The sequence below is a fragment of the Candidatus Acidiferrales bacterium genome (assembly GCA_035515795.1).
In the GTDB taxonomy this organism is placed as follows: domain Bacteria; phylum Bacteroidota; class Ignavibacteria; order Kryptoniales; family JAKASW01; genus JAKASW01.
In genome coordinates, this window is record DATJAY010000026.1 from 1 (window position 1) to 57,671 (window position 57,671).

Annotated in this window: 58 protein-coding genes and 1 tRNA gene (1 of these 59 running past the window's edge); 33 read left to right on the forward strand and 26 right to left on the reverse strand. The window is 47.4% G+C overall.

The features are described from left to right. Positions 1 to 63: 63 nt before the first annotated feature. From VLX91_10925 to VLX91_10935, 3 genes are all read right to left on the reverse strand, one after another. On the reverse strand, positions 64 to 912 hold the full coding sequence (locus VLX91_10925) for a hypothetical protein (GenBank protein HUI30721.1): 849 nt from the start codon (positions 910 to 912) through the stop codon (positions 64 to 66). Between the two features lie 159 nt (positions 913 to 1,071). Continuing rightward, complete coding sequence (bamE, locus tag VLX91_10930) at positions 1,072 to 1,425, reverse strand: outer membrane protein assembly factor BamE (protein ID HUI30722.1); 354 nt, start codon at positions 1,423 to 1,425, stop codon at positions 1,072 to 1,074. 39 nt (positions 1,426 to 1,464) lie between these two features. Beyond that, the gene (locus VLX91_10935) at positions 1,465 to 2,022 is read right to left on the reverse strand and encodes a hypothetical protein (GenBank protein ID HUI30723.1); all 558 of its coding nucleotides are present in this window, start codon (positions 2,020 to 2,022) and stop codon (positions 1,465 to 1,467) included. 410 nt (positions 2,023 to 2,432) lie between these two features. Here VLX91_10935 and VLX91_10940 point away from each other — a divergent pair, with 410 nt between their 5' ends. Further along, positions 2,433 to 2,900: a hypothetical protein gene (locus VLX91_10940; protein HUI30724.1), complete on the forward strand. Its 468-nt coding sequence runs from the start codon at positions 2,433 to 2,435 to the stop codon at positions 2,898 to 2,900. A gap of 471 nt (positions 2,901 to 3,371) precedes the next feature. Here the strand turns inward: VLX91_10940 and VLX91_10945 are convergent, their stop codons facing one another. Genes VLX91_10945 through VLX91_10960 form a run of 4 tightly spaced genes read right to left on the reverse strand, consistent with a single transcriptional unit; the run spans position 3,372 to position 5,381 of the window. Beyond that, on the reverse strand, positions 3,372 to 3,716 hold the full coding sequence (locus VLX91_10945) for a hypothetical protein (GenBank protein ID HUI30725.1): 345 nt from the start codon (positions 3,714 to 3,716) through the stop codon (positions 3,372 to 3,374). Then, a complete protein-coding gene (locus VLX91_10950) occupies positions 3,713 to 4,216 on the reverse strand; it encodes a crossover junction endodeoxyribonuclease RuvC (GenBank protein HUI30726.1) in 504 nt (167 codons plus the stop codon). The genes VLX91_10945 and VLX91_10950 overlap by 4 nt, the downstream gene beginning before the upstream one ends. Before the next feature lie 3 nt (positions 4,217 to 4,219). Then, on the reverse strand, positions 4,220 to 4,741 hold the full coding sequence (locus tag VLX91_10955) for a hypothetical protein (protein ID HUI30727.1): 522 nt from the start codon (positions 4,739 to 4,741) through the stop codon (positions 4,220 to 4,222). After that, the gene (locus tag VLX91_10960; protein HUI30728.1) at positions 4,707 to 5,381 is read right to left on the reverse strand and encodes a helix-turn-helix domain-containing protein; all 675 of its coding nucleotides are present in this window, start codon (positions 5,379 to 5,381) and stop codon (positions 4,707 to 4,709) included. Before VLX91_10960 ends, VLX91_10955 begins: the two co-directional genes overlap by 35 nt. Positions 5,382 to 5,950: 569 nt before the next feature. Between VLX91_10960 and VLX91_10965 the strand changes: the two genes are divergently transcribed. The 4 genes from VLX91_10965 (at position 5,951) to VLX91_10980 (ending at position 9,643) form a co-directional block, all read left to right on the forward strand. Beyond that, the gene (locus tag VLX91_10965) at positions 5,951 to 6,628 is read left to right on the forward strand and encodes a hypothetical protein (protein ID HUI30729.1); all 678 of its coding nucleotides are present in this window, start codon (positions 5,951 to 5,953) and stop codon (positions 6,626 to 6,628) included. 43 nt (positions 6,629 to 6,671) lie between these two features. Next, the gene (locus tag VLX91_10970; protein HUI30730.1) at positions 6,672 to 8,819 is read left to right on the forward strand and encodes a type IV secretion system DNA-binding domain-containing protein; all 2,148 of its coding nucleotides are present in this window, start codon (positions 6,672 to 6,674) and stop codon (positions 8,817 to 8,819) included. A gap of 87 nt (positions 8,820 to 8,906) precedes the next feature. Then, positions 8,907 to 9,131, forward strand: a complete 225-nt coding sequence (locus VLX91_10975; protein ID HUI30731.1) for a hypothetical protein — start codon at positions 8,907 to 8,909, stop codon at positions 9,129 to 9,131. A 32-nt stretch (positions 9,132 to 9,163) separates the two neighbouring features. After that, entirely contained in the window at positions 9,164 to 9,643 is a 480-nt protein-coding gene (locus tag VLX91_10980; GenBank protein HUI30732.1) for an isoprenylcysteine carboxylmethyltransferase family protein, read from the forward strand. A 79-nt stretch (positions 9,644 to 9,722) separates the two neighbouring features. On the opposite strand, the gene VLX91_10985 is transcribed toward VLX91_10980, so the two are convergent. Further along, complete coding sequence (locus VLX91_10985; protein ID HUI30733.1) at positions 9,723 to 10,124, reverse strand: helix-turn-helix transcriptional regulator; 402 nt, start codon at positions 10,122 to 10,124, stop codon at positions 9,723 to 9,725. A 25-nt stretch (positions 10,125 to 10,149) separates the two neighbouring features. Here VLX91_10985 and VLX91_10990 point away from each other — a divergent pair, with 25 nt between their 5' ends. Next, complete coding sequence (locus tag VLX91_10990; GenBank protein HUI30734.1) at positions 10,150 to 10,410, forward strand: T9SS type A sorting domain-containing protein; 261 nt, start codon at positions 10,150 to 10,152, stop codon at positions 10,408 to 10,410. Between the two features lie 94 nt (positions 10,411 to 10,504). Here the strand turns inward: VLX91_10990 and VLX91_10995 are convergent. Continuing rightward, positions 10,505 to 10,577: transfer RNA gene (locus VLX91_10995), tRNA-Lys, on the reverse strand. A gap of 58 nt (positions 10,578 to 10,635) precedes the next feature. On the opposite strand from VLX91_10995, the gene VLX91_11000 reads away from it, so the two are divergent. The 8 genes from VLX91_11000 (at position 10,636) to VLX91_11035 (ending at position 20,652) form a co-directional block, all read left to right on the forward strand. Continuing rightward, entirely contained in the window at positions 10,636 to 12,003 is a 1,368-nt protein-coding gene (locus tag VLX91_11000) for an aminotransferase class I/II-fold pyridoxal phosphate-dependent enzyme (protein ID HUI30735.1), read from the forward strand. Beyond that, positions 12,000 to 12,719, forward strand: a complete 720-nt coding sequence (gene pgeF, locus VLX91_11005) for a peptidoglycan editing factor PgeF (protein HUI30736.1) — start codon at positions 12,000 to 12,002, stop codon at positions 12,717 to 12,719. The genes VLX91_11000 and pgeF overlap by 4 nt, the downstream gene beginning before the upstream one ends. Before the next feature lie 9 nt (positions 12,720 to 12,728). Then, a complete protein-coding gene (gene glmS / locus VLX91_11010; protein ID HUI30737.1) occupies positions 12,729 to 14,561 on the forward strand; it encodes a glutamine--fructose-6-phosphate transaminase (isomerizing) in 1,833 nt (610 codons plus the stop codon). Positions 14,562 to 14,871: 310 nt separating this feature from the next. Continuing rightward, positions 14,872 to 18,042: a hypothetical protein gene (locus tag VLX91_11015; protein HUI30738.1), complete on the forward strand. Its 3,171-nt coding sequence runs from the start codon at positions 14,872 to 14,874 to the stop codon at positions 18,040 to 18,042. Between the two features lie 95 nt (positions 18,043 to 18,137). Continuing rightward, the gene (locus VLX91_11020; GenBank protein ID HUI30739.1) at positions 18,138 to 18,701 is read left to right on the forward strand and encodes a hypothetical protein; all 564 of its coding nucleotides are present in this window, start codon (positions 18,138 to 18,140) and stop codon (positions 18,699 to 18,701) included. Positions 18,702 to 18,887: 186 nt separating this feature from the next. Then, positions 18,888 to 19,271 carry a hypothetical protein gene (locus VLX91_11025; protein HUI30740.1) on the forward strand — a complete coding sequence of 128 codons (384 nt, stop codon included), beginning with the start codon at positions 18,888 to 18,890 and terminating at the stop codon, positions 19,269 to 19,271. 170 nt (positions 19,272 to 19,441) lie between these two features. Next, positions 19,442 to 20,101, forward strand: coding sequence for a DUF6483 family protein (locus VLX91_11030; GenBank protein HUI30741.1), 660 nt, complete (start codon positions 19,442 to 19,444; stop codon positions 20,099 to 20,101). A gap of 146 nt (positions 20,102 to 20,247) precedes the next feature. Beyond that, positions 20,248 to 20,652 carry a DUF1761 domain-containing protein gene (locus tag VLX91_11035; GenBank protein HUI30742.1) on the forward strand — a complete coding sequence of 135 codons (405 nt, stop codon included), beginning with the start codon at positions 20,248 to 20,250 and terminating at the stop codon, positions 20,650 to 20,652. Between the two features lie 61 nt (positions 20,653 to 20,713). On the opposite strand, the gene amrB is transcribed toward VLX91_11035, so the two are convergent. Continuing rightward, positions 20,714 to 21,775: an AmmeMemoRadiSam system protein B gene (amrB, locus tag VLX91_11040; protein ID HUI30743.1), complete on the reverse strand. Its 1,062-nt coding sequence runs from the start codon at positions 21,773 to 21,775 to the stop codon at positions 20,714 to 20,716. 121 nt (positions 21,776 to 21,896) lie between these two features. Here amrB and VLX91_11045 point away from each other — a divergent pair, with 121 nt between their 5' ends. The 4 genes from VLX91_11045 (at position 21,897) to VLX91_11060 (ending at position 23,777) form a co-directional block, all read left to right on the forward strand. After that, the gene (locus VLX91_11045) at positions 21,897 to 22,463 is read left to right on the forward strand and encodes a sigma-70 family RNA polymerase sigma factor (protein HUI30744.1); all 567 of its coding nucleotides are present in this window, start codon (positions 21,897 to 21,899) and stop codon (positions 22,461 to 22,463) included. Next, positions 22,456 to 22,785: a hypothetical protein gene (locus tag VLX91_11050; GenBank protein ID HUI30745.1), complete on the forward strand. Its 330-nt coding sequence runs from the start codon at positions 22,456 to 22,458 to the stop codon at positions 22,783 to 22,785. The genes VLX91_11045 and VLX91_11050 overlap by 8 nt, the downstream gene beginning before the upstream one ends. A gap of 88 nt (positions 22,786 to 22,873) precedes the next feature. Then, complete coding sequence (locus tag VLX91_11055; protein ID HUI30746.1) at positions 22,874 to 23,341, forward strand: hypothetical protein; 468 nt, start codon at positions 22,874 to 22,876, stop codon at positions 23,339 to 23,341. A gap of 58 nt (positions 23,342 to 23,399) precedes the next feature. Beyond that, positions 23,400 to 23,777 carry a NifB/NifX family molybdenum-iron cluster-binding protein gene (locus VLX91_11060; GenBank protein HUI30747.1) on the forward strand — a complete coding sequence of 126 codons (378 nt, stop codon included), beginning with the start codon at positions 23,400 to 23,402 and terminating at the stop codon, positions 23,775 to 23,777. 172 nt (positions 23,778 to 23,949) lie between these two features. On the opposite strand, the gene VLX91_11065 is transcribed toward VLX91_11060, so the two are convergent. The 13 genes from VLX91_11065 to VLX91_11125 all read right to left on the reverse strand — a co-directional run bounded on the left by VLX91_11065 (position 23,950) and on the right by VLX91_11125 (position 35,441). After that, a complete protein-coding gene (locus VLX91_11065) occupies positions 23,950 to 25,662 on the reverse strand; it encodes a M1 family metallopeptidase (protein HUI30748.1) in 1,713 nt (570 codons plus the stop codon). Between the two features lie 124 nt (positions 25,663 to 25,786). After that, positions 25,787 to 26,536: an ABC transporter permease gene (locus tag VLX91_11070; protein HUI30749.1), complete on the reverse strand. Its 750-nt coding sequence runs from the start codon at positions 26,534 to 26,536 to the stop codon at positions 25,787 to 25,789. Next, positions 26,533 to 27,396 (reverse strand): ATP-binding cassette domain-containing protein, encoded by an 864-nt coding sequence (locus VLX91_11075; protein HUI30750.1) that lies wholly within the window; start codon positions 27,394 to 27,396, stop codon positions 26,533 to 26,535. The genes VLX91_11070 and VLX91_11075 overlap by 4 nt, the downstream gene beginning before the upstream one ends. A 3-nt stretch (positions 27,397 to 27,399) precedes the next feature. Beyond that, on the reverse strand, positions 27,400 to 28,569 hold the full coding sequence (locus VLX91_11080; protein ID HUI30751.1) for an ABC transporter permease: 1,170 nt from the start codon (positions 28,567 to 28,569) through the stop codon (positions 27,400 to 27,402). Positions 28,570 to 28,635: 66 nt separating this feature from the next. Next, on the reverse strand, positions 28,636 to 29,796 hold the full coding sequence (locus VLX91_11085) for an FtsX-like permease family protein (GenBank protein HUI30752.1): 1,161 nt from the start codon (positions 29,794 to 29,796) through the stop codon (positions 28,636 to 28,638). Then, positions 29,793 to 30,476, reverse strand: a complete 684-nt coding sequence (locus VLX91_11090; protein ID HUI30753.1) for an ABC transporter ATP-binding protein — start codon at positions 30,474 to 30,476, stop codon at positions 29,793 to 29,795. The genes VLX91_11085 and VLX91_11090 overlap by 4 nt, the downstream gene beginning before the upstream one ends. A gap of 58 nt (positions 30,477 to 30,534) precedes the next feature. Then, on the reverse strand, positions 30,535 to 31,734 hold the full coding sequence (locus VLX91_11095) for an efflux RND transporter periplasmic adaptor subunit (protein ID HUI30754.1): 1,200 nt from the start codon (positions 31,732 to 31,734) through the stop codon (positions 30,535 to 30,537). 78 nt (positions 31,735 to 31,812) lie between these two features. Then, a complete protein-coding gene (locus tag VLX91_11100; protein ID HUI30755.1) occupies positions 31,813 to 32,076 on the reverse strand; it encodes a hypothetical protein in 264 nt (87 codons plus the stop codon). 226 nt (positions 32,077 to 32,302) lie between these two features. Beyond that, entirely contained in the window at positions 32,303 to 33,061 is a 759-nt protein-coding gene (locus VLX91_11105; protein ID HUI30756.1) for a polymer-forming cytoskeletal protein, read from the reverse strand. Positions 33,062 to 33,066: 5 nt separating this feature from the next. After that, positions 33,067 to 33,753, reverse strand: a complete 687-nt coding sequence (locus VLX91_11110) for a polymer-forming cytoskeletal protein (protein HUI30757.1) — start codon at positions 33,751 to 33,753, stop codon at positions 33,067 to 33,069. Beyond that, positions 33,746 to 34,390 carry a YhbD family protein gene (locus VLX91_11115; GenBank protein ID HUI30758.1) on the reverse strand — a complete coding sequence of 215 codons (645 nt, stop codon included), beginning with the start codon at positions 34,388 to 34,390 and terminating at the stop codon, positions 33,746 to 33,748. The genes VLX91_11110 and VLX91_11115 overlap by 8 nt, the downstream gene beginning before the upstream one ends. 158 nt (positions 34,391 to 34,548) lie before the next feature. Beyond that, positions 34,549 to 34,845: a transcriptional regulator gene (locus tag VLX91_11120; GenBank protein HUI30759.1), complete on the reverse strand. Its 297-nt coding sequence runs from the start codon at positions 34,843 to 34,845 to the stop codon at positions 34,549 to 34,551. Next, positions 34,842 to 35,441 carry a hypothetical protein gene (locus VLX91_11125; protein ID HUI30760.1) on the reverse strand — a complete coding sequence of 200 codons (600 nt, stop codon included), beginning with the start codon at positions 35,439 to 35,441 and terminating at the stop codon, positions 34,842 to 34,844. Before VLX91_11125 ends, VLX91_11120 begins: the two co-directional genes overlap by 4 nt. 150 nt (positions 35,442 to 35,591) lie before the next feature. Between VLX91_11125 and VLX91_11130 the strand changes: the two genes are divergently transcribed. Beyond that, positions 35,592 to 37,085 carry a B12-binding domain-containing radical SAM protein gene (locus tag VLX91_11130; GenBank protein ID HUI30761.1) on the forward strand — a complete coding sequence of 498 codons (1,494 nt, stop codon included), beginning with the start codon at positions 35,592 to 35,594 and terminating at the stop codon, positions 37,083 to 37,085. A 120-nt stretch (positions 37,086 to 37,205) separates the two neighbouring features. On the opposite strand, the gene VLX91_11135 is transcribed toward VLX91_11130, so the two are convergent. Together VLX91_11135 and VLX91_11140 are read right to left on the reverse strand one after the other, a co-directional pair. Beyond that, positions 37,206 to 37,619, reverse strand: coding sequence for a DUF1634 domain-containing protein (locus tag VLX91_11135; protein ID HUI30762.1), 414 nt, complete (start codon positions 37,617 to 37,619; stop codon positions 37,206 to 37,208). Then, positions 37,616 to 38,446, reverse strand: coding sequence for a sulfite exporter TauE/SafE family protein (locus tag VLX91_11140; GenBank protein HUI30763.1), 831 nt, complete (start codon positions 38,444 to 38,446; stop codon positions 37,616 to 37,618). Before VLX91_11140 ends, VLX91_11135 begins: the two co-directional genes overlap by 4 nt. Before the next feature lie 171 nt (positions 38,447 to 38,617). Here VLX91_11140 and VLX91_11145 point away from each other — a divergent pair, with 171 nt between their 5' ends. The 7 genes from VLX91_11145 to kdpA (VLX91_11175) all read left to right on the forward strand — a co-directional run bounded on the left by VLX91_11145 (position 38,618) and on the right by kdpA (VLX91_11175) (position 46,529). Then, a complete protein-coding gene (locus tag VLX91_11145; protein HUI30764.1) occupies positions 38,618 to 38,971 on the forward strand; it encodes a P-II family nitrogen regulator in 354 nt (117 codons plus the stop codon). Between the two features lie 11 nt (positions 38,972 to 38,982). Then, a complete protein-coding gene (locus tag VLX91_11150; protein ID HUI30765.1) occupies positions 38,983 to 40,107 on the forward strand; it encodes a porin in 1,125 nt (374 codons plus the stop codon). A 383-nt stretch (positions 40,108 to 40,490) separates the two neighbouring features. Beyond that, entirely contained in the window at positions 40,491 to 40,997 is a 507-nt protein-coding gene (locus VLX91_11155; GenBank protein ID HUI30766.1) for a potassium-transporting ATPase subunit KdpA, read from the forward strand. A gap of 5 nt (positions 40,998 to 41,002) precedes the next feature. Beyond that, positions 41,003 to 41,254, forward strand: a complete 252-nt coding sequence (locus VLX91_11160) for a potassium-transporting ATPase subunit KdpA (GenBank protein HUI30767.1) — start codon at positions 41,003 to 41,005, stop codon at positions 41,252 to 41,254. 64 nt (positions 41,255 to 41,318) lie between these two features. Then, positions 41,319 to 43,487 (forward strand): potassium-transporting ATPase subunit KdpB, encoded by a 2,169-nt coding sequence (gene kdpB, locus VLX91_11165; GenBank protein HUI30768.1) that lies wholly within the window; start codon positions 41,319 to 41,321, stop codon positions 43,485 to 43,487. A 26-nt stretch (positions 43,488 to 43,513) separates the two neighbouring features. Then, positions 43,514 to 44,533, forward strand: coding sequence for a potassium-transporting ATPase subunit C (locus tag VLX91_11170; GenBank protein ID HUI30769.1), 1,020 nt, complete (start codon positions 43,514 to 43,516; stop codon positions 44,531 to 44,533). 199 nt (positions 44,534 to 44,732) lie between these two features. Next, positions 44,733 to 46,529: a potassium-transporting ATPase subunit KdpA gene (kdpA, locus tag VLX91_11175; protein ID HUI30770.1), complete on the forward strand. Its 1,797-nt coding sequence runs from the start codon at positions 44,733 to 44,735 to the stop codon at positions 46,527 to 46,529. Positions 46,530 to 46,972: 443 nt separating this feature from the next. Here the strand turns inward: kdpA (VLX91_11175) and ppsA are convergent, their stop codons facing one another. Further along, positions 46,973 to 49,669: a phosphoenolpyruvate synthase gene (gene ppsA / locus VLX91_11180; GenBank protein ID HUI30771.1), complete on the reverse strand. Its 2,697-nt coding sequence runs from the start codon at positions 49,667 to 49,669 to the stop codon at positions 46,973 to 46,975. A 679-nt stretch (positions 49,670 to 50,348) separates the two neighbouring features. On the opposite strand from ppsA, the gene kdpC reads away from it, so the two are divergent. The 7 genes from kdpC to VLX91_11215 form a co-directional block, all read left to right on the forward strand. Continuing rightward, a complete protein-coding gene (gene kdpC / locus VLX91_11185; protein HUI30772.1) occupies positions 50,349 to 50,948 on the forward strand; it encodes a potassium-transporting ATPase subunit KdpC in 600 nt (199 codons plus the stop codon). A 118-nt stretch (positions 50,949 to 51,066) separates the two neighbouring features. Then, positions 51,067 to 51,201, forward strand: coding sequence for a hypothetical protein (locus VLX91_11190; GenBank protein HUI30773.1), 135 nt, complete (start codon positions 51,067 to 51,069; stop codon positions 51,199 to 51,201). Continuing rightward, on the forward strand, positions 51,198 to 51,290 hold the full coding sequence (gene kdpF, locus VLX91_11195; protein ID HUI30774.1) for a K(+)-transporting ATPase subunit F: 93 nt from the start codon (positions 51,198 to 51,200) through the stop codon (positions 51,288 to 51,290). Before VLX91_11190 ends, kdpF begins: the two co-directional genes overlap by 4 nt. After that, a complete protein-coding gene (kdpA, locus tag VLX91_11200; GenBank protein ID HUI30775.1) occupies positions 51,287 to 53,029 on the forward strand; it encodes a potassium-transporting ATPase subunit KdpA in 1,743 nt (580 codons plus the stop codon). The genes kdpF and kdpA (VLX91_11200) overlap by 4 nt, the downstream gene beginning before the upstream one ends. A 217-nt stretch (positions 53,030 to 53,246) precedes the next feature. Next, positions 53,247 to 55,367 carry a potassium-transporting ATPase subunit KdpB gene (kdpB, locus tag VLX91_11205; GenBank protein HUI30776.1) on the forward strand — a complete coding sequence of 707 codons (2,121 nt, stop codon included), beginning with the start codon at positions 53,247 to 53,249 and terminating at the stop codon, positions 55,365 to 55,367. A gap of 55 nt (positions 55,368 to 55,422) precedes the next feature. Next, the gene (locus VLX91_11210; GenBank protein ID HUI30777.1) at positions 55,423 to 55,746 is read left to right on the forward strand and encodes a hypothetical protein; all 324 of its coding nucleotides are present in this window, start codon (positions 55,423 to 55,425) and stop codon (positions 55,744 to 55,746) included. A gap of 47 nt (positions 55,747 to 55,793) precedes the next feature. Then, a protein-coding gene (locus VLX91_11215) for a sensor histidine kinase KdpD (GenBank protein HUI30778.1) crosses the window boundary here: on the forward strand, positions 55,794 to 57,671 show its 5' portion. The gene runs 828 nt beyond the window's last position; 1,878 of the gene's 2,706 nt are visible here — the first part of the coding sequence; its start codon is at positions 55,794 to 55,796; the stop codon falls past the right edge of the window.

The window sequence follows — 57,671 nt, forward strand, 5'->3', positions numbered from 1 at the left end:
CGTACAAAGCAACGCAAGGGCAGAAATAGACATTTGCAATTTAAACATTGCCATCCTCCTTTCTTAGTACCTCGATTGCGCGGTTGCCTGCACGTTGACCGAGCCGTCAGGGTTAAGATAGATGCGTAGATTTGTTACGACAGGGAAAACTGGTGCGTCCGGTCCGCCATAATAACCCATGTCGGAACGTGTTCCATCAGGGTCGTAGATATCCGGCTTACCAGCATCAATGCAAGGAGATCCGCCCGAGAGAGTGAAATCGGTGGAGGATGCAAATTGCGGATTAGACGAAATGTTTCCTGTTCCCACATACGTGCCGCCTGTCCCGACCACGCAATAAAGGTCATTGCTGGTGCCAGAGATATCTATGACAGAGTAAGCATTCGTATTACTGGCAGTATTTGCCCAAATTATGCAATTAATAAATGTGGCGGTTGTGCTTGAAGAGACATGGGCTTGAGAACCGTTTGAATTGCTATTTACCAAAACACAATTCTGAATGATTGCCGTGGTTCCACCGGTGGCGTCCAATCCATATTTGGCGCAATTCCATACCACACAATTCGTGAGTGTTCCACCGGACATCGCAACTCCGCGTCCTGTGTTGCTCGAAATTGCAAACCACATCACCTTGCCCGATGACATACTGACGGCAGGATCGCTGTTCGAAACAATTTGCGTGTACTCGTATCCTGATCCTTGTACCACAATGTTAGTTGAAATGTTTACCTGCTCATTGTAAACACCGGGATACACCTTGACTGTATCTCCGGCAAGAGCGGCGTTGACGCCGGCTTGAATGCTCGTATAAGAACCTAAGCCGGACTTGTCAACGATAAGAGTTCTTGCAAGTGTAATTTGTGTCGAAAGCATAATCACACATGCTGCAAGCAAATGAATTCTAATAGACATTTTTAACTCCTTTTAAAAGTTTTAAACTTTGTCATTTTCAATTGCCAAAAATGCGGGTGACCAGGACTGTGCCATGGTCACCTAACATTACCCCATCCGTATCTTAACTGACCTTCTATTAATGGCTTTATCCAGATCTGTGCTTCTTGAAGCAAGCAATCAAAATGCCTTTTGATACCTGTGAGTCTTAACGGTTCCAGAGGCTTTGTCGAAGGTCACAGTAAGTTCGTTGCACTTTTCTACACTCTTCGTCTGTCCGAAGTAGCCTGTATATAAACCTGAGCCGCTAGTTTTGCAGTACTTATAGATATACAAGACATTATCGCCAAGTTGCGATGTGGTTGTAGGGGCACCGAACCATGAGATGATTTGATCTTCGGTAGTTTGTCCATCCACGATCTTGGTGACCGCTGTTTCATCTATCGGATTGCCAGTAACTGCCTCCGATGTGGCACAAGATGAAATCGCCATCGATATAGATGTGGCGAATACGATGATAAGTAAGTATTTCATTATTAATTCTCCATGTTTTTTGTTTTTAAAAGATTTGACTTAAAGTCTGAACGACAGTCCCACCCTGATCACCGCAGTATTGCCATAGCCGACTTCGCCGTTCAATCCAAAGCCATGAGAGAGGTAATAGGTGGCACCGAAAAAGCCGCCGTAAGTTGCAAAATCAGATTGTGTACCGAAGTTCTCTGAGCCTAATCCAAACGATGAAGCGGACACTATCGCATAGCCAAGATATACTCTTCCATATAAATCCAGATTGGGCGAGTCTGGGTTGAAATGATCTGACAAACTAATGCCGATCAACATATATCCATAGTCCAAGCCATAGTCACCGTTGAACTGCCCTATTACATCATGGTATTGAGCATATCCTGCATATGCACCGACTGCCAAATTGTCGCTGATCGCTCTCTCGATTGACATGTCGATTGGTGGAACCGACATGGTTCCATCGAAACCGTTACTGATGAATCCGATTCCGGTTTGTACAAGCCAATCATTTGAAGTGAAAGAATGGTCCTGCTCCTGTGAAAATGCTGGTGCGGTTGAAAGCAGGAAAAAAGCTATTGGAAGAAATCTGAACATAATCCTTTTCATGGATCGTACTCCTTTTTCCCGATAAAGCGTTCGGGAACGACGTTTTGTTATGTTTGTTGATAGTGTTCTTCATGCAAAAAAGCTACTTTCCCAAAATGGCCGCTCTATCACTTGCTTTTACTCGCTCCTCGTTTCCGTGCATCATTCGCAATGCGAAGCTTAGCTTCTTTGCAGCGCTGTCGGGCAAAGCGGAATTCTTGGAGTACCATATTTAAGATTTGCTTCATCCTTCTTGGATTGTCCTTATCGCCGCGTAGGAGAGAGTAAATATATCCTTGCGATAGATTTAGCCGCCGTGCCACCTCACCACAGTTGATTAGATGGTTTCGCGGTTTGATTTTTGCATTTTGGTTTTGCATTTTGAAGCCGTAAAGCAAACGTAAAATAAACATATTGTTTATTATTGTCAAGTGAAAGACAACAAATTTGTGGATATAGACAAAAACTTAGTTGCCGAGAGGCTCAAAGAGTTTGCCAGGCGATTCGATAGCTTGGCTGAGTTAGCGCGCCTACTCGAAATGGAGTATCCGCAGCAACTTCAACACTATCTTACCGGCAGATCACTGCCCGGCTTCGAGTTGCTAGTTAGGCTGAGGAACTTAGGGTGTGACCCCAACTGGCTTATGTCAGGGGAAACGAAGTCTCCTTCGGCCTCTGCACTTAACGAAGAGAATCTTAAATATGATGATGAGAAAATGAGGCTTGAAGTAGAAGAAGAAATTGATCGTGTTTCAACGATAATTCAGCTCTGGCGAGATGTGGAACCGATCTCGGCTCGCGAACTTCGTCAAATGTTACGACGCTGGTTCATTAGAGTTATACGCAAAGAGCGGGAGAAAGCTGGGAAAGCGAAGAAGAAAAAGGTCAGCACGAAGTAAAAGATGTTTCGGGGGATTCAAGTGTTAAAAGCCCTTGAGAAGGAGAATATTTGACGTTTGGGGGCACTCGGAGAATATTCTTAACATTATTGATTGTCGATGACAACGGGTTGAAGGTACAATTTCTTGCTGAGAAACTAAAGTTGTACAATGTTAGTGCGGTAGGAACCCCCATTTTTGCCACGGACACCTTGCGTACCCTGAAGTTCGACCTCATTTTTCTAGACTACGATTTGACTTCCACCCATCATTAAGCCTAATCGAAAATGGAACAGGTATCTACATTGCTAAACGATTGAGTGATACGATCAACGAGTCAACACTGGTTATTGTACATTTGATGAATATCAAAACTGCGGAGCACATGATAGGCCTGACGTAAAATGCTTGCATGATCCATTTTGCAAGACTGCGGGAAGAACTTAGCATGAGAGACACAGACGAATTTCTTCGGAGCATTACCAAGAAGAGCTAATGTGGATTCACTGTCGTTCTGAAGTAATCCATTATCATCATTCCGACTTCTTTGCGAGACGGCATCGGATCTTTCCGTGAAAGGTAAAGCTTCTGGACAATTCCCATAATTTGCGTATGAACTTCTGCACGCCGTGAGTTTGTGACGGGTATGCCCGCCGATTCAGCAGCTTCTTGCCTTACTCGTTCGGCATAATATTCTTTGCAGAGATTCAAAAATGCAAGTTTGGCATTTTCATTTACGAACAGCGCGAGAATATCTTTCAAATCCACGACGTCTCTCGACTTTTGACCAAGATACGTCCTCTTACTGGACAAACAAAGAGTGTCTAACAAATTCATTCGAGCCTTCTTAAAGCGGCTGCACCCAAGCATACCGCATCAAACATATTATAGAAGAACTCTTCCTTCCATCTCCGGTCCGAATGCAAATAAGGCTTCAACTCCGGGAACTGTTCCACCATCTTTGTTGCTACCTCTTGTTTTCCTGCCATTCCATCGCCGCAGATTTCTTTTCTCACGGTGTTGGCTGACAATGTGAGAGTCTTGATCCGTTTCTTTCTGCCTATGGCGACAATTTCTTTAGTGAACTCATTTAGGACAGCGCTGTCCTTGTTGTTTGCGAACAATGTTTTTTCGACAACGAGCAGACTCGGATGAAAATCATCCAAGAGTTCTTTAATGATTTTCCGTCCTTCCGTAAGGATTTCGCGGGAAGAATTTCTTTGCATGATCGTTGCCACGCCATAGTGTACCAGCGTCTTTCCGTTGAAGACGGCGAAACCCATGTTTTGCGTGCCAGGGTCTATCGCTAAGATCCTATCGGTTTTCTTTTTCGTCATTTCTTAATTGATGATTGATCGACCTTTTGATTTTCCTTCAAGCTTGGTAAGACATATCATCCCAAGAGCGACTGCCTCAAAGGCTCTGCCCAAATAGTAGCTTTTGCTTCTTCGTCCCTTTTCAAGTTCTGAATAGAGAATGGGATACCTTGCGGCCACTTCCTCCATTAGGTGGGTTTTGTTTAACCTTCCTGACGATAGAAGAAATGCTTCGATTTCCTTTATCGAGTACTCACATACTAAGAGCCCTTTTCTCGCCGCCCAGTTTTTCAATCTCTTTGTGATTTCCATGAGGTTCTTGGAACTCCTTGCGGGATGCAGCTTCTTTATAGCGAGAACTTCTGATTTGTTGGTGTCCATGATGTCACTGATCATTGCGGTTATATCATGGTGCGCTTGATCGACTGTCTTTTGTCGCATTGATTTCACCCACCAGTCGTCCAGCTCCGACTCCCTAAATACCGCGATTCCTGTATGCCTCCACCCGGGGTTAACCGCTATGATCCTCGTTGGTTTGCTTTGCATAGAATTTGACGAGATACCTGAACAATGCCACTCGACTTTTCCTGATTCTCGAATCAGGAGTAGCATTTGTCTCGGATAAGACGTGTCTCAGGAATTCTTCCGGATATTTTTGGGCATAAAAGAGATAACGCCCGAAGTGGCGTTCGTCGCCCAGTGCCTCCATCAGGTCGTTAGCCAACAGCTCCTCTCTTGCTCTTAAGTCATCCTGGTCAGGGGTATTCTTGGTGGAGTACGATTTCTTTACATAAACAATATTATTGGTATTATTTCTTGTTCCCTTATTGTTGTTTGTGTTCACTTTTGATACACCATGATTCCTTTCTTTCGACAGGTGTGTATCGTTATTCAACACGGTTACCGGCAAAAGGTGGTACACTGTGGATTTACCAGGAGTTTTCCACACACTTATTAACTTACTTTCCACAAGACTTTTTATAGCTTTGTTTACTGACCCTCGTGAGCAGCCTATCCGTTCTGCAATGTATTTTTGCGAAGGGTAACAGCTTTGGTTTTTGTCAGCCATACTGGCTAAGAAGTGATAGACACCCACGGATAAAAGACCCATTTCTCTTGCATAAATTTGGATAATTGCCTTATCCAGCCAGTACCATTCGCCGTGTTTCATGGTTCGCTGTTCCATGATGTTAATTTCTTGAAAGATGTTTCTCAGACGATCCTTTTAAACCAAAGAACTTCTCCTCTTGTTCTTTTATTTCCTCCTTCAGAGAACAAAAAAGATCAGGGAAGAGAGCGTCGAACATAAACACACGATACAGAACGGCAAGACGGAACAAATTTATGGCGCTTGGAAGGCAATGTCCTTTCTCCCATCTGGATATTCCGCTCTGGTCTTTGAACTTAAGTAATTTTGCGACATCCTTTTGCTTAAACCCCCTCACTCGCCGGTATTTCCTGAGAAGGTTTGGTATCCTACGTCTCGACCACTGCGTTGATTTAACGTGAGTGATCCCCTTCCGAATTTTTTGGTGCATACTTTTAGAATATCAATCAGAGCCATTCACAATAAGGAGGGTAAAATTGCCGGATTCGGCAAAAAACCTGTTCAAAGCCTCCTAAACGCTACCAAGTAGATGCGTGTCGAGGTGTGCCATTTTAGTATTTGATTCGATTAAGTAAATTCATGAACGAGAGCTCCAATATTTAATCACTCAGTCATAATTAACACTCTTAAATTTTACGGAGGTTATAGTGGCACATTCGATACTTAGATTTATTTTCTGGGCTGGAATTCTGGTTCTTGTTTACGGCCTTTTCGTTGCTAGTCTTTTAGGATCCAATGCGGGCTCGTCGTACCTTACCTTTGGGTTTATCATCATTATTATCGCCATCGTGGTAGCCGCACTGCCTGATGTATTGAGAACTGACCAGGTCATTGACGTTTGGGCAACGCTCATTGAAAAAGCCAACGGCAAAGCAGACGAGGTGCTTGCCACCACTTGGGCATTCCTTAAGGAAAGCAAGGCGCCCGCTCTCAATATCGTGAAAAAGAAAATATCAACCAGTGTTTTAACGGGTTTAGTGGGAAACGAGAGGGAGTTCCTGGTCCTGACCGACAAACAGAGACTGAGTTTGCGGCAGTACCAGATTTTCATTAATTCAAAGGACTATGGAGAGAATTTGGACGTATCATGGTACCTCACGCGCCGTCCCACAGTTGGACAAGCCATTGCATCGTTGATAATGAGATCCGCTTCTACAACTAAGGACATAAGCGATCTTAACGTCTTCGACCAACAGGATTTGAGGGCATGCGTTACCAACGCCCACAATTGCTTGAGGAAAGCGGTCGAGAAAATAATGTTCGACACCGGCCAGGATCCTTCCAAGGTGGACTGGAAGTCGAAAGGTTTCTTGGGTATTTCCTAACTGGACCATTTGACGAAATGGAAACGGATCACGGAGAAATAGCTTGGGTTTTGTAGAAAGATTTCTTGACCTGTTGCTCGGCGAAGGAAGGCATAGCGAGCAAAGTACGACACCGGAAGAGGTTTCCTCTGAACCAAACATCCACTATGAAGAAACTGCGGGCGCTCTCGATTTGGGCTGGAGGTATTCGGAGGATAAGAACGAATTCCAGATGGCGAAGATCGCCCAACGGGATCGTGGAACACACATGTACGTCATCGGCTCGACAGGTTCAGGCAAGACGAAGTTTCTCGAATTCCTCGTGAGCCAAGACATCAAGGAAAGACACGGTTTCGGAGTCATCGACCCCCACGGTGATCTTATCGAGGACATCAAGGGATTCTTGGCAAACTCATATGAAGAAAACGAGCTTGCTGAAAGAGTCGTTCTCATTGATCCCACCGACAAGCAGTCCACCGTCACATTCAATCCATTGGAGAAAATGGGCGATGTATCAATCGCCGATCAGGTGAACGAACTCATAAGTAGTTTCAGAAAAATATGGTCGGACTCATGGGGCGCCAGGATGGAAGATTTGATGCGGAACTCCATGATAGCCCTCGGGGAATCAGGGTACACCCTGATTGATCTGCCTATCTTCCTCTCAAGACGGGCATTCAGAGAGATCGTAATAAAGAAAGTAACTCATCCAATTACCTTGGAATACTTCACTCGTTTCGAAGCCATGACCGACCGGGCACAGGTAACATGGGTTGAGCCGGTGATGAACAAGATAAATGCACTCCTCTCGGATGAACGAATACGGCAGATGTTTTCCGCCTCACAAAGCTCGTTCAATATAAAGGATGTTATTAATTCCAAGAAGATACTTCTCATTAAGCTCGATAAGGGAAAGCTGAAGGACTCCTCTGACCTTTTGGGTTCTCTGCTCCTGAGCAAAATCCAGATGGCAGCATTTTCGAGAGGGGATGTGCCACAGAGGAAAAGAACACCTTTCTACTTGTACATAGATGAATTCCAGAATTTCGCTTCGGAATCATTTTCAGTCATCCTTTCGGAGGCGAGGAAATATGGTCTGTCGCTTATCATGGCACACCAGACGATGGCACAGATTCCTGATGAATTGAGAAGTCTCATTTTAGGAAACACCGGCTTACAGGTTTTCTTCAGGCTCAACCGCCAGGACGCCTCACTTCTGGCCAAGGAAGCTTTCTCCTATTCCGGCTACGAGGTTAAGGGCGTAAGAAATCTTAGTCCTATCTACTGGACACTCGGTGAGGAATGGGAGAAGAAAACCGAGGAGTTTCAAAGTCTCCAACCACGGTTCTGCTATGTGAAGCACAAGATTCAAGGCGGCTTGATCCTGATACAGACAGCCGAGATAGAGGACTCTTGGGGCGTAGCTGACATGCCCGAGGAGGAGTTCTACGAGTTCATGGAACGACTCCCATTCGGAAAGAAATACCTGAAGCTGAGAGATGAGCTGTCCGCCTCTGTGAAACAAAGAACGGAACAAATATATGGCGAACTTCGGACTAAAGAGGAGGAACGGAAAAAGTATTTCGAAGCCAAACCGGCGCCTGTGGGAACACCTGTTTCGGAGCCAGCATCAATTCGCGAAACACCTGTTCTATTGGAAAAGGAAGCCGTGTTAAATACCATGGAGGCTCCGAAAGAGAAGGCGGAGACGCAGCACAGATATTTGCAGAACCTCGTGAAAAACATAGCCGAGGGTGCCGGATACCGGGCCACGATTGAAGCCACGACACCGGATGGCAATGGACGGGTTGACGTACTAATCGAAAAGGATAACGAGAAAATAGCGTGTGAAATCACCGTGACCACGGATGAAGTTCATGAACTCGAAAACATAAAGAAATGTCTGTCATCAGGGTACAGCGAAGTCATGGTCTGCTCTGAGGATAAAAGGAAATTAGAGAAGATAAAAAAACTGGCATCAGATCAGGTTGATGCAAAAGATCAGCCGAACATTCTTTTCTTCACCCCAGAGGATCTCGTGTCGTACTTCACTGGAAAAGGTACGAAAGATGTGGTCGAGGAAAAGAAAATCAAGGGTTACAGAGTCAAGGTTACGCATCCGGGTTACGATGATATGGAGAAAGCGAAGAAACGGCAGTCCGTAGCGGATGTGATACTCAAATCGTTTCAACGTCTTAAGGGCAAGAAATGAATTCCTATTAGGCAGACCATAGTATTTGTTATGGACAAATAATCGCCGTTGTTAAATGAAACAATCAAAAAATAAGGAAATATTCTTATGACACTTCAAAGAGCTACTCAGTATGCACTAACAGGAATGTGGGTTTATCTTATAATATCCCTTCTTCAGTCTGTCCTGACCTTCTGGGCCCCAGCTTTTTATTATGGGAACCTGACCCTTTTCAGAAGCCTCTGGATATTGACCATCATAGTCGAAGCTGTCCCCCTCATCATATTTTTCAATGCACTTCGGAGAGGACAGAGCGGGGAATCAGGTTCGTGAAAACTCCGTAGAGCCGTACTGGAAGATTCAAGATGAATGACTTCAACCGGATTTTTGGATCAGGCCCCGTAGGTCTGTCTATAAGCATTATTTTACTTCTTCTATCAAATTACTTGAGAAACACATTCAACATTCCAGAAATATTCGCCGACCACTATGCCATTCGTCTCGCTATATTCATAATCCTGACTGCTGTTTCCATTGCGGTCGTTGGCTGGAGTTTCAAATCTTTGAATCCCATGTTGAGGGGAAGAAACTTGATAAGAACAGGAGCCTTCAAGTATTTTCGTCACCCACTATATGGAGCTTTCTTGACGTTTTTCGATTTCGGATTAGCGATCTTATTAAACAATTGGGTCTTTGTCTGTTGGGCTTTCCTGTTGCATCCGATATGGCACTTCCTTGTGAAGAGAGAAGAAAATGTATTAACGGAAGCTTTCCCGAATGACTATGAAGAATACTGCAAGGTCACGGGGAGGTTCTTCCCAAGGTTAATTACAAAAAAGCAATAGTGAGATGACCGTCGCCCGTTTAGGCGATGAGCTTTACTACCTTTTCGGGGCAAATCGTTTCTTGTGACACGAATAAGCTTTACCTTAGTTCATCGAGCATTTCCATCATCGGGCCCAGCAATTCTTCGATCTTTTTCTTGCTGCCGCCCCTGGGTTCAACTACGTCCCTTTCCCAATGGCTCAATGCGCCTTGTGAAACTTTAAGTAGTAGCGCGAGTTTTTGCTGGCTCATTCCATGGATTAGGCGGTACGCTAAGATCTTTTGCCCAGTGGTTTTTGTCGAGAAGAGGGGCGGGATATAGCCCAAAAAATTGATAATCCTGGGATAATGTATTGCAAGGATATCCAGTTTGCGGGCTTCCCATTCACAAAGGGTGTTTCTTGAAACCTTAAGGAGGCGAGCAGCTTTTGGAAGAGAGAGGCGTAATTTAAGTCGTCGATTTCTCAATTGATCAGCCCAAGTTTTGGGATTTTCAACCATTTTTGGTGCTCTTGAGGCATTGAGCGTGATCCCCACTTTGGTAACACGACCTAACCCCTTCAACCCCACAACGATGATCGATTATCAATTGCCAGTAGTCAGCCATGTCACATTGAAAATCTTTGATGTGCTTGGGAGGGAAGTGGCGACAATCGTAGATGAGAAGAAGATGCCCGGAACATACGAAGTGAAATTCGACGGAAGCAAATTCGCGAGCGGAGTTTATTTCTGCCGGATGAACGCGGGGAATTATGTATCGACAAGGAAATTACTCCTTCTGAAGTAAATTTATTCGTGCTTGAAAAACGGCGGACCAAGTGTCCGCCTTTTTGTTCTTGCTGCGCGCCTTGTTTGAGCGAGTCGTGGTGGGTAAATTCCTGTGGATCACCGGGGACTCGAACCCCGAACCCACTGATTAAGAGTCAGTTGCTCTACCAATTGAGCTAGTGATCCTGAAGTCATAATATAAAATTCGGACGCTCGAAAATCAACGTGAGAAGGGAGGCCTGTTATGACGAAGCCGAATATCCCGCGCGCGGGAAAGAAAAAAATAAATCATATGAATCGGAATCATTCAGAAAAGAATCTTGAGAAAGATTATAGCACTGAGACTCATCTTATCTATGGAAAGTTTTACACCGAGAAGTGGGACTACTCTCATCATCTTGTCCCGCCGATAACGGCCAGCGCGACATTCCGTCTCGAATCCGCGCAGCGCGGCGCGCAGGGTTTCATCGATTTCGCACATACGATCGAAGGCGAGGAAATTTCCAAGCAAACACCGATCTACATTTACGATCGACTTGGTGAACCCAACAAGGATATTCTCGAAGATAATCTCGCGCTTGCGGAATCTGGAGATGCCTGCGTGACGTTCGCGAGCGGAATGGGCGCCGTCTCAGCTGCACTGGGGATTCTTACCGCACCTGGAGATCAGGTAATTTCTCACAAGATGCTCTACGGCTGTACGTACGAGTTGCTGACTCTATGGTATCCGCGATACAGGATCGACGTAAAGTTTCTCGACCTGACCGATCCGAAAAACCTGGAGCGCACGATCACCTCGACAACTCGCGTCGTTTATTTCGAGACCCCTGTAAATCCGACACTGGATTTGATCGACATCGAGGCGATTTCGAAAATTGTCAAAGCCGAAAATATCAAGCGACGGAAGCAGAACCGGATCAGTATCGTCGTGGACAACACGTTTGCGACGCCGTTCTGCCAGCGCCCGATCGAGTTAGGTGCAGATTTCGTGGTACACTCGCTGACAAAGAACATCGGCGGCTTCGGCACCGACGTCGGCGGAGCGGTGGTCGGACCATCGTGGAGCCACGACAGGCTCTTGCTTTACAGAAAAGATTTCGGCGCAGTATTGAGCACACGAAATGCATGGAACGCTCTCGTCTATGGATTGCCGACGCTCGCGACGAGGGTTCGTCAGCAGCAGGAAACGGCAGGCGAAATCGCGCGCTTCCTTTCTGGTCACCCGAAGATCAGCCGCGTAAATTATCCGGGGCTCGAGGAGTTCAGGCAGCATCCGTTAGCGAAGAGGCAGATGCATGATTTCGACGGGAACTTTGCACCGGGCTCAATGATTTATTTTGTCGTGAAGGGAAGAAATCCGGACGACAGCAAGTGTCGCGGAGAGAAATTGATAAATTTGCTTGCGAAAAATGCCTACACGATAACGCTGGCCGTCAGCCTCGGAAACATCAGGACCCTTATCGAGCATCCGGGAAGCATGACGCACGCCGCCATTCCGGGTGCCGAGCAGATCAAAAAGGGAATCGACCCGGGCGGGATGAGACTTTCGATTGGACTTGAAAAAGTGGACGACATTTTGCGAGATTTGCAGGAAGCATTGAACCAGATTTGACAAGAACCTTCATATCATCTGAAATACTTTTGAAAGCCGGAGTCGTGAATGCAGTCAGCCTTCGTGTGAAGGACAGGCCGAATTATTTCAGCATGAGACGAACCTCCGAAAAAGTCGAGGCGGATAATCGGCGGGAATTCCTGGAGTCCATCGGATTCGATTCGTCATCAGTTGTGAGAGGTGAGCAGGTTCACGGAGACAACGTCAGCTTCGTCGAACACTCGGGGAATTATCCTGCCACCGATGCGCTCGTGACGAACAAACGAAATCTGCTTTTGGGAATCTCCGTGGCAGATTGCGTCCCGGTTTTGATTGTGGATAAGGCGTCGCGTACGATTGCCGCCGTACATGCAGGCTGGCGCGGAACGGCAAAAGGAATCGCCGCAAAAACTATCGAGTACATGATGAAGACAATTCATTCCGACCCGAAAAATATTTTCGCGTTTGTCGGACCTTCCGCGGGAGTATGCTGTTACGAAGTAGGAAAAGAAGTTGCCGGGAATTTCTCGCCGGAGTATTATATTAAGACCCATGAGGACGGAAAGTACATGCTGGATTTAAAGCGGATAAATTTTACACAGCTGAACGAAGCCGGAGTGCCGGCCGATAATGTCGAAGTCTCCGACGTGTGTACCATTTGCGATGAAAACTTTCATTCGTACCGGCGTGATGGTGCAGCGAGCGGACGAATGCTGGCCGTCATAGGATTAAAGTAGGAGGTAATGATGTGCGGAATAGTAGGCTATATCGGAGACAAGAATGCCAAGCGAATCCTGATCGAAGGACTGAAGCGTCTTGAATATCGTGGTTACGATTCTGCCGGCATCGCGCTGCTTGTGGATAATCATGTCGAGGTCTCCAAGACGCCCGGAAAAGTTTCGAAACTGGAGGATTTGATTTCGAGATCCAGAGATTCGAAAATCGGGATCGGTCATACCCGGTGGGCGACTCATGGCGAGCCGAATTCGATTAACGCTCACCCGCACACGGACTGCAACAATAAGATAGCTCTGATACATAACGGCATCATCGAAAACTTCGCTGCGCTGAAAACCAAACTGATCTCGCTGGGACACAAGTTTAAAAGCCAAACAGACACCGAAGTGCTCGTTCATCTCATCGAGGAATTTTACAAACGGCATAAGAATTTAGAAATCGCCGTAAGGCTCGCCCTCAGGGAGGTCGACGGCACATTCGGGATTGTCGTGATGTCCGCGGATGAACCCGGCGTTCTCGTTGCGGCGAGACGCGGGAGTCCGCTGGTCATCGGCCGCGGCGATTCGGAGAATTTGGTCGCATCGGATGCTTCCGCATTGATCAGCCACACGAGGCAGGTCGTCTATCTCCAGGATAACGACATTGCGGTCATGACGTGCGATAACGTGGTGTTGAAAAATCTCGACAACGAGCAGGTCCAGAGAGACACCGAAGAGATCACATTTGATATCGAGCAGATTGAGAAGGGCGGGTTTTCTCATTTCATGCTGAAGGAGATACATGAGCAGCCCGAGACGGTTTTGAATGCAATGCGCGGGCGGCTTATTCCCGAAGATGGAATTTCGAAGATGGGCGGAATCAGCGGAGTGATTGATTCGATCCTCGGTGCAAAGAGGTTTATCATCACCGCCTGCGGAACGTCATGGCACGCTGCACTTGTCGGGAAATACGTAATCGAGCAATGCGCCAGGATTCCGGTCGAAGTCGACTACGCATCGGAGTTTCGCTATCGCAGTCCCGTACTTCTTGACGGCGACATTGTCTGGGCAATCAGCCAGAGCGGTGAAACCATTGATACTCTTGCCGCCATCCGGGAATCGAAGCAGGCTGGAATTCCTTCCTACGGAATTGTGAATGTCGTAGGCAGCACGATTGCGCGCGAGTCAGACGGAGGAATTTATATTCACGCCGGCCCTGAAATTGGCGTAGCCTCGACGAAAGCATTCACCTCACAGCTCGTCGTCTTGAATCTTCTGAATCTTTTCGTCGCGCGGAGGAACGGGATGTTAAGCGAGTCGCGCGGAAGAGAAATAGTGAAGGAAATGCAGGCGCTACCCGCAAAAATCGAATCTATTCTTAAAATGGACAGCGAAATCGAAAGTATCGCCGAACAGCTAAAAGAATCCCGCAACTTTTTGTATCTTGGGCGCGGCGTGAATTTCCCTGTGGCGCTCGAAGGTGCGTTGAAGCTGAAAGAAATCTCTTATATCCACGCCGAAGGATACCCTGCTGCGGAAATGAAACACGGCCCGATTGCGCTCATCGATGAGAACATGCCGGTGGTGTTTATCGCTTTGAAAGATTCTACGTATGACAAAGTGCTCAGCAACATTCAGGAGGTCCGTGCGCGAAAGGGGAGAGTCCTTGCCATCGCGAACAAGGCAGACGACAGGTTGAAGAGTCTCGCCGACCACATTATCGAAATTCCGGAAACGCTCGAGATGCTGAGTCCTATACTTTCGGTTATCCCGCTCCAGCTTCTGGCGTACCACATTGCAGTCAAGCGCGGGTGCAACGTGGATCAGCCGAGAAATCTCGCGAAGAGCGTGACGGTGGAATAAGTTAGAAACAAGCCGCCACGAGGGGTGCAGCTACTAACATCCAGTGCCCGATACCGAGAGACTGCAGCATGTCAGTTTCTCCTTTTCCGGATTGTGCAGATGAATGTTAGAGCGCATCTTGTCAGAAGTCACGTTACTGACGCCTCCTAAAACATTTGCCACGTATCAATTTACTTTTCATGTACCACTTTGTCAAGATTTTGACGATCAGGTTTCATAAACCCGAAATAAAATTAAACTTATTGCGGCCCGGCTATGTTATTAAATCGTACCACGAATCATCTGCCACAAATTGCAAGGACGTAACTCTTTGAATCACAGATACGGGTTCCTTTTCTCCATCACTCGCCTGATCGAGATAATGGTGCCGTTCTTTGTTTTATTCATATCATTCACATTTGCCAAATCCATTCCGCAAAGCGCCTATTCCGGGATGAAGTGGCGGCTGGTCGGGCCCTTTAGAGGAGGAAGGACACTTGCCGCTGCTGGTGTGCCGGGAAATCCATATTTATTTTACTTCGGTTCGGTTGATGGTGGAATGTGGAAGACGGAGAACGCCGGGGTCACCTGGGAGTCGATCTCAGATGGGCTAACTAATTCCTCTGTGGGAGCGTTTGCCGTCGCGCCATCCGATCCGAAAGTAATTTATGTCGGAACAGGAGAAGCCGACATGCGCTCCGATATTACTTATGGAGATGGAGTTTATAAGTCAATCGATGGCGGTTCACACTGGCAGCACATCGGTCTTGAAGACACCAGGCAGATTGGGAAAATCCTTGTCGATCCCCATAATCCTGATTTAGTTCTTGTCGCAGCTCTAGGTCACGCCTACGGTCCGAATATCGAACGAGGAGTCTTTCGAACTTCTGACGGCGGGAAGAGTTGGCAAAAAGTTCTCTATCAAAATCCCAACGTCGGCGTGATAGATCTCGGATGGGATCCTGACTATCCGTCCGTTGTTTACGCTGCGATGTGGCAGGCGAGAAGAACGCCTTGGAGCCAGTATCCACCTGATGAAGGACCTGGGAGCGGAATCTATAAATCAACTGACGAAGGTCTCACATGGACCGAAATTACCGGTTCGGGTCTTCCGGCAAAACCTTACGGCAGGATAGGTGTCGCGGTAGCAAACGGCTCGCGCGGCAGGATAGTTTATGCACTTGTTCAGGATTTGAAGAAGGGATCGGGTCTTTATCGCTCAGACGACGGAGGACAAAATTGGTATCTCACCGGAACGGACAAGCGAATCACCAGAAGAATGTGGTACTTTGCTCACGTCTTTGTCGATCCTAAAAACTCCGATGCGGTTTATTGCCCGGGTATCGCGCTGATGCGGAGTACGGATGGCGGAAAAACTTTCAGCGCGATCAAAGGTGCGCCGGGTGGAGACGACTATCATTATCTGTGGGTCGATCCGACAGATGACAGTCGGATGATTGTTGCGAGCGATCAGGGTACAGTGATCAGCGTGGACGGTGGGAAAAGCTGGTCAAGCTGGTACAACCAGCCGACAGGACAATTTTATCACGTTGCCACCGACAATCGGTTTCCTTACCGGATATACGGCGCGCAGCAGGATGCTGGTACGGTTTCGATTGCCAGCAGGAGCGACTATGGATCAATAACATTCAGAGACTGGCATTCGATCGGCGCAGGTGAAAGCGGATATATCGCTCCCGATCCCATAAATCCCGACATCGTTTATGGTGGAGATGTCTACGGAGGCATGTTCAGATTCGACCGGGCAACGGGGCAGTCGCAGGTTGTCTCTCCGGCGCTTCTTCCTGAATTCAGTAGACCAATCGCCGAGAGAAAGCTACGCTTCACCTGGACATCGCCGATCGTGTTCGATCCACACGGCTCGAACACGATTTACTTTGGCTCGCAGAAAGTGTTGAAGACAAACGACGGCGGGCTTCACTGGGAATCGGTCAGTCCTGATCTCACGAGACTCGACGCCGTTGGAGAAAACTCAGACTCCGCTCACAGCGGCTGGGGAGTCGTCTACACGATTGCTCCGTCGCCCATTGAGGCAGGAATGATTTGGGCTGGCACCGACGACGGATACATTCAACTGACTCGTGACGGAGGAAAACACTGGAAGAATGTAACACCGGCAGATATATTGCCATGGAGCAGGATAAGTATGATCGAAGCATCTCCGTTCGACACAGGTGCCGCTTACGCCGCGGTGGATAGACACAGATTAGATGATATGAATCCATACATATATATGACGACAGATTATGGTGAGCACTGGACGCGGGCCGATAATGGAATCCCGTCCGGATCGTACGTTCACGTCATTCGATCTGACTTGAGAACAAGAGGATTACTGTATGCAGGAACAGAAACCGGAGTTTATGTTTCGTTCGATGACGGAACAAACTGGCAGCCTCTGCAGCTTAATCTTCCGGTCGTGTCCGTTCACGATCTTGCTGTCCACGGAAACGACCTTGTTGCGGCGACTCACGGACGCGCATTCTGGGTGCTGGATGATTTAACCCCGCTTCAGCAGATGACAAAGAATGTTCTTGACTCGGACGTTCATCTTTTCAAGCCCGAGCCCGCGGTGCGGATAAGACGAAGCGAGAATACGGATACTCCGCTTCCGCCTGAAGAGCCTCAAGGAACAAATCCGCCTGCCGGTGCGATCATAGATTATTATTTCAAATCAACACCTCGCGGGCCGATCTCGCTAGAAATAGTCGATGCGTCGGGGAACGTGGTTCGTAAATACTCAAGCTTGAGTGAAAAAATGCCTGGTCCAATTCCACAGGTTATAGCCGATTACTGGCTTCAGGAGCCGGAGCAGCTTGGCACAAATGCAGGTCACAACCGGTTTGTGTGGGACCTCCATTACACGCCTCCTCCCGTTCACAACTATGATTACGGAATGAGCGTGGCGAATCTTCAGTCTGTCAGGGAACCGCAGGGACCGCTTGTCCTGCCGGGGAAATACGAAGTCCGGTTGAGTTATGAAATGAAAACATATTCACAGCCGCTTGAAATCGCGATGGACCCTCGAGTGAAAATTTCAGGTGAAGCATTGAAAGAGCAACTAGAATTGTCGATCGAAGTCTGGAACACAATTTCAGATGCGAATTCGCTTCTGTCTACTCTTGACACGCTTGGGAAGGAGCTCGATGAAATTCGGAGTGAGACTGCAGCGGATTCGGGGTTGCTGTCGAGAGCCGCATCGCTTGTTGGGAAGATTTCTGCGCTGAAAGATTCTCTGGCAATCGACGACATGTCAGGTCTCGAAGTAGATTTAGCGAGGGCCGATCGAGAGCCGACGCAGGAGATGAAAGATGCTTGTCGAGCCATAGAGACAAATCTTTCAAGAACAGAAAACGAATGGAAGCGAATTGAAACCGGAGAGATGTCCGAATTGAACAAAGAATTAAGATCTGCAGGGATGACCGAGATTGAGATCTCGAATGAACCGGCCGTGGATTTGGCGGTTCCGTGGAATCGTTGATTTAGATTCGTTGTGAGGTTGTTTTACAACCAAATGTGTTGGTGAGAATGCGCGAAGGCATTCTGTTTAATAAAAACTAAAAAGGAGGAACAATCATGACGCATATCCACGCGCTGTGGCTGCCGATTTTGTTGTCGTCGGTCGCGGTATTTATTTTGAGTTCAATAATCCACACGGTCTTACCATGGCACAAGGGTGATTATAAAAAGGTGCCGAATGAGGATAAAGTAAGGGACGCGATTCGTCCGCTCGCAATGCCACCGGGAGAATACATGATTCCGAGAGCATCGAGCGGCAAGGAGGTCCGCTCGCCTGAGTTTACGCAGAAGATCAAAGACGGACCGATTCTTCTTGTCACCGTGAGGCCGAACGGTTTGATCCCTTCAATGACCCCGAGAATGATCTCATGGTTTATCTACAACATCGTCATCGGAATTTTCGTAGCATACATAGCGGGACGCGCACTTCCGCCCGGCGCGCCTTATCTTCACGTGTTCAGGTTTGCCGGCGCCACTGCTTTCTTCTGCTACGTCGTCGCACAGTGGGAGATGCCGATCTGGTGGTGGCGCTCCATGAGCCTGACAATCAAGGGAACTGTCGACGGGCTGATCTACGCTTTGGTAATTGCTGGATTCTTCGGCTGGCTTTGGCCGAGATAGGGTAATAAGGCTTTGTCGCCCACCCGGTCTCTACTCGATCATCGAGCTGTTCCATAATAAGTTAGCTGAGTAGAACTTCGCCTGGCAGGATGCACATAAGAATTGGCTTCAGACTGAAGATCCCCTAAACCTCGAAGACGTCTTCATAAGTCAAAAGAAGTCTTTCCGAAACTATGGGAGGTGATTTTGGGGTTGCTGGAAACGATTACGGGCCTCCGGAAAGGGGTTGCGGAGTCACCGGAAGTGCCTGCGAGGTTGCGGAAAACGGTTCCGAAGTCAGCGAAAGCAGTCGAGAACCTCCGGAAAATGGATACGGAGCTGGCGGAAGCGGTTATGGAGTCGCGGAAAATGGTTTCAGACCTGCCGGAAGCGCTCACGAAGTCCCGGAAAATGATTGTCGGGTCGCCGGAAGTCCTTGCAACATCGAGGAAAATGGTCGTGGGATCAACCGGAGCGCATGAGAAGTCGCGGAAAATGATCACAGGTTCGCCGGAAACACTTGTGGGGTCTTGGGAAATGGATGAGTCGAGTAAATCGTGTCTGGTTGGAAATGGGGAGTACGGGCGCTAAATTTGTTACCAGTTTTGGAGCAAAAAGAGCGATCAGCATTGTCAAGCATCAAGCGTCCGTCAGGTGAGCTCATTTACAACAGGAGGCAGAATTCTTGAGCGCATGTATAGGTAAGGTCGTACCATTCATTTTTCTCGTTCTACTAACACAAATCATCCTCTGATTGCGCTGTGATCGAGCGTGACTACATATTACGAATGTTCAAGCTGCTTGGCCAGGCTCTGTCGCGGATTTTATTCTTCAAGGAAATAAAAAGGTACGATGAAGCGCTCGCCGAAGTAGACAATGCAGTGAAATCAATTCTCGGTTTGAACATCGACATGATCGAACGGATGCCAATCGCCGGACTCAAGGATATTCTCGGATCCGACCCCGCACTTCTCCATTCGAAGCTCTGTGCCGCCGGCGCCCTGTTAAAAGAAAAGGGAGAGATCTCGGAGATTCAAGGGAAAGTAGACGAGAGCATGAGACTGTACATGAAATCGCTGTCCCTTTTCATGGAAGAGCTGCCGGTGTTTGAAGATCTTGAGGAAGAAAAAGGGATTCGGGCAATTGACTTTGTCATAGATAAGTTGAAAGAATATGAACTTTCACCTGAGATGAAGAAACGACTCGCAGCATACTTCGAAAAGATGGGAAGGTACGACAAGCTGGAGGATATCTTATTCGAGATTACCGAAGAGGACAGAAGCTTTCTCCAGAACGGCATATCGTTCTACGAGAGACTTCTTTTGAAATCCGACAGGGAGCTTGAGGAAGGTCACCTGCCGAGGAACGAAGTCCAGGATGGTATTACGGAGCTGCAGAAGAAACTGATCGCAAATACTTGAACATTCGTTTTGCATGGCGCTATCAAGATTTGCGTGGTTTTCAAGTCCATAATGGTTAGATTCAAAAAGATTCTGTTGAACGGGCATTGCGACGCGAACTAATGCCCGATGTCCGAAGTTCAAATTGAAAACATAAAGGAGGAGGTATGGAAGTACATGTGAATTATTTGGCCGTGATTCTCGCGGCAATCGCAAGTTATGTCATCGCCATCATCTGGTATGCCGTCATATTCGGAAAAGCATGGCAGAAGCTCACCGGAGTAACCGATATGAAGCCGGCGCCGATGAACATAGTCCTTTCTCTCATCGGTTCGCTCTTGATGAGCTATGTTCTCTACCACTCGATCGCATTCGGAGATTATTACGTTCGAATGTCCGGAATCGGCGGCGGGTTGATGGGAGGATTTTTCAGCTGGATCGGTTTCATTGCTCCCGTCACCTTGATGACCAAACTCTACGAGAAGAAACCGTGGGGGCTCTGGCTCCTCGATAACGGGTTCTGGCTGGTGTCACTGCTGGTTATGGGAATAATCCTTTCGATCTGGATGTAAAGCACCGGTTGTGGCTGTGGAGGAGGACGCCTTAATGATGACGACGTCTTCTTCCAAACTTTCATTTCAAATAATACGCGGCTGAAAGCCATCCGCACCAGTGTTTGTACGAAGCGGGCGCGGTCGTCCCCATGCCGGTATTTTTCAGCGGCAGTACACCTTCGCTGTACGAGTCGGAGTATCTGAGCACCTTTCCATCGAGGGATTTGCCGGTCAATCTCTCGATAACTTTCTTCGTTGTAATCAGTCCGAACGGGACCGAATATTTCCCGCACCACAATGTGTTCTTCATCTCCGCAGTCAGGTCTTCTACTTTCCCGGCTGAAAGAATTCCATCCAGATCGTTATGAGCGATGCGCAAATCGTTTTCGGTCGCTTCTTTATGTGCCTTCGCGTCTTCACCGTATGGAATGTTGTTGAAGTCGCGCCCATAATGGTCCGCGTCGGACGACATGAGAAAGGCGATATCCTTCCCGGGAACGAGATGATTTTGTCTAATGTATTCCGAAATGATCGATGACAATTGATTTGAGATCGTATCCATTCTTCCGAAAGGCATCTGTGTGACCATGATAGGAGTGATCTTGATATCCGGATTGTAATACTGGATGAACGGAAGCAATGCCTCGATTGAATGCTCGAGCGCGTGCGCCTTGTTACTGACGATGCAGTATGATGTGTCTAATTTGCTTTTTATGAATTCACGGAGAGGCGAGATTGAGATGTTTTGTCGAGGGCCGCGCCAGAATTGGAAGCTGTCGAGTATAACGATGTTGTGCGGGTCGCCAATTTCCGGGCGGACGTCGCCGTGCGTAACTCCAAAGATGACGACCTCCTTTGTCCGAAGCACTCTGTATAGCGGATAGTAAACTCTTGCTGCGTACAAATAATCGTCGTGTGGAGATATGGCCGCAATGACCCGGGAAGGTGGTGCCGGTGTTTTATCGACACTCCTTAGGTAATTGATGAGTCTTTTCATTTGGATTGAATCCCAGCAATAGCCTACATTGTCTCTCACCGGCCGGAGATTTCCAAGCGCGGTATCCGCGACCTGTGCCGAGACCATGGAGGTCGGGGATGAAATCATGAATGACAATGCTGCGGCTAAGATAAGGCGTTTCATTGTACCTCGCTCTTTCTGTAAATGTAAAAGAATTGACCTAAATCTTCATGATTCATTCGGTTGGTGCCACAATATTTTCAGCAGTCGTTCGTCTTAACTATTAAAAGTGCAATTAAGCTTAGTGACAGAAAACTCGACACAGATAGAAGCCACTATCGAGAAAGAAAAAGGAAGGCTTTATAACTTCATCAGGCGAAATGTGCCTAATAAAGAAGATGCAGAGGATATTTTGCAGGACGTTCTTTACCAATTTGCGAGCAGTTTCGAAAGCATTCGGTTGATGGACAGAGTTTCATCGTGGCTGATGCACGTGGCGAAGAATAGAATCATCGATTCACGAAGAAAGAAGAAGCCGAAGGCATTTGGCGACATAAAAATAAGCATTCCGAATGACGAATCGGACAGCAAGCTTTCGTTGGAGGAAATTATTCCAAATCTCGGAGAGCTTCCTGACGAAGAGTACTGGAAGAACCAGTTTTGGGATGCAATAGAAGACGCGCTTGACGAAATGCCGGACGAGCAGCGCGAGGTATTTGAAATGAACGAGTTTGAAGATATGAGCTTTAAAGAAATATCTGAAATAAAAAATGAACCGATCAACACCCTTCTTTCACGGAAACGTTATGCGGTTCTATTTTTGAGGAAACGTTTAAAAGATTTATATGAGGAGTTAAAAAACAATGTGTAGCAGATATGGACATTGGCGCGGACCGAGGAAGCCATGGTGGTTTATCTTTGGTTTGCCGTTTGTGTTATTGTTTCTTGCAATCGGGACTTTTGTACTGATGTGGCTGTGGAATTTGCTTCTCCCTGAAATATTCGGGATAAAGATGATCACTTTTTGGCAGGCTCTCGGATTGCTGATTCTCTCGAAGCTCTTGTTCGGTGGAGTTCACAGGAGACCGAGACCTTTTTACGGCCACCCGCGACATTGGGACCGCTGGAAGAAATGGCATGAAGAAGAGGAGGAGGGCCACGAAGGTGCCTCCGGTGAAGAGAAGACAGTGTAAATGAAATTGACCGACGATTGGTGGAGGCGAAAGATGTCGTGCCTCCACACCGGTCGGCGGCGCGAGAGATTGATGGAGGAGCAGCACAATGTTTTACCGATTGGTTCTAGATCTTCATTCATGGATCAGGTGGCTCGTCTTATTGACGCTTATTTTTGCCGTATATCGGAGCTTCAAAGGATGGATTACTGCTTCAGAGTTCAAGAGAACAGATAGAATCGCGAGGAATCTCGCGTCGATTACTGTACGAGTTCAGTTCGTTATCGGAGTTCTCCTTTATGTGATAAGCCCCATCACGCAGTATTTTATCTCAAATATCAAGCAGGCCTGGGGGATACCGCAGGTTGCTATGTTTGGATGGATGCACCCGGTCGGCATGATTATCGCGATTGCGCTCATCTCAATCGGAGAAGTGAGATCGAAGAAAGCGGCCGATGATCATAAGAAGTTCACAAGGGTTGCAATTTTCTATACAATTGCTTTGGTAATCATCTTTCTAAGTATCCCGTGGCCATTTATGTCGAACGTCTCGAGGCCGCTCTTCAGAACGTTTTGACGGAACGGACTGCCTGACCATGAAAGCCAATCACAAAAAGAAAAAAATAGAGGAACAAATGAAATACTTAATCGCATCGGAAGGCAACTCAATTGATAACAAGGTAAGCGGTCATTTCGGCAGGGCACCCTTCTTTCTAACTTATGATGATGAAACTAAAACTCTGGCCGCGAAAGCAAACGATGGTTCGCTCGACCCTCATCTTGTAATCAGAGACGAGGCAAAAGCCGGAATGAAAACTATGATCTGTGGGGGAATTGGCCCGCACGCTTATCAGGTTGCCGAGAAATTTAATGTCAAGGTCTGTATTGCTTCGGATATCAGTGTGGCTGAAGCAGTGAAGCTGGCCGGCGATGGAAGGCTTCAAGTGACTTCAGGGCCTACTGCTCATCACCACCACGAGCAGGGACAACACCATCATGGCACGCAGGGCTGAATCCTGTTACGATGGATGAGTTCATTGCTGCCTTATATGCCATGGTGCCCGAGCTTCATGCTTCCAAGGAGTTTAGTCTGCACTTGGGAATAAGTTGCCGGGTTCAAGTCCCCCTATCAACGGCGGCATTGCATATTTGGCAGAGAGGAGGATCTCCGGTGACTCAACATGGTTAGAATATGCTTATCTTACTTTCGGGATCGATGTAATATCTGTAAACCTTTACGTTGCAGAAGAATTCATCTTCGTCTACTCGAAAATCTTTCGGGTCAAAGTTTTTAAGTTTCATAGTCTGCCACTCTGTCGTGGGTCTTATAAACTCGAAATGATTTTTCTTTGTAGCGACCTTTATTGGCATCCTGAAATCTTTCACGTCGGCGTTCCACTTGTAGCGAAGGGCGGTGCTGTCTCCCTTTTGCGTGACGAAAACGAGCAGCTGCGGCAAAGTCGAGTATCGCAGATATTGCTCGAAGAGATAATTGTAGTCGCCACCAGTTCTCTGGTTGATATAACTAATTATGTCGTTGGCATAGACCGTTTGGTACGCAAACTTCTCCTGGATCCCCTTCAAAATTGAAAACCATAGTCTGTCATTTGCGATGACATCGCGAAGCGTGTTCAATGCGAGCTGTCCTTTGTCGTACATGTCGCCAGAGCCTTCCTGGTTCACATTATACGGCCCGATTATCGGCTTGTCGTTTTTGACATTTTGTTTTTTTGCGTTGATGTATTCCAGAGCCGCTTTGTGTCCCCAATTATATTCCACGTAAAGGGCTTCTGCGTAAGCACCAAAGCTTTCATGTATCCACATGTCGGCAATGTCTTTCGATGTTACGCTGTTGCCCCACCATTCATGAGCGCTCTCATGTATAATTATGAAATCGAATGTCAACCCGACTGACGAGCTGGCTCTTCCTTCGTAACCGAGCTGATAATGGTTGCCGTAGGCGATGGCGGTCTGGTGTTCCATGCCGTTGTGCGACGATTCGATGAGTTTGTAGCCATCCCGGTAGAACGGATATTTGCCGAAATATTTTTCATAGCATGCCAGCATTGTCTTCACTTCTCTGAATTGCTTTTTCGCTTCCCTTAAATTTTCTGGCATCACGTAATAGTCCAGGGTTAGTTTGGTTCCATCTCTGCTTTTGTAGACGTCACTGAAGTGCGCATACTTGCCAACATTGATTGTAACGTCGTAGTTATTAATGGGATAGCTGATGAACCAGTTGTACTGAGATTCACCGTCAGGCAAATCGACTTTGCTTCTCAATCTTCCATTCGAAACATCTTCGAGTCCTTTCGGAACGGTGACGCTGAGCAGCATGCTGTCCGGCTTGGCAGTTTGATGGTCTTTGTTCGGCCACCAAAGGCTCGCGCCCGTTCCCTGGCATGTGACCATCACCCATGGATTACCATGCGCGTCTTTTTTCCAGATGAAGCCGCCGTCCCACGGCGGATTCGCAGCCACCTGAGGTTCTCCGGAGTAATAGAAAATGAGCTGATGCAATGTGTTCTGCGCCAGCGCCTTTGGCATATCGATAAACACCGCCCCAAATTCACGCGAGTATTTCAGAAGTGTACCGTTTTCGAACTTTATCGAATCAACCGCCATGTTGGCGAAGAGATCAACCTGCATTCTGTCGAATGGAGTTACCACTTTGAATCGAATTGTATTCGAACCTTCTATCGATTCGGAGTCGGGATTTATCGCGACGTTGAGGTGATAATAAGTCACGTCGTAGCATGTTCTCAGAGGGGACAAATACCCGCGAAGCGAATCGGCCCTCGTAAACGGTACCCAATTGTAATGAGAAGGTTCCTGACCGGATACAATCAGTGCAGAGCTCAGGATCGAAAGGGAAAAGAACAGGATATGTTTTGTCATGGTCGTCACTGGATTTGCTGGTTTTTTAAAAACGATGGAAGAAATTTAGTTTCTTTGCAACAAGCTTGCAACAATATCAGGACGATTTAGATTATTTTTTTATCGGGATCCGATGGGGATGGAATTACGCCTGAATTCTCTCGAAGAAATAGCTTCCGACACCAAGGAGTGCAACCGTGAGCACGATCAGAACGGTGAAATCTGTCGCCATTCCGAAGGTTGTTGCCGAGTACAGGAATGAATAGCGGAGTCCATCGACACCATAGGTGAGCGGGTCAAGAGTCGCCACAATGTCTAGAGCTTTCGGCGCACCTTCCAACGGGAAGAGCGCACCGGAAAGGAAGAAAGTAGGCATAACGAGAAAGTTTATTATCAGCTGAAATCCCTGCATATCTTCCATGGTTGAAGCGAGAGCTATCCCAAGTGAAGTGAAAAGTAGAGCTACCAGAAAAACAACCATGAGACCCGCCGGCAGCATGTATAAATTTTGAGGACGAAAGCCAACGAGGAGAGTCATTACAAAGACAATGATTCCCTGTACGGTCGCCACTGTCGCTCCGCCGAGCGTCTTGCCAAACATGATTTGCAATCTCGATACGGGTGCAACCATGGTCTCTTTCAAAAATCCGAATTGTCTATCCCAGATGAGATCTATGCCGGAGAAAATAGCAGTGAAGAGCACGCTCATCAGAACAATTCCCGGAGCTAAGAATTGCATGTAATTTCCGGCGCCTGCTCTCTTGTAGATTGATCCGAAACCGAATCCGAAGGCGAGAAGGAATAGAAGGGGTTGGCCCAGCGAGCCGATTATTCTTGACCTTGACCTGAAGTATTTCTTGACTTGTCTGAGCCACATTATGTAGATGACACTCATCTTCTTCTCCCTCTCCAGAGTTGTCCCATCCTTCTCAAGCGATCCAGGCTGCTCGCTTCTTCTTCTCGAATCTTGTGCCCCGTCAGATTGAGAAAAGCATCTTCGAGAGTTTCGGAGTTAGTACGGCTTTTGAGCTCATTTGAAGTGCCGGTTGCAATGATCTTACCATGGTCGATAATGGCAATCCGGTCTGCCACTCTGTCTGCTTCCTCCATGTAATGCGTCGTGAAGAAAACCGTCATGTTTTCCTTTTTGTTTATCTCTTTCACATAGCTCCACATGTGGTTCCTTGTTTGAGGGTCGAGACCGAGCGTGGGCTCATCGAGGAAGAGGATGGTCGGGTGATGCAGCAATCCGCGGGCAATTTCCAGCCTTCGCTTCATGCCGCCTGAGAAAGTCTTGACCATGTCCTCTCTTCTATCCCAGAGTTCAACGAACTTCAGAAGCTCCTCGATTCTTTTAGCCCTGATGTCCTTCCGGACATTATAGCAGACGGCATGGAACTGCATATTTTCCAGCACCGTCAAGTCTTCGTCAAGGCTTGGATCCTGGAACACGATCCCGAGGGATTTCCGCACGCCGTCTTTGTCATGAACCGGATCGTGTCCATTCAAGATTATTTTTCCGCTTGTTGGATGAAGCAGCGTAGTGAGCATCTTGATGGTGGTCGATTTTCCGGCTCCATTAGGTCCAAGAAAAGCGAACGTCTCGCCTCTCTTCACTTCAAAAGAAATGTCGTCGACTGCGACCAGCTCGCCGAATTTCTTTACCAGGTTCGAAACCATGATTATGTTTGCGTGATCGATATTCAAACTCAAATTCGTTTCTTTCTCAATCACATCGGGAGTTTCGGTTCGCATGGATTATTCTCCGCGCAGAGCGTTTACGATATTCAACCGCGACGCCCGTGCCGAAGGGAAGAAACCCCCGAATATTCCCATCAGGATGGCAAATATCAGCGAAGCCGCAATAGACGATGGAGAAAGAGCAAAGCCGAAAGTCAAATCGGCGAAGGAGTTAAAGTTCATCGTCGATACGGAGACGAACTGAAGCGACGAGGCGATCAAGATTCCGACAATTCCGCCGGCGACCGAGATAAGAATGGCTTCGAAGAGAAATACGGTAAGTATGCTCCTCCTGCTGAAGCCGAGCGCTCGCAAGGTTCCTATTTCTTTTGTGCGATTCGCAACCTCGGCATACATGGTAATCATCGCACCTATCGCTGCACCCACACTGAATATCACCGTGACGAAGATGCCTATCACTCTTATGAATGTGGAAAGCGTTTCAGACTGCTCCGCGAAATATTCCTGCTCCCGCTTCGGCTCGAATTCCTGAAGACGCCTATCCGCAAGGAATGCCTGTTTGAATTTGTCGAAGTCGGAAGGATTATCCAGCTTTAATGTAATGGTCGAGCAGCTGCTTCCTCTGTGGAATGCGTCTTGAATCTGGCGGTAATCACACCATATTTCGGAATCGAAGCCGCTTCCATCGGTTGAAAAAATGCCGACCACTTTCCAATAGTCTCCTGCCAATTTAATGGAGCCGCCCATGCGAGCTTCCGGAAATCTCTTTGCAATCGACTGGCCTACGATCACTTCTCTTAGAGAAGGGTTGAACATCCTTCCTTCGATTATTTTGACGTTCGGATGAATGTATAAGGTCTGTTGAGTGACTCCACGGACCGTGACATTGGTGAGACCGCCGTCGGGCAGGGTAATGCTTATGACCACAACGGGCTGATATGAAATTGCCTGGCCGCCGTCCGGTGTTTTTGCGATGTACGGCAAAGTTGCCACGACATTTTGTGTTGCGCCGAGAATTATGCTTGAAATTTCGCCGTTAGACCCCTTCCTCGATATGACAACATTGTCCGGCGAACCGGTCGCGACAAGAGTTTTCCTTACGCCGTTGGCCATCATCAGAACTGCCGTGAATACAAATATGACAAGCGCAATTCCGGCAAGTGTGATGACAGTTGAGAGCCTTCTTCTGCCAAAATTTTTTATCATGTATTTGAACGGTACACTCATTTTCAAATCCTGGATTTTAAGTTTACAATTCTGAATTGTGAATCGTTGGTCGAAAATTGTTCGAGGTCATCCCACGAACCTTAATCCGTCGGCAATCCTCGTTGTCAAAGCACGTCTTATCGGGAAAACCGCCGCCGCTATTCCAACAACGATCACTGCGATCACAGCGAGGATCAAATTTTTCGGCTCGACCTCAAAGACGGGGAAGAAGCTTCTCGGGATACTATCTCCCATTCCGTTCACCGCACCGAAAGTCAGGAAAATTCCAAGTGCACCGCCGATCGCAGAGATAAAAAGTGACTCTCCAAGGATCAAACCGATCAGATGCTTTGCAGAAAAACCCAGCGCCTTGAATACGGCATATTCTCTCGTCCGCTCTCTTGCAGACATTATCATGGTGTTGCCGAGAACGAGCATTATAATTCCGACGATTATGAACGACATGTATTGCATCCCGTCGACAATCGCACTTGAAGCAGATACGAATCCTTGTTGAAATGCCCGCTCCGTCTCCGTCTTTGTCTCTGCAGGCGAATTAGCGAACAAGTCGTCGATGTTTTTTGAAACTGCGCTTGCATCGGCAGAATTATCAATTCTCACAATGTACCAACCAACCTGGTCCCCGCGTGTGGGGAAATCCTGCTTGACTTTTTCATTCAGATAATTCCATTGGAAAAACATTTGTGTGGCATCGGTCGATTTGAATTTTGGTGTGTAGATGCCTCGAACGACAAATTGCCATTTCCCGGGATAAATATCGCCGTCAAGCGTGATCATGTCGCCGAGCTTGAAGTTGTATTCCTTTGCGAGGGCGCTCCCGACAACGCAGGCGTCGCCTTCTTTTTGGAAATCTTCCAGTTCGTTTTTGCTGATCAAGTATTCCGGATAAACATCAAAGACGGTATTCGGATCGGCAGCCATGCGGGCAAAGAAATGGCTCTGGTCGATGTATGTGCCGCCAAACCAGTTCATGTAAGTCACTTCTTTCACACCGGGTACTTGTTTTATCTTCTCCAGATAGGAATAGGGAAGCGGATTGATAATCGTTACCGCGTCGCGCGTTACAAGCCTGTCAACTTCCGATGCCTCGACGCCGGAATTCCAGCTTGACACGGCGGTTTGAATCAAGCCGAATGCGGTGACGGCGATTGCCAGGCCCAGAACGGTCAACGTTGTTCGCAACTTGTGTCGGAATACGTTCTTTATGATGAGCTTTAGTACTCTCATGGTTGCTCCTTCACCAGGTCGCCCTTTTCAAGATGACGCAGAGATTTAGCTTTCTGTGCAGTGTGAGGGTCGTGTGTTACCATCACAATTGTTTTCTTGAATTCGGAATTCAGCCTTTGCATAAGCGTCATGATTTCTTCCGCCGAATTCTTGTCGAGGTCCCCCGTCGGTTCATCTGCAATAAGAAGTACGGGATCCGTAACGATTGCCCGCGCGATCGCGACTCTTTGTTCCTGTCCGCCGGAAAGCTGTTTGGGATAGAAGTCCATCCGATCTGCGAGGCCTACGATTGTGAGGGCACTTTCAACGTGATTTTTTCTTTCGGATTTTGAGAGGTTTGTCAGGAGAAGCGGGAGCTCGACGTTTTCGAATGCCGTCAGCACGGGGATCAGGTTATAGAACTGAAAGATGAAGCCGATATTTGTCGAGCGCCACTTTGCAAGGGCAGATTCGTTAAGCTTTGAAATGTCGGTGCCGTTTATGACAATCTCACCGGAGCTCGGTTTGTCGATTCCCGCAATCATGTTCAGCAGGGTTGTCTTGCCGGATCCCGATGGTCCCATAAGTGCGAGGAATTCTCCGTCTGGAACATCGAGGTCGATATTATTCAGAACCGGGACTTCGATGCTGTCGCGCCGGTAAGATTTCGTTACATTATTTATCTCGATAAGGTTTTTCATGCTATCCTTTCTCCCGAGTCTCTTTTTGAAAAGTCGATTGTTGGTAAATGGTTTTTGTTCATTGTTTCACGGTGACCTTTGCACCGTTTTTTATTTGCCCGCCCGGTGAATCGATAATTTGGTCGCCGTCGGCCAAGCCGGATTTTATTTCAGTGTAACTTCCGAAATTTCTTACAACGGTGATTGCAGTTTCGACAGCGTCGCCGTCTTTTATTTTGAATACAACATTTTGATCGTCTCTTGTCACGATAGCAGACGATGGAATAACCACGGCCGGTTTGTCGTTGTTTATACCACTGGCATTTGTTCCATTATTCTTCATGAACAAGACTTTAGCACTCATCTCCGGCAAGACACGGCTATCATATTTCTTGAAAGCAACTTTTACCGTTACCGTGGCCTTGCCGCGATCTGCGGTCGGGACGATCTTAGCTACGTAACCATCGTAGTGCACATCCGGGTATGCATCGAGAGTAATTTGACAATCCTGATTAATCTTTACTTTTTCGATGTTCGATTCGGAAACGTCTGCTTCGACTTGAAGCGAGCTCATGTCTGCGATCGTGACGACAGCTCCGCGTGAGTTAACACCGCCGGCCATAGGAGCGAGGATCTCACCGACGTCGGCATCTTTCGTCAGGACCGTGCCGTCGAATGGTGCACGAACTAAAGTATTCTCGTCGGCCACTTCTGCCGACTCAACATTTGCCTTCGCTACGTCGACGGAAGCCAGTGCTTTCTTGTATTGGGTCTCGGAATTTTCAAAAGTCGACTCGGTAATTGATCCGGATTTCAATAGCTTCTGATTTCTCTCATAATTCCATTTCGCATCTGCGAGCGTGACTTCACTCACCTCGAGATTAGCTTTCGCCTCGTCTAATTGTGCCTTAACGTCGCTGTCTTCGAGTCTCGCAATGATTTGATCTTTTTTTACTTTGTCGCCCTCCACGACTCCGAGATAAACGAGTCGCCCGGTTGCTTTCGATGCGACGGCGGCCTTTCTTTGTGCCACGACATAACCGCTCGCAGTGAGCAATGCGTCAGTCTGTGACGCTGACTGCACGACCGCGGTTGCCACCTTTATGTTCACAGGCGGATCCAAGACCGTTCTCGAGAGGGCAACCATTACGCCTGCAATCAGTACCAGTGGAACACCAATGGTAAATAGCCTCTTGATTCCACTTCCCCGTGCGGGGTTCGACTGGCTTCTCGATCTATCTATTTTCAGGCCCGATAGATCAGCATTTTTCGTTTCCACATTTGCCTCTATTAGTTTTTTAATTCACAGAAGGAGTCCGCTTGAGGCGGACAAAATTCAAAAATTAGGATTTCCTGTTTAGTCTTCGAGCTCCTCGCAAAGGAACCCGTGCCTCGTCACTTCTTCAACAATTTTGTTCATGGTAATGTTCTCACATTCGACACGTAAAACTTTGTCGCAATCTTCAAGATCTATGGTACAGGAGCGAATCCCTTGCTCCTTCTCCAAATTGCCTTTCAAACGCGAGAAATCTGATTTTTTGGCTATATTCGTCCGAAAAATGAACAAATCTGTCAACTGAGTTTCTGCAGCATGGTCTCCGGTTATCATGGTTGTTCTCACTTAGGATTTATATTTTAACGTTTATTCCGTCAATACGGTAGTCGTTCGGCTAAGTCAAAATTCGACACCGATATGAGATGTACACACAAGGTTGATTTCTCCGGTGAAATCCGGTCGAAGATTGACTCCCTCAACTTATAATGACGAACGGAAAGTGTCCAATATTGTTTCGTTAACTTATTGCTAAGTAATGAAGAAGCGGATGTTTCTTTAATACATGAAGATATCAAGATCGGATCCTCTTTTTTTCCTTCACGGTGGATCTCCCGTTGATTCGACATGCGTCCTCATATTCTAACAGGTCTATTTCGCATCCATCTCCTATCATGACGTTTTTCCCTCGGACTATTTTTGCTTTTGTGTCCTCCAGCTGTAACTCGTCGCCCTCGATGCTGTCCGCAATCAATTTTCCCTTGAAAAAGTCTGGGGGCATGAAAAGCGATTTTAGCATGTTTGCCAGCTTGGAGTGATGTCCTCGCCTTATACTGACCCTTTCACCGCCGATTTCGGCGACTTTACAACGGCTATGGATTCGGATGTCTATGTCATCGGCGCTGAGCAATCCGCCTATCGTGAGGGGACCCTCTGATCTGAACGTCTCAGCCTCACAATTCTTTCTTATCGTTGCGTAACCAGTCATCCTTAAGTCATCCGATTTCACGCCGCCTTTTATGTCAACGCCGCCGCGCAGGACAAGATCTCCGGCGTTGACGTCACCGTTTGTTTCTACATTTCCGTCGATCCGGACTTCCTCGGTTTCCAACGAGCCTGTGATTGAGACAGAGCCGACTATTCTCACGTGCTTAGACCTTAAGTTGCCCTCGATCCGGGAATTTCCAATAGACTTAAAGTTTATGCAGTCTAAGTTTCCATTAATGATGCTGTCGCCGATTATTTTTGCATTTCTATAGAGTCCACCGGATGCACTATTGTCTCCGATGATCTTAAGATCTGCCCTCGCGCTGTTTGTTGAATGAGTTTTCATTTCCACTAAACTTTCTTGTTTTCCTTTACGGAGGAGTCGCGATCTTTGTAAAAAGTATTCTTGTATTCAACCTTATCGATTTGGCATCCCGGTCCGACCTTCACATTTCCGCCACGAACCACTTTCACCGTTACATTTTCTAGATAGATGTTGTCACCCTCGATAGTCTCGACAGACAAATAACGATTCATTTGCCACATCGGGAAGAGCGAGCTAAGAAACTTTTTGAAGCCGAACGCGCTGCCGGCTTTGATTTCAATTTCCTGACCGCCAATTTCTCTTGCTCTAGACGCAACATACATCTCGATGTCTATTTTGTCGGCGTTTAGCAGGCCGCCGATCGTAAATCCTCCTTGCGACCTGAAGGTTTCTGCGCCGCAGTCTTTGTTCACCTTTAACATGCCGCGGTTCTCGATCCGGTCTGCCGATACTGCTCCACCAATTTCCGTCATCCCATCTATGATAAGGTCTTCTGCTTTGACACTCCCGTTAATTTCTGATTTGCCCGCCACTCTGGCTGTTCTGGTTTTGACATTTCCATGGATGCATCCAAGTCCGTTTATCTGGAGCTCAACACAGTCTAGGTCCCCATTGATGTCTCCTTTGCCGTTTATCTGCACGTAATTGTAGTTCCCGCCCGAAGAGTTCCCGAGCCCGTTTATGCGCAAATCATTTTTCATATTTTTAACCATTTGTTATCTCTACGTTGGACAACTTTTGTTTTAGTTCCTCTATGCAGCCTGTAATATTTTGCCTGCCAACGATCTTGGTGGCCGATTCAAAATGAATTTGATTCGGTGCGGTGACAATAAGGCAGCTCGAGACGCCGAGCTTTCGAATAAATATTAGATCGCAGTTCTTTCCCTCGAAGGAAGCGTAATGTTCGTCGAGGGTTCTGATAAGAATCTTTCCTTCATCAGAATTTATCTCGCCTGACTGGAGCATTTTGTCGAGGATATAAACGAAGAGTATCTTTTCAAAGTCGAATGAGCCGGGCTCTCCAGAAGTCTCAACAAAAATGTCCACAGCTACTGCCGAGACAATCTTCTCCTGGGTCAATTTGTCTTTGTCGGAGTGGACGTCTGCGGGATTTGGTGAGAGGATGTCCGCGACCTCGTCGAGCGAAGCGTCTTCTTTCATGTTTTTGATCTTGTCGATCCGAGACAGAATCTTGTCGCGCGGGAAGAAGGTTTCCTGTCCGGTAAAAGTTGACTTGCGGATGAACCAATCTTCGGGTATCAGTGCCTTTCTTTTCCACCTGTAGAGCTGTCCGTATGATATCCCGGTCAATTCGAGCAGGTCCTTCTTCGATATTAGATCATTTTCCATTTTCTTCAGCCTCTGACATAATATAACATAACATTGTTACGTTGTCAAGAGTCAATTTCATTACATATACGTCGATTTGCCATTCTTGTTTCGTTATATGTAATAATCTCCAAATTTTCCGTGAAAACAGGTTGTTATTCTTGCGAGGTCTTCGAAGATCACTTTTTTATCAACTTCTCAAGGACATTGATATGTTCTTCCAATGCGCGCTTTCCTTTTTCAGTGATCCTGTATTTTGTCTGTGGTTTTCTGTCGACGAATTTTTTCTTCATTGAGACATAGCCTGCGTCTTCTAATTTGCGCAGGTGAGTGCTCAGGTTGCCGTCCGTGGTCTTTACCATACCTTTCAGGAAATTGAAATCCGCTTCAATCACGCTTACCAACGCGGCGATGATTGCAACTCTTATTCTAGACTGGAGCGTGTCATTGAGTTGTTTGTAGTCGAAATCGGTCATTTCGTATCTGGATGCGCTTGTTGGTCTCGCCATTGTTTGCGGAACAGCATTCCCGGGATGACCATGAAAAGAATTATCATAACGCCGAAAATGGGCATTGTCTCGAGACCTCTTACGAGAAACATCAAAAGCGAGCCTACCCACCATGCGACGGCTACGTATAGCACCCAATTCAGTTTTTGAACCAAGGCAGTGACGGCGAAACTCACCCCCATGATGGTCGCGAATACCGGGGCAATTGCCCAGTCTTCGAGCCCTCCGGAAATTGTTCCAGCGAATCCAAGGATTGTCATGGCAATTCCACAGCTTGTCCACACGTAGGAGAGGATCTTGACCCCCAGGTTTTCCATGGATGGCCTCTTGCGTATCCCCATGACGATGGAGAATATCCATCCTGATCCGATTATCACGACCCAAATCCAGATTGCCAGATGACCGTAACCCGCAATTATCGCTCCGTAAGATGCGAAGACCGCTATGCTTATTAAGATCCCCCAGGTAATTATTTCTTTCCCGCTGTTGCACGTAAATTCCCTGCTTTCTTCGATAACCCTTTTTATGAGGGCTATCTCCTCAATCGCGCTTTGTTGATCCATTTATCCTCCGTTTATAAAGTACTTTGTATTACAGAGTAAGTTACATAATCGCGAGTAATTTGTCAAGAAAAAAGTGAATGATCTTTTGGGTCGCCATTGTACAACTCAGTCTCATTTGTTAACTTGATTATAACGAAATCAGGCTGCTGAATGAATATACTTCTTGTCTATCCGGAATATCCCGACACGTTCTGGAGTTTCAAACATGCGTTAAAATTTGTCTCGAAGAAAGCGGCATTCCCACCGCTCGGCCTCCTGACGGTTGCCGCGATGTTACCTGAAGAATGGGAAAAAAGGGTGGTCGACGTAAATGTCCGGCCGTTGCGAGACGATGACATACTCTGGGCTGATTATGTTTTCGTAAGTGCGATGTCGGTTCAGAAAGAATCTGCCAAAGCAATCATAGCGCGCTCCAAGAAACTCGATAGGAAAATAGTTGCCGGCGGACCGCTGTTTACAGCATTGCACGACGAGTTTGGGAACGTTGACTACCTTGTCCTGAACGAAGCGGAGATCACACTGAAGCCTTTCCTAGCCGATCTCGCTGCAGGGAAGGCAAAGCACATCTACACTACCACCGAATGGGCTGACATAACTCAGACTCCGATTCCTAGATGGGACTTGATAAATCTCAAGAATTATGCGTCGATGAATCTCCAGTACTCGCGGGGGTGTCCATACGATTGCGAGTTTTGTGATATTACTGTCCTGTACGGCAGGATTCCGCGCACAAAGACCAAGGAGCAGGTGATTTCCGAACTTGACAGCCTCCGTGAACGAGGCTGGAGAGCTAGCGTCTTTTTTGTGGACGATAATTTTTTGGGAAACAAGAGCAAATTGAAGAAGGAGATACTCCCTTCAATAATCGAATGGATGGACGAAAAACGCCATCCTTTCTTTTTCAATACCGAGGTGTCACTTAACTCAGCCGATGATGAAGAGCTCATGACGCTCATGGCCAGAGCGGGCTTTAATGCAGTTTTTGTCGGGATCGAATCGCCGAACGAAGAAAGTCTGGAAGAGTGCAAGAAGATTCCAAATAAGAAACGCGATCTTGCCGCGAGTGTAAGGAAAATTCAGAAGTTTGGAATGGAAGTTCAAGGAGGATTCATTTTAGGTTTCGATATGGATCCGGCGTCGATTTTCGATAAGATGACCTCGTTCATCCAGGAAACAGGAATTGTCACGGCGATGGTTGGTTTGCTGAATGCGCCGCGAGGCACGAAACTTTATAAAAGGTTGATGAAGGAGGGAAGACTTCTTCACGTCTTTTCTGGGGACAACACTGATTTTTCCATGAACTTTATTCCCAAGATGAACAGGGACGTTCTCGTTAAAGGATACAAGAGTGTAGTTAAGAGAATCTATTCGCCGAAACAATATTATGAGCGCGTGAAAAAATTCATGAAGAATTACAATCCGCCTCAGGTGAAAGTCTTCCGCATGAACCCCGGTTATACAAGAGCTCTTTTCAAATCGATTGTGCGTCTCGGCATGGTTGAGAAGGAGAGGGTTTATTACTGGCGGCTGTTTTTCTGGTCACTTTTCACGAGGCCGAAACTTTTCCCGCTGGCCATAACTTTCTGCATTTACGGTTTCCATTTCAGAAAGATATTTGAAGACCACATAATGAATTTGAAATAATCAAAGACAGAGGCGAATGCCGTGTTTCCGAGGAGCGCCTTTGTGTCATGGATAGGTACTGATTAGCGGTGGTATCAAGGGGCGGTGGGCAGCGTCCGGAACTTGCATATCGAATACTCATCATCTCAGAAACAGACTATATGTCAACACGACGAATACAATTGCCGTGAACGTAGTGTATTTATAATTCCGTTCCGCGAATGCGAAGAAGAGCATAGAAGCTGCAACGCGGACATACGGTGTGAGCATCAGGGCCGCGATGCCGAGATTGACAAGGAGTCGAGGTCTGAGGTGAAGCCGTGTAAACTGATGAATTTCGGTCAGCACGAATTGAAACAAGTTCATCCCCGCGATTGAGTAATCAAGCCCGATATGTCCCGTGTCGACATAATGCCAAATTACTCCTGACACGATCAACGTGATGCTTGTGAGGACGCCGACAAGAAGAATATACCCAACGAGTGCGTCCATCTTATATTCGATTGACTTTTCTTTCTCCTTTTTTGACTTCGTTTCTTGCGTCGTATTAGTCATGCGATAGCTCCTATCCCGCGAATTATCATCTCTACGCCAAGAATTGCGAGGATCACAAGAAAGAAAAGCCTGACCGTCTGGTTGGTTAAACGAACGAGGATCCTTGTTCCGATAAAAGCACCGCAGACGATGCCGAGTATCACAGGCGCAGCAAGTGCCGGATCGATCATGCCGGCCGCTAGGTAAACGCTTGTCCCCGCGAGGGCAGTGACGCCAATAATCAAGTTGCTCGTGGTGGTAGATACTTTAGGCGGAAGTCCCATCACAAGATCGTGGATCAAAACCTTTAGAGCTCCTGCCCCAATGCCGAGCAGACCTGCGATGAGTCCGGCACCGAACATAAGTGGTCCCCCGAAATAAGCCCGGCATCCGCGATAGTTGATCGTCTCCTTGGATGCATTATCGTAATACTCGCCCTCGAGTTCTAACCACTTTGAAAACTTGTCCTGATGCTCGATCGGGCGCCACATTTCATGTCGCTGTATCAGTAAGGTCAACCATGATCCGAGGAGGACCAGACCGAAAATTATGAACAGCGGTCCGCGGGAGGAGATAAGGGTAATCGCCGCGCCGGCGAGGGCACCCACTATGGTAAACATTTCTAGAAACATTCCGACCTTAAGATTCGTAATCCGGTCGCGCACATATGCGGACGCCGATCCGGATGAGGTGGCAATTACCGAGACTATGCTGATGGCAATCGCATGTTTTATATCCATTCCGAACAGCGTCAATGCCGGTATGAGTATCACACCGCCTCCCATACCGCTCATTGCACCTACAAAGCCGGCAACAACTGAGACTACCAACAATATTTCAAACGACATTCAATTGACTTTCAATCATTGGACACGATTTAGTGCATGGCGCCCCTAATCTACACACAAATTAAATTAGACTCAATTTGCGGGTTTTATAATTGCTTTACGTCTTTTCAGTCTCTTTTTATGCTTCCTTGATTGCACCAAGCACCATGAAGTGATCATATTTTCCCCGTTATGAAAAAGATAGAAATTTTTATACCACCTGAAAAGGTCTATGACGTCTGTGAAGGGCTCCATGGTATGGGCATTTATGGGATCGTCCTAAGTGAATCAAGAATTATTGACAAAGCGATCGAGGAGGATTCAGAAAAATTGGACGACAAAATCATAATCCCGCCCAAGATCGCACTGGTACTTACGCTGACATCCTCGCTGGTTGAGCCAGTTGTATTTACCGTTCTTTCCATCATGAAGGCTGGTTCTCCGGCAAACGGGAGAATTACCATTTCATCATTCGAAGAGGTAATTGACACGGACGACGAAGAAACAGATACGGATATGCTTCAGTGGTATCAACTCGCAAAGTGAGGTATCAATTTATGAAAAACTTTTACATCTGGACAATCATATTTGCAGTACTTATTACTTCATCATCTGCTCTTGGCGCGGATTCAACTTCGGTTGCTGCACAAATTCTCTCTAAAGTTTCCTGGAGTGGATTCGTCGATGTCTATTACAGTAAGAACTTCAATGGTCCGTCAAATCAGTGGAACCAACTTCGCAACTTCGACTTTTATGAAAACCAGTTTGCATTAAACCTTGCAAAACTGACAATCCAAGAGCAGGCTCAGCCTGTCGGCTTTCGCGTCGACCTTGGTATCGGGACCGGCAACGATATCGTTCAAGGTCTGCTGAATCCATTGACGGGAGCCACGACACCGTCCATGAGCACATTGAATCTTGTCGAGCAGGCTTATCTCACGGCGGTCATTCCTGTCGGCTCCGGTTTAACTGTCGACATCGGAAAATTTGCGACGATGATGGGTTATGAGGTAATCGAATCCAACGGCAACTGGAACTACAGCAGATCGCTGATGTTTGCATGGGCAATTCCGTATTATCACATGGGAATGAGGCTCACATATCCGGTCACAAGCAGTTTCACGGTTGCTCTCCATATCGTCAACAGCTGGAATACCGTTGTAGATAACAACAAATCAAAATCGGTCGGACTGGAATTCAGCTACTCTCCAACACCTACGACATCGATCACGGTGAACGGCATGAGCGGGTTTGAACAGCCAACCGGTGTTCCATACGGGAAGAGAGATGTTGCCGAACTTATTGCCACCCAGCAGGTCGGAGATAATCTTTCGTTTGCACTTGATGTCACCTACGGGCGGGAGAGATATCTTGGCTCCCTGCAAATCTGGAAAGGGACAGCGGTCTACGCGAAGTATAATCTCGACTCGAAATCAGACATCGCCCTGCGCGGTGAGGTCTATTACGATCCGAATGACTACACCACTTTCGTGACATTTCCCAAGGCGACATTCAAAGAGATCACCGCGACATACGAATACCGTCCGTGGGATCCGATAATCTTGCGCCTCGAAGCACGAGACGATTTTGCGAATGGGAATGCATTCGTATCCGCAAGCACGGCGGCTCCAACAAGAGCTTCGCAGCCAACGCTTCTGGTCGGAGTTATTGCAACGTTTTGAAAATTTTATGAAATCGACCGTTATGATTTCTTTATGTTTTCACGGCTTCTCTTTACGGTTTCTTAATTGCTCTTGCATAGTGGAACAGTGACATTGATGCCGTAAGGATTTAAAAATTTGAAATTTGGAGAAATGTAAAATGGAAATGAATCTTCTGATATGGTTACCAGCGATGTTTCTGTTGCTGATCTGCCTGATGGGACTATGCTATCTCTTCATGGAAGCTTGTGACAAGATCTAACCAAACACACGAGGTATGAGGAAATGATTTATTTAACAATCGTCGTAACAGTGCTCCTGTTTGTCTATTTAGTCGTTGCGCTTCTAAGACCGGAAAAGTTTTAAGCGAAACGGCAGAGGTTTAGCTAAAAGGAGATTAAGAAATGACTTTTCAAATTTGGTTCTTACCGTTCCTCCTGCTCGCCACGGCGACACTCGTCGCGTTTCCGTTGAGCCGTTATATGGCGTGGATCATGGAGGGGAATTATCGTCCACCCCGAATATTTGTATGGTTCGAGAAACGATTGGACAGCGGCCATCAGAACTGGAAACAATATCTTGTAGCGCTGCTTGTTTTCAATACCGCACTCGGAATCTTCGGATTCCTTGTCCTTGCGCTTCAAGAATACTTGCCGCTGAACCCATTGCATAGACCGATGGTTGCACCGAGCACGATATTCAACAGCGTGATATCGTTCATGACAAACACGAACCTGCAGCATTATTCCGGCGACCAGCATTTTTCGAACTTCAGTCAGATTTTCTTCGACATATCGAACATGTTTATGTCTGCCGCAATCGGGTTGTGCGCCTTGACAGCCATAATCAGAGCCCTGCGCAGCGATTCTCATCTTGGAAATTTCTTCCTCGACATGTGTGGCGCGTGCTGATTTACATGTTCATCCCTGCTGCATTTATCTTTAGCCTGATTTTCATCACGCAAGGCAGTCCAATGACTCTCCAGAGCATTTATCATCTTACTGCTCTTGAAGGAGGACCTCAGTCGATAATAGTAGGGCCGGTTGCTGCACTTGAATCGATCAAAATGCTCGGAACGATTCTCATTGTCGGTGCATTGCTTTTTCTCCCGATAGCCGTTCTTGGACCGATAGCTGAACATGTTGGGCCGATCCCATTTGGCGGATAACGAGAAACTAAATGTTCGAAAATGCTCTGAGAATTTTGAATAAGAAATCTTTAAGGAGTTAAACATGAACGAAGTGCAAGACATAGCGAGTGAAGTGGAGGACATGAAGAATATGTCGACTTCAAAATCAAAGAAGCCCCTCCGCCGCGTGCGAGCAAGAAAACTGCTTGAAAGAGAAACGGCAATGGCGGCATTGAAACAGTCTTTTGTCATGCTTCGCCCGGACATACAATGGAAAAATCCGGTGATGTTCACAGTAGAAGTCGGAGCAATATTGACATTACTGTATGTTTTTGACGCAGCATTCGGCGGTCACGTGAGCATCGTACCGGTCTCTTACTTCATAGCATTAACCGTCTGGCTTTTTCTTACAGTGTGGTTCGCGAATTTCGCGACCGCACTTGCGGAAGCTCGCGGTAAAGCTCAAGCCGAGTCGTTGAGAAAGGCTCGACACGACACGATGGCATATCGAATGACTTCGACGGGATCAATTGAAGGAGTTTCGTCGAGCGTACTTAAGCTCGGCGATCGCGTAGTGGTCCAGGCCGGACAGATGATCCCTATGGATGGCGAGATCATCGAAGGAATTGCTTCTGTGGACGAATCCGCGATCACGGGTGAATCAGCACCGGTAATCCGGGCTGCACACAGTGATGCTTCAGGTGTTACCGGCGGGACTTATGTTCTCTCCGACAAGATAACGGTCGAAATCACAAGCAATCCCGGCGAATCGTTTCTCGACAAAATGATAGGATTGGTAGAGGGTGCGATCAGACAGCGAAGTCCTAACGAAATTGCGTTGACCTTGGTTCTCTCTGCCTTCACGCTGATTTTCTTGATCGTCGTCGTTCCACTCTGGCCAATGGCGTGGAACGCCGAGCAATATATGGCCGGCTATCTCGGGATTTCAGAACCTCTCAAGAGTCTCGGTACGGATGTGCCTACGTTAGTTGCGCTTATTGTCTGTCTAATCCCGACTACCATTGGCGCTTTGCTCGCAGCCATCGGAATCGCCGGGATGGACCGCGCACTTCAATCTAACATAATCGCAAAGAGCGGAAAGTCTGTCGAGATGGCCGGTGATATAGATGTCGTACTACTCGACAAGACTGGGACGATCACGCTTGGAAACAGACACGCCACCGGGTTTTTCCCGGTAGGTGCTTATAAAGAAGCCGACTTAGCCCGGCTTGCGGCGTTGTCCTCAATTGCTGATGAGACCCCTGAAGGGAAAAGCATTGTAAGGCTTTATGAAAAACACAGCAAAGACCCTATCAAGGCTCCGAATGATGTGACATTCGTTCCTTTTACGGCCCAGACCCGCATGAGCGGTATAGACTTTTCAGGAGGACGCGAGGTTCGAAAGGGTGCACCCGATGCCGTGATTAAATTTGTCCAGGAAAATAACGGTACGATACCTTCTGAACTTAATTCAATAGTCAATGACGTTGCAAAGAAAGGTGCTACACCATTGGTCGTTGCGGATGATTCTCACGTGGTCGGCGTGATTTCGCTTGAAGACATCTTGAAGCCGAATACCAAAGAGCGCTTTGACCAGCTGAGAAAGATGGGATTGAGGACCGTCATGATTACAGGCGACAATCCTGTCACAGCCGCGGCTATTGCCGCGCAGGCAGGAGTCGATGATTATATTGCACAAGCGACTCCAGAGACGAAGCTTGAGTTTATCCGGAATGAGCAAGCTGACGGAAAGCTCATTGCCATGATGGGAGATGGTACTAACGACGCTCCCGCGCTTGCCCAGGCAGATGTAGCACTCGCAATGAATGCCGGTACACAGGCGGCGAAAGAGGCGGCTAACATGGTCGATCTCGACAGCGATCCGACGAAATTGCTCGAAGTCGTTCATGTCGGGAAGCAGCTCCTTATAACCCGTGGAGCCCTGACTACTTTTTCGATAGCCAACGACGTCGCGAAATACTTTGCAATTATTCCGGCACTTTTTGCCGGTACATTGCCGTGGCTTAAAGCAGTTGACATTATGAACTTGCATTCTCCGACATCGGCAATCCTGTCGGCAGTGATATTTAATGCTTTGATCATTCCGGCTTTGATTCCTGTCGCATTAAAAGGAGTTAAGTATCGGATCATGGGCGCGGACGATTTGCTGAAGAGGAACCTGTTTAACTGGGGACTCGGCGGCGTTATCCTCCCGTTCATCGGTATCAAGCTGATCGACATGATCATGGTCGCTCTGCATTTTGTGAATTAAAGTCTAAGAAATTGGAGAATACTAAGATGGCTAAAATTATATCAAAAAGTTTTCTGCTCCTGTTCTTTGCAGTCGTTATATGCTGCGTACTTTATCCGCTCGTATTGTTGGCAATAGGGCAGACGTTATTCCCATTCCAATCTAATGGGAGCATCGTAAAGGGAGAGGACGGTCAACCCGTCGGTTCCTTGCTCATTGCGCAGCCGTTTACGAAGGATGAATATTTTCAGCCCCGTCCGTCTGCCGCGGGATATGATGGTACCGCCTCGGCCTCATCTGCGTTGGCTTCTTCCAACTATGTCCTGCGTGACCGGGTAGCACACGTCCTCGGCCCAATAGTAAAATATGCTGCCGGACCGAAAGCCGGCCAGTTAGTCGGTTCAGATATCGAAACGTGGTTCCAGCATGATGTTTACCAGGGAAGTCGGCACATTGTTGCTCAGTGGGCATCGATGCATCCTGGAGATGCTCTGGCTTGGGTGAACACTGATTCATTGCACACCGCGTACGTTGCCGATTGGGCGAAGACTCATCCAGATGTCGTCGCTCAATTCATAAGGAGCAACCCGGCTATCTCTCAGCCAGCGCCGTCCGATCTCGCGGTGACATTCTTTCAGAATTTTTCTAATGAAAATCCCGGTAAGTTTGTTTCTGCCGTAGCTGATACCGGTGCTGATGGCAAGACCATAGTAACTGTGATCAAGCCGGTAAGCACCGGTACAGATATTCAGTCCGATTTCTTCGACATGTGGAGACTGGATCATCCGAACGACTCCCTGCAGGATATTCCCGGTGATATGGTTACGACGTCCGCTTCAGGATTAGACCCGGACATAACGATGGAAAATGCCGAATATCAGCTTGATCGCGTCTCGGCAAAATGGGCGACAGACTTAAAGCGCAACCCTGCAGATGTGCGAAGGCAGATTGAAGACCTTCTCCAGAAGGATTCTTTTGCTCCTCTCGATGGACTCGCCGGAGAAAAAATGATAAATGTTCTTCAGGTGAACCTTGAACTCCGCGGCATGTTCGGAGCACCGCAGTAAGATTTAAAAATTGAGGCGTGCTCGACAGCTCGCGACACGCCTCAGGATTTTAGTCCTCTCTTCGGTTCCATCTGTTGGGAGGCGGATGGAAAAACCAACTCGCAGAGATCACTTCAGAGCCAACCAATTGGAATAGCTTCGTTAGGTAGTGACCGATAATGTTGTCGAAAAACTGTTTAAGCAGAATGGAGTTTAGAAAATGGCTATTCAAATTTGGTTGTTACCGGTTCTTCTTCTCGCCACAGCTGCAGCGGTAGCATTTCCGCTAAGCAAATACATGGCATGGATCATGGACGGAGAATATCGTCCGATCCGAATCTTTGCATGGTTTGAGAAAAAATTGGACAGCGGACATCAGGATTGGAAAAAGTATCTGATCGCGCTGCTTGTCTTCAACGTGGCACTCGGCATATTCGGTTTTCTCGTACTGGTTCTTCAACAGTACTTGCCTCTCAACCCGTTAAACCGCCCCATGCTGGCGCCGAGCACAATATTGCACACCGTCATTTCGTTTATGACGAATACGGACCTACAGCATTATTCCGGCGACCAGCATTTTTCAAACTTCAGCCAGCTCGTCTTCGATTCAATTAACTGGTTTTTGTCTGCCGCAATCGGCTTATGCTCACTGACAGCAATCATCAGAGCATTGCGCAGCGACTCGCATCTCGGGAATTTCTTCGTCGACATGTGGCGCGTGATGGTTTACATATTCATCCCCGCTTCATTCGTCTTCAGCTTCATATTCATCACGCAGGGAGTTCCGATGACGCTCCAGAGCGTTTACCATCTTACCACTCTTGAATCAGGGCGGCAGTCGATAATCGTCGGCCCGGTTGCCGCGCTGGAATCGATTAAGATGCTCGGAACAAACGGTGGAGGCTTCTACGGAATGAACTCGGCGCATCCGTTCGAGAATCCAACGGGTTTATCAAATTTCTTCAACAGTTTGACGATGCTTCTTTTCCCGTTCTCTCTTGTATTCATGTTCGGCAGAATGCTCAAGAAGATGCGCCATGCCTATGTGATTTTCTCCGTAATGCTCTTTCTTATGGTTGTCACGATCGTGTGGACGATCGCATTCGATACATATCAGCCGAACCCGGCTTTCACCAGTCATCCTATGGCGAGAACTTATTCGGTGCCAAGTGCAACGGCGCAAGGCGGAACACAGGCCGTGACGCTTCCCGCGGTTGGAGGCTTGCCCGTGGATCAGCATCTCGGCAACCTCGAAGGCAAAGAAATGCGGTTCGGAACATCCGCAGGCGCTACATTTGCAGCACTGACTGTCGACGTCACCTGTGGTGCTGTAAATTCGGAGCATGACAGCTTGAACCCGCTCGCGGCATTGTCGCCGATGGTCGGGATGTGGCTGAACTGCATCTTCGGCGGAAAGGGAGTCGGCATGATAAACATGCTGCTGTTCATTATCATCGGAATATTCGTGGCCGGTATGATGGTCGGCAGGAGTCCGGAATATCTAGGCAAGAAGATCGGCGCACGGGAAATTAAACTGGCAATAATAGCTCTCTTGGTTCATCCGCTGATGATACTTATGCCGACAGGATTGTTTGCCGCCACCGATTGGGGGATGAAGGCTGTAAGCAATCCAGGTCCGCATGGACTCTCGCAAATGTTTTATCAATTCTCCTCGGCTTCAGCAAATAATGGTTCTGCTTTCGATGGGCTTGGCGTGACTTACGGTTTTTACAATAACCCGAATCCTGCATCGGAAGCCGCGGCATGGGATATCGCAACGGCAATCGTGATAGTGATCAGCCGGTTCATCCCTATCATTGCACCAGTTGCCATGGCTGCATTTCTTGGAAGAAAAAAATCGAGTCCGTTTAGTCTCGGCACTTTGCGCACGGATACTCCGACGTTCGGATACCTGCTTCTCGGAACCATCCTCATCGTCGGCGCATTGCTTTTTCTCCCGATAGCCGTGCTTGGGCCGATCGCAGAACATCTCGGCCCAATTCCGTTCGGCGGATAAAGTAAGATTTAGATCGCAAGGCGGCCGTATCCTGGATTTTCTCCCTGGGTGCGGTCGCCCTTTTTTAGTTTAGGCTGCTTTTCTGTCCGTTGTTGCTTGGTTGTCGATTCAGGAAAATGTCAAGTCTGTATTTTGATGCTCCTCTCCTGAATTTCTTCCGATGTCATACCGAATATCGGAGGCGTTTTTACTTTCAGAAGGTTAAGGTATACATATGATTGTGCGTGATGATGAATCTCGTGTTCCACCATTCCACGAATGCATCTTTTCCAAATGTCAGCAATAGGCTGTTATGCGACGTATCGTGCCTCCAGACTCAGACAGCGCCATGGAGGGCGCCGCCTTAGACATAGCAATTAACACCTGAATCACAAAATAAGAATCAGCGGAAGTTTGGTTAAGGCCTGATTCATACAATTGATACTCTTTCCTATTCCCCTGCTTTATAGGATTTCTACATAGCCTTCTGTTCCATGCACACGAATTCGTTGCCCATCTTTTATCAGTTTGGTGGCATTGTCTACTCCGACAACTGCAGGTAAGCCATATTCACGGGCGATAACTGCTCCATGGGTATTCAGTCCACCAACTTCGGTGACCAGGCCTTTTATGGATACAAACAATGGTGTCCAGCTCGGGTCGGTGAATGAGGTGACCAATATATCTCCATCTTCCGGATCAGCATCTTCCATGTTTAAGATGATGCGTGCTCGTCCCTCTATAACTCCGGAAGAAACAGCCAGACCCACCATGGCTCCGGCTGGCAGATTTTCTCGTTTGTACTCACCTGCAATGATTTCACCCTCAGAGGTGATTACACGTGGTGGCGTTAGTCTTTCATATAATTTGTACTCGTCCTTTCGTTTGCTGATGATCCGGTAGTCCAGTTTGTTTGTGCGTACCACTTCGTGAAGTTCTTCAAAGGCGAGATAGTATATATCTTCTTTCTCATGAAGGACGCCCGCTTGTACGAGTTGTTCGGCCTCTTTCAGTAGAGCTTGCTTATAAATGAAGTAGCGATTAATCATGCCGTATTTTGGATATTCACGATAACCGATGAAATTCCGGAGCAGGCTGATCATCCGTTTTGTCTCTCTGGCTTTTCGTTTACCACCCGGTAATTGCTTCAATCGATCCAATAACTCTTGTTCTTTTCTCAAAGCTGACTGCCGCCCTTGCTCAAATTTCCGATTGCCTGCATTAGGCCCAAAGTTTTTGATGTTACTCAGAATCATGGGAACGAGTGTAGTCGGTTTTTCAGTCCAACGAGTTTTAGTAATATCGATTTCCCCGACACATCGCATTCCGTATTTGCTGAGATAAGCATAGATAGCGTCCCGGATTTCCTTTCCACCATCAAACTTAACCAGTTCATCCAAAAAGGTATCATCTTTTACATGGCGTAAATACTCAACTAATTCCGGATACGGACGAATCACATCTGCGACATCCAACAGCGCCAGACCCATCTCCGAAGTAATATTGTTTGGTGCAGATTGAGAGAGCGTGTCCGCTGCGTTCTTTTCACCAAGCCACTTCATCATTTTTTTGTTGATCCATGACGAAGCATACATAGCAACCATAATAACATCCAAACTTAGCGGGTTAAACAAAATTTTCTTTAATCGCTGAATATCTTCCCGAATAAAATCAAACAGATCCGCTCCTGATTTCTTCTGGATGTTTTGTTTTAATTCTTCTAACGATGTTTGACTACTCTTGATCAAATCTGCAGCGATTGCCGGATCGTTTTCGAATTCTGCCGGATATTTCCATGACATTACTCTATTACTGGTAACGTGACCCGGTACTTTTTTATCCCCAGATGACAATTGTATAAAATCTTTTCGCTTGACAATGTTTAAGAGAGCGTCTTTTATGAGCGGATCGAATTGACCCAGTATATCAATCATCTTTTTTCTGCTGACACGCGAAGTGAGATGATGCGTTATATCAACAAACAACCTTCCACCGGCTTTACGCATGGGTGCAGGAGTTATTAACAGGTAAAAAGACAATCCCAATGGTTTCATGGCATCGGTCATCATTTGCTGATGACCGACGGATATATAGATGTGATTTCCCTGGTCATTTGCTTCGGGGATCGGGTACAACGTAGTGATCGGCCGGCTCTGGACTATATAGAATGTATCATCAACCCCCGGATGGGGTCCTTCGGACAAACACCATTCGATGTCCTGGGAACAGCCGAAATGTTCTTCGATCTTTCTGCCAAGGCTCTCAAGCTGTAAAATCTGTTTATCGGTCAGCGCTTGCCTGTTCTGCCTCTCAGCCTCAATCTCCTGTTCTTTTGTACCGCCATCCCTGACAGCATAAATAGCCAGCTTCTTGGTGGATATCTTCTTATCGATAACCTTGCCGTTACGCACTTTATAGATATCAGCATTGACGAGGCCGGAGACCATGGCCTCACCAAGTCCGAAGCTGGCATCGATGGATAAGACTTTCCTATTAGAACTGACGGTATCGGCAGTAAACAAAATTCCCGCCGCCTGCGGGAAGATCATTTTCTGCACCACCACAGCTAGGTAAACTTTACGGTGGTCGAAGCCGTTTTGCATTCGGTAGATTACTGCGCGGTCCGTAAATAGGGATGCCCAACATTTGCTGATGTGTTTTATGATTGATTTCTTTCCGATAATGTTCAAATACGTATCCTGCTGGCCTGCAAAGGAGGCCGTCGGTAAATCCTCTGCAGTTGCGCTGGATCGTACTGCATAGGCATTTTCTTCACCGAGCCTGGAGATGAAGCGGGTTATCTCTTCATTAATATCTTGAGGGATGGGTATCCCTTCGATGACCCTGCGAATCTCACCGGTAAGTTGACCGATTTTTATCCGGTCTTCCGCCTTTAGAAGAGATAACCGATCAAGCAATCCGTTAATCGACGACGTTTCCCCCATGATTCTTTTAAAGGCTTCAGTAGAAATACAAAAGCCATCCGGTACGTGGACTCCTTCAATCTTAGAAAGTTCCCCCAGGTTCGCGCCTTTACCCCCAACAACCATGAGTTTTGTTTTGTCAATATCCTGAAAACCTAACGTAAATGAACTCATCCGTTTCCCCTCTTTGGAAATTCCTTCTTTGATAATTTTAATTACAACCTTCAGGCTAAACAATTCATCGGAGTATTATAGCCTCCACCAAATCGCATTAACGTGCTATTTCATTATAGCATTATCAAATGAGAACACATAGTCTGCATTTACAATTTTTTCTATGTTATAATTAAGGTAGTAGAATTCAATTTTCAAAGAAGTAAACCTTAAAGACACCAACCCGATGCCAAGGTGCATCCTTTTATAAGCAAATGAAAACAATTATTCAGCGAGCCGAAATAGTTCAACCAGTCTAAGGGAGGGTGAAAAACTTCCTTTTGTTATTCTAGCAGCAATTTAAATGGATTAAACCATCAACTATTCTGCTACTGCGAAGGGATACTAAAAATCCTTTCGGTCCGCGCCATGGACGGCGCGGCATTGCACGATATGTCATAGAACTACTTCAATAACGTATTGCGATTTTTTGTACATGTTTTGCCGAAAGACAAAGCCTTATTTCGTTTTTATGCCTTTCCTCTGCACCTTTTCTCGCCAAATCAAACCACCACTCCGTGAAGTGTCAAACGCCCCCGAACTTTCGAAGGATAGTCGCGATTCAAGCGAATTTGTAAATTTTTATGATTTCTTTATGTCTTTGCTCCCGCTCTTTATATCCCCTTAATTGCACAACATATCCGGCATTGACAATATTTATCCCGATGAAAAAAGTATATCTCTACAACTACGAGGATGAAAAATGTTTTTGAAAAATCTCCGCATTGCCGGGATCAGCATCCTGCTGTTCACCGTCCTCACCGGTCTACTTTATCCGTTAGCAATTACCGGCATTTCACAATTAATCTTCCCATCCCAGGCTAATGGAAGCCTGATCACGAAGGATGGAAAAGTGGTCGGCTCGACCTTGATCGGACAGCCTTTCAGCGATCCGAAATATTTTTGGAGCCGTCTTTCGCCGACGAGTCCGTACCAGTATAACGCCGCGGCATCGACGGGCTCGAATTACGGGCCGCTGAATCCCGCGCTCCTTGCCGAAGTGAACCAAAGGATCGGCGATCTTAAAAAGGTCGATCCTTTGAATACGCAGCCTATCCCGGTAGATCTTGTTACTTCGTCCGGAAGCGGGCTCGATCCGCATATAAGCATAGCGGCGGCGCTGTACCAGCTTCCGAGAGTCGCAAGAGTCCGCGGGTTGAAGGCCGATCAGGTTCGTGACCTCATCGACAAATATACCGAGGGAAGATTTCTAGGATTTATCGGCGAGCCCGGAGTCGATGTGCTTAAGTTGAATTTGGCACTGGATGAATTGTCTTCCGGAAAGGGAGAATACCAACATTAAGTGTCATTCCCGCGCGATCTTGGCGGGAATCCAGGCTGCGCTTGACCAGATCCCCGATAGAAACATTCGGGAATGACAAAAAGAGGAAAATGAAAACTGAAGGTTTGGAGAAATAACAATGGATCTAATTTATCTTGGCATCACTGCTGCGCTTCTTCTATTGACATGGGGACTCATGAAAATATGCGAGCTTCCTCCCGAGGGTGCGAAATCTTCTTCGGAGGAAGAACAGAAATTTGGAGGAAAATCATGAACTGGCTCTATTTGGTTGCAGGAGTCATATCACTAGCTCTGTTTGTCTATTTGTTTATCGCACTTCTTAATCCGGAGAGATTCGAATGACACTTGAAGGCATATTTCAAATAATTTTTTACCTGCTCGTTCTGGTGTTTCTCGCCAAACCGCTGGGCGAATTCATGGCCAGGATATTCGAAGGAAAGAAAACATTTCTTCATCCGATTTTCGGGCCGGTAGAGAAATTTATCTATCGTGTTTCGGGAATCAACCCTGATGAGGAGATGGATTGGAAGCAGAATGCAATAGCGATGATGATCTTCAATGTCTTCGGAATCGCAATCGTCTATGCCCTGCAGCGGCTTCAACAATTTCTCCCGTTGAATCCAATGCATTTTGGTGCTGTAAGTCCTGATTCGTCGTTTAATACCGCGGTTAGCTTCGGGACTAACACCAACTGGCAGGGATATGGCGGCGAGACGACAATGAGCTATCTGACGCAGATGCTGGCGCTGACGACACAAAATTTTGTCTCAGCAGCAACTGGAATTGCGGTGCTTGTTCTTTTTATTCGCGGGCTTGTTCGTCATTCCGCGAAGACACTTGGAAATTTCTGGGTTGACCTGACGCGAAGTACCTTATATGTGTTGCTGCCGTTGTCGGTGATTCTTGCTTTACTCCTCGTGTCGCAAGGTACTGTACAAACATTCTCGTCATACGCAACGGCGAAATTTGTTCAGCCGACGGCAGACACCAGCGGAGCCGCAGTCACTGAACAGGTCATAGCCGTCGGTCCCGCCGCTTCACAAATTGCCATCAAGCAGCTTGGCACGAACGGCGGCGGGTTCTTCAACGTAAACTCTGCGCATCCTTATGAAAATCCGACTCCATTCTCAAATTTTCTTGAGATGATCGCAATCCTGCTTATCGGGGCTGCACTTTGCTTCACGTTTGGGAGGATGGTTGGCGACACGAGGCAGGGATGGGCTCTGATTTCTGCGATGCTGATAATATTAGTAGCAATGTTGTTTGTATGCTATCCGGCAGAACAAGGTGGAAATCCTCTCCTCGCAAAACTTGGAGTGGATCAGACTGCCAGTGTCTTCCAGTCTGGCGGAAATATGGAAGGAAAAGAGGTTAGATTCGGGATTGCTAATTCGGCTTTGTGGGCGACGATAACAACCTCGGCCTCGAATGGCTCGGTTAATTCGATGCACGATTCTTACACGCCGCTCGGAGGATTAATTCCTTTGGTCGCGATGCACCTCGGCGAAGTTGTTTTCGGCGGCGTTGGCTCAGGTTTATATGGAATGCTGGTGTTTGTAATTGTCGCGGTCTTTGTTGCAGGGCTTCTCGTCGGCAGGACACCTGAATATTTGGGACATAAGATTGAAGCGTATGATATGAAGATGGCATCCCTTCTCATTCTCATCATGCCGATCCTAGTCTTGATATTCACTGCATTGGCAGTTGTACTTCCAGCAGGGATGGCCGGAATAGCCAATCCTGGTCCGCACGGCTTTAGCGAAATTCTGTATTGCTTTACCTCCCAAGGCAACAACAATGGAAGCGCATTCGCGGGAATAGGTGCCAACACACCATTCTATAATATCACCGGCGCTATCGATATGTTTGTTTCCCGTTATTGGCTAGCAATTCCTACGTTGGCACTAGCTGGTTCGCTGGTCCGCAAGAAGAAAGTGCCGCCAAGCGAGGGAACTTTACCGACCTACACTCCTCTGTTCGTTTTCTGGCTGATCTCGGTAATCTTAATTGTCGGTGCGCTAAATTTTTTCCCCGCGCTTGCACTTGGCCCGGTTGTCGAACATTTAATGATGGTACACTGAACGACAATGAGCGCGGGCACATTTCGTCTGTTTAGACATCGTTTGCCGTACAGATTTCAGATTACAGTTGAATGGGATAATTTGCACAGTTCGCGAATTTTCATTCAACATTCTTATGGTTTGTCTGCGCTTATCTTTATGAGACATGTTGTTCATTCTCTTCTCTTTGTCTCGAGGTTGAGACGAAAGACTTCGCTTGAAAAAGGAAAACTTGTTTATGATTACAGAAACTTCACAGCTTAGAAGACCTTTAGGTTTAACAAAGGAAATATTTAAGCGCGCGCTTCTTGATTCGTTCCTGAAATTGAATCCGAAGAACATGATGCGCAACCCCGTCATGTTTGTGGTTGAAGTCGGAAGCGTCCTGACGACAGGATTATGGATGCAGGCACTTGTCGGCCATGGCGAGGCTCCTGCATGGTACATTGGAACGGTCTCTTTATGGCTCTGGTTCACGGTTCTCTTTGCCAATTTTTCAGAGGCACTCGCTGAAGGGCGAGGTAAAGCGCAGGCCGAGGGCCTTCGAAAGGCGCGTCGTGAAACGATGGCGAAGCTTCTTCACCAGCCGCGCCACGGAGCGAAATTCGAACTGGTTCCTTCCGCTTCGCTTCATAAAGGAGATTGTTTTATTGCCGAAGCGGGCGACGTAATTCCCGCTGACGGCGAAGTGATTGAAGGTATTGCATCGGTAGATGAGAGTGCAATAACGGGTGAGAGCGCTCCGGTAATCCGCGAATCCGGCGGAGACCGCAGTGCGGTCACTGGAGGAACGCGTGTGCTCTCAGATTGGCTGGTGATACGAATGACTGCCGATCCGGGTGCGGGGTTCCTCGATAAGATGATTCACCTGATCGAGGGAGCGAAAAGGCAGAAGACTCCGAACGAAATTGCGCTCGACATATTGTTGGCTGCGTTCACGATAATCTTCTTGATGGTTTGTGTCACGCTTCTCCCGTATTCTCTTTTCTGTGTTCAGGCTGCCGGACAGGGAACGCCTGTCACCGTGACCGTTCTCGTCGCACTTCTTGTGTGTCTCATCCCTACGACGATCGGAGGACTTTTATCTGCCATAGGAATAGCGGGGATGGACCGGATGATACGCCATAACGTTATTGCAACTTCAGGCCGCGCCGTTGAAGCTGCCGGTGATGTCGATGTTTTGCTGTTGGATAAGACCGGCACCGTGACGCTTGGCAATCGTATGGCGACCGAGTTCGTCCCCGCCTCCGGAATTTCAGCGGAACGTCTGGCAGATGCGGCGCAGCTGGCGTCGCTCGCCGATGAAACTCCGGAGGGGAGGTCAATCGTCGTACTTGCGAAAGAAAAATACGGTTTGCGAGGACGCGACATACAACAAATTGCGGCGCAGTTTGTCCCGTTCAGCGCACAGACGCGGATGAGTGGAGTGGATATTCAACCCGTCGAAGATTCCGCTCGCGGGGAAAGCAAAGCGTCTTTCAGAAGTATCCGTAAGGGTGCGGCAGATTCAATCAAGAAATTTGTCGAGGAGCAGAACGGAAAGTATCCTGGTCAAATAGAGCAAATTGTTCAGGATATCGGGCGTAAGGGTGGAACACCGCTAGTAGTTGCGGAGAACGGTGAAGTGCTCGGTGTAATTCATTTGAAGGACATCGTCAAGGGAGGAATTAAGGAACGGTTTGCCCAGCTCAGGAGCATGGGAATTAAGACCGTCATGATAACCGGCGACAATCCGCTGACGGCAACTGCGATTGCAGCCGAAGCAGGCGTGGACGACTTTCTCGCCGAGGCTAAACCCGAAGACAAGCTGAAGCTGATCCGCGATTATCAAAGCGGCGGACGACTTGTGGCAATGACTGGCGACGGCACAAACGATGCACCTGCACTTGCCCAAGCCGATGTGGCGGTAGCAATGAACACGGGCACTCAATCCGCACGTGAGGCTGCGAACATGATCGATCTCGACAGCAATCCTACGAAACTTATGGAAATCGTTGAGATAGGCAAACAGCTCTTGATGACGCGCGGAACTCTAACCACATTCAGCATCGCAAATGATGTCGCAAAGTACTTCGCAATCATTCCGGCAGCGTTTGCGACAACTTATCCCGTTCTAAATGCTTTGAACATCATGAAACTGGCTACACCTGAAAGCGCAATTTTGTCTGCAGTTATCTTCAACGCTCTCATAATAGTCACATTGATTCCGCTTGCTTTGAAAGGAGTTAAGTACAGGGCGGTGAGTGCGGTACATCTTTTGCGAAGACATCTCTTGATTTACGGTGTCGGCGGAGTAATTGCTCCCTTCATTGGCATCAAGCTCATCGATATGCTGTTGATGGCGCTAAGGGTAATATAAAAATGGTGCGATGTATTTTCATTTGTAATTAAAGCGATAACTGGAATGGACAGAAATGAAAAACCTCATTGCCTTATTCATCTTTCTTGCCGCGGCCGTGCTTGAAGTTGGCGGCGATGCTCTCATTCGAAAAGGTATGCGAGGAATGGGAATCGGCTTCATCGTCGCGGGACTTGCGGCAATCAGCTCATATGGTATAGTAGTCAACACGGTTAAGATGGATTTTTCAAAAATGCTAGGCGTGTATATATCCGTTTTTGTGATTGTGACTGCACTTTTTGGCAGATTCATCTTCAAGGAAACCATTCCTGGGGCAAGATTGATTGGAATAGCCATGATTGTCATAGGCGGGTTGGTCATCCAATTCTGGGCAAAATAAGACCGTCCCTCTTTTTCTTTCCATAATCTGGTTAAATTACTGATGCAATGTCAGAAATAAACGATAACCGTCCAGATCCCGATGCACTTCTTAACCTTATAAAAAAGGAAGAAGAGCGGAGCGAGAAAGGCAAGCTGAAAATATTTTTCGGCATGTGCGCCGGGGTTGGGAAAACGTACACAATGTTGAGTGAAGCACGGGATGTGGTTGCCAAAGGAATAGATGTAGTTATCGGGTATGTCGAAACTCATAAACGCATGGAGACCGCCGAACTTGTTTTGGGCCTCGAAGTGATTCCAAGGAAAAAGCTGGAATATCGAGGTACATATCTCGAAGAGATGGACATTGATGCCGTCCTGGCGAGAAAACCGAAACTAGTTCTGGTCGATGAACTCGCGCACACGAACGCTCCAGGGAGCCGTCATGCAAAGAGATACCAAGACGTTCTGGAGTTGTTGGATGCGGGAATCGATGTATATACTACATTGAACGTTCAGCATCTTGAAAGCAGGGCAGATGCAGTTGCACAGATAACCGGCACCACTGTCAGGGAAACGGTTCCCGACTCGATTTTTGAGTCCGCTGACGAAGTAAAAGTGATCGATATTTCTCCGGAGGATTTGCTCAAACGGCTCAGCGAAGGAAAGGTTTACACTCCAGATCGCTCCAGGCAGGCGGTCGCGAATTTCTTCAGAGAAGGAAACTTAGCTGCCCTTAGGGAAATGTCGCTGCGTCTCACGGCCGAAAGAGTTGATCGTGAACTCCGGGAATACATGCGAGGGAAACGGATTGCCGGACCATGGAAGTCCGGACAGAGGTTGATAGCGGCAATAAGTCCCAGTCCGCATTCGGTATCGGTCATTAGATGGGCGCGAAGAGTTTCTTACACTATGGATGCATCGTGGGTGGTTGTTTATGTGGAGCGGTCTGCCAAGTTGACCGTCGAGGAGAAAGATCAGCTTGCAAAAAACATGAAGCTGGCTAAAGAGCTCGGCGCAGAGGTGGTGACGACTTCGGATGAAAACATAGCGGATGCACTGATGCGGGTTGCCCACGAACAGAACGCCGGCCTGATGCTTGTCGGTAAGCCGGATCGAACTGTTTTCTCGCGGGCAGGCCGTCTCGTCGATGAAGTGATCCAAAAGAGCAAAGATTTAGATATATATATAGTCGGGCAGGAAGCGGGGGCAGGAAACAAAGTTAGACGAATGCTCTTCCCCGGACTTCAATCGAGTGGAGCGCAGTATTCTACGGCAATTGCGCTAGTTTTCCTGACTGCGCTCCTTTGCTATCCTTTGACACCGTTCATGGGATATAGAACCGTATCGTTCATTATTCTTTTAGTTGTGTCGCTTCTTCCGCTCAGGATGGGGCCCGGTCCAACTCTTCTCGGTGCAGCAATCGGCGTGCTTGCGTGGGATTTCCTCTTCATCCCTCCAAGGTTTACCTTTTCAGTAGGAAATCTTGAAGACGCGCTTTTGTTGAGTTTATACTTTCTAGTGGCCTCTGTTACCGGTGTCCTTTCCGCAAGGGTACGAAAAAGAGAGAAACTACTTCGGCAGCGTGAAGAAAAGACTTCGGCGTTGTTTTCCCTGACGAAGGACCTTTCATCGGCTCACTCTCAGGACGAAGTCATGCGGGCCGCCGTCTCCAATCTGAAAAAATACTTCAATGCCGACGTGGCGGTTATTCTCGGAGACACAGCGGGAGAAATTTTTCGAACCGCACATGATGCCAGCACCTTTTTCCCGGATGCGAAAGAAATGGGGGTAGCCGAATGGGTCTATTGGAATGAGAAGCGCGCTGGCAAAAACACTGACACCCTGCCGTCATCACACGCGACTTATTTCCCGATGTCCGGACCGCGTTATCCATTGGGAGTTATTGGAGTAAAGTTCTCCGACGATACCAGACTGTCTCTTGAT

Bases quoted from the DNA above. Each gene is read 5' to 3' on its own strand.
- bamE (HUI30722.1), bottom strand. From the start codon at position 1,425: ATGAAATACTTACTTATCATCGTATTCGCCACATCTATATCGATGGCG.
- VLX91_11120 (HUI30759.1), bottom strand. From the start codon at position 34,845: ATGACCGATTTCGACTACAAACAACTCAATGACACGCTCCAGTCTAGA.
- VLX91_10985 (HUI30733.1), bottom strand. From the start codon at position 10,124: ATGGTTGAAAATCCCAAAACTTGGGCTGATCAATTGAGAAATCGACGA.
- VLX91_11160 (HUI30767.1), top strand. From the start codon at position 41,003: ATGTTCATCCCTGCTGCATTTATCTTTAGCCTGATTTTCATCACGCAA.
- VLX91_10980 (HUI30732.1), top strand. From the start codon at position 9,164: ATGAATGACTTCAACCGGATTTTTGGATCAGGCCCCGTAGGTCTGTCT.
- VLX91_11140 (HUI30763.1), bottom strand. From the start codon at position 38,446: ATGTCGTTTGAAATATTGTTGGTAGTCTCAGTTGTTGCCGGCTTTGTA.
- VLX91_11050 (HUI30745.1), top strand. From the start codon at position 22,456: ATGTGTAGCAGATATGGACATTGGCGCGGACCGAGGAAGCCATGGTGG.
- kdpC (HUI30772.1), top strand. From the start codon at position 50,349: ATGTTTTTGAAAAATCTCCGCATTGCCGGGATCAGCATCCTGCTGTTC.
- VLX91_11130 (HUI30761.1), top strand. From the start codon at position 35,592: ATGAATATACTTCTTGTCTATCCGGAATATCCCGACACGTTCTGGAGT.
- VLX91_11080 (HUI30751.1), bottom strand. From the start codon at position 28,569: ATGAGTGTACCGTTCAAATACATGATAAAAAATTTTGGCAGAAGAAGG.
- VLX91_10935 (HUI30723.1), bottom strand. From the start codon at position 2,022: ATGAAAAGGATTATGTTCAGATTTCTTCCAATAGCTTTTTTCCTGCTT.
- VLX91_11085 (HUI30752.1), bottom strand. From the start codon at position 29,796: ATGAGAGTACTAAAGCTCATCATAAAGAACGTATTCCGACACAAGTTG.
- kdpA (HUI30770.1), top strand. From the start codon at position 44,733: ATGGCTATTCAAATTTGGTTGTTACCGGTTCTTCTTCTCGCCACAGCT.
- VLX91_11090 (HUI30753.1), bottom strand. From the start codon at position 30,476: ATGAAAAACCTTATCGAGATAAATAATGTAACGAAATCTTACCGGCGC.
- VLX91_11190 (HUI30773.1), top strand. From the start codon at position 51,067: ATGGATCTAATTTATCTTGGCATCACTGCTGCGCTTCTTCTATTGACA.
- VLX91_10955 (HUI30727.1), bottom strand. From the start codon at position 4,741: ATGCAAAGCAAACCAACGAGGATCATAGCGGTTAACCCCGGGTGGAGG.
- VLX91_11125 (HUI30760.1), bottom strand. From the start codon at position 35,441: ATGGATCAACAAAGCGCGATTGAGGAGATAGCCCTCATAAAAAGGGTT.
- kdpA (HUI30775.1), top strand. From the start codon at position 51,287: ATGACACTTGAAGGCATATTTCAAATAATTTTTTACCTGCTCGTTCTG.
- VLX91_11155 (HUI30766.1), top strand. From the start codon at position 40,491: ATGACTTTTCAAATTTGGTTCTTACCGTTCCTCCTGCTCGCCACGGCG.
- kdpF (HUI30774.1), top strand. From the start codon at position 51,198: ATGAACTGGCTCTATTTGGTTGCAGGAGTCATATCACTAGCTCTGTTT.
- VLX91_10945 (HUI30725.1), bottom strand. From the start codon at position 3,716: ATGAATTTGTTAGACACTCTTTGTTTGTCCAGTAAGAGGACGTATCTT.
- VLX91_11150 (HUI30765.1), top strand. From the start codon at position 38,983: ATGAAAAACTTTTACATCTGGACAATCATATTTGCAGTACTTATTACT.
- VLX91_10950 (HUI30726.1), bottom strand. From the start codon at position 4,216: ATGACGAAAAAGAAAACCGATAGGATCTTAGCGATAGACCCTGGCACG.
- VLX91_11060 (HUI30747.1), top strand. From the start codon at position 23,400: ATGAAATACTTAATCGCATCGGAAGGCAACTCAATTGATAACAAGGTA.
- glmS (HUI30737.1), top strand. From the start codon at position 12,729: ATGTGCGGAATAGTAGGCTATATCGGAGACAAGAATGCCAAGCGAATC.
- VLX91_11170 (HUI30769.1), top strand. From the start codon at position 43,514: ATGGCTAAAATTATATCAAAAAGTTTTCTGCTCCTGTTCTTTGCAGTC.
- VLX91_10975 (HUI30731.1), top strand. From the start codon at position 8,907: ATGACACTTCAAAGAGCTACTCAGTATGCACTAACAGGAATGTGGGTT.
- VLX91_11065 (HUI30748.1), bottom strand. From the start codon at position 25,662: ATGACAAAACATATCCTGTTCTTTTCCCTTTCGATCCTGAGCTCTGCA.
- VLX91_11035 (HUI30742.1), top strand. From the start codon at position 20,248: ATGGAAGTACATGTGAATTATTTGGCCGTGATTCTCGCGGCAATCGCA.
- kdpB (HUI30768.1), top strand. From the start codon at position 41,319: ATGAACGAAGTGCAAGACATAGCGAGTGAAGTGGAGGACATGAAGAAT.
- VLX91_10960 (HUI30728.1), bottom strand. From the start codon at position 5,381: ATGGAACAGCGAACCATGAAACACGGCGAATGGTACTGGCTGGATAAG.
- VLX91_11210 (HUI30777.1), top strand. From the start codon at position 55,423: ATGAAAAACCTCATTGCCTTATTCATCTTTCTTGCCGCGGCCGTGCTT.
- VLX91_11075 (HUI30750.1), bottom strand. From the start codon at position 27,396: ATGCGAACCGAAACTCCCGATGTGATTGAGAAAGAAACGAATTTGAGT.
- VLX91_11115 (HUI30758.1), bottom strand. From the start codon at position 34,390: ATGGAAAATGATCTAATATCGAAGAAGGACCTGCTCGAATTGACCGGG.
- VLX91_11105 (HUI30756.1), bottom strand. From the start codon at position 33,061: ATGAAAACTCATTCAACAAACAGCGCGAGGGCAGATCTTAAGATCATC.
- VLX91_10925 (HUI30721.1), bottom strand. From the start codon at position 912: ATGTCTATTAGAATTCATTTGCTTGCAGCATGTGTGATTATGCTTTCG.
- VLX91_11000 (HUI30735.1), top strand. From the start codon at position 10,636: ATGACGAAGCCGAATATCCCGCGCGCGGGAAAGAAAAAAATAAATCAT.
- amrB (HUI30743.1), bottom strand. From the start codon at position 21,775: ATGAAACGCCTTATCTTAGCCGCAGCATTGTCATTCATGATTTCATCC.
- VLX91_11145 (HUI30764.1), top strand. From the start codon at position 38,618: ATGAAAAAGATAGAAATTTTTATACCACCTGAAAAGGTCTATGACGTC.
- VLX91_11055 (HUI30746.1), top strand. From the start codon at position 22,874: ATGTTTTACCGATTGGTTCTAGATCTTCATTCATGGATCAGGTGGCTC.
- kdpB (HUI30776.1), top strand. From the start codon at position 53,247: ATGATTACAGAAACTTCACAGCTTAGAAGACCTTTAGGTTTAACAAAG.
- VLX91_11135 (HUI30762.1), bottom strand. From the start codon at position 37,619: ATGACTAATACGACGCAAGAAACGAAGTCAAAAAAGGAGAAAGAAAAG.
- VLX91_11020 (HUI30739.1), top strand. From the start codon at position 18,138: ATGACGCATATCCACGCGCTGTGGCTGCCGATTTTGTTGTCGTCGGTC.
- VLX91_11070 (HUI30749.1), bottom strand. From the start codon at position 26,536: ATGAGTGTCATCTACATAATGTGGCTCAGACAAGTCAAGAAATACTTC.
- VLX91_11110 (HUI30757.1), bottom strand. From the start codon at position 33,753: ATGGTTAAAAATATGAAAAATGATTTGCGCATAAACGGGCTCGGGAAC.